We start from the raw sequence: 57671 nt of genomic DNA, 5'->3' as shown, positions 1-57671 counted from the left end.
CGAGCACGTCGTCGTCGACGTCCGGTCCCGGCCGGCACGGCCGGAGACGGTACCGCTCGGCGCACGACCGGACACGTGGTGACCGAGCACCGGCCACAGGAGGAAGGAAGCAGCATGACGGACACGACCCGTGCCTCCAGGCAGGAACCGCAGACGGCGCGGCCGGTGACCCTGTTCACCGGCCAGTGGGCGGACCTGCCCTTCGAGGAGGTGGCGCGCCTCGCGGGCGAGTGGGGGTACGACGGGCTGGAGATCGCCTGCTGGGGCGACCACCTCGACGTCCGTCGTGCCGCGACCGACCCGTCGTACGTCGCCGACCGCCGGGCGATCCTGGAGCGGAACGGCCTGCAGGTCTGGACCATCGCGAACCACCTGACCGGGCAGGCCGTGTGCGACGACCCGATCGACCAGCGCCACGAGGACATCCTCGCGCCGCACGTGTGGGGCGACGGCGACCCCGAGGGCGTCCGGCAGCGTGCCGCCGAGGAACTGCAGTGGACCGCGCGTGCGGCCGCGGCGCTCGGCGTCGACACCGTCACCGGGTTCTCGGGCTCCTCGATCTGGAAGACCGTCGCCGGGTTCCCGCCCGTGCCCGCCTCGATGATCGACGCCGGGTACCAGGACTTCCACGACCGGTGGTCGCCGATCCTCGACGTGTTCGAGGAGGTCGGGGTCCGCTTCGCGCTCGAGGTGCACCCGTCCGAGATCGCCTACGACTACTGGACGGCTCAGCGCGCGTTCGAGGTGTTCGCGGACCGGCCGGCGTTCGGGTTCAACTTCGACCCGTCGCACTTCGTGTGGCAGGACCTCGACCCCGCCGCGTTCCTGCTCGACTTCGCCGACCGGGTCTACCACGTGCACTGCAAGGAGTCGGTCAAGCAGCTCGACGGTCGGAACGGACGGCTCTCCTCGCACCTGCCGTGGGGCGACCCCCGGCGCGGCTGGGACTTCGTCACCGCCGGGCACGGGGACGTGCCGTGGGAGCGGGTGTTCCGCGTGCTGAACCACATCGGGTACGCGGGTCCGACGAGCGTCGAGTGGGAGGACGCCGGGATGGACCGGCTCGTCGGCGGGCCGGAGGCGCTGGCGTTCGTGCGGCGGCTCGGGACGATCGCGCCGCCGGAGGCCTCCTTCGACGCGGCGTTCTCACGGTCGCGGTGAGCGGCGCGCAGGGCCCGAGACTCGGCCGCAGCGACAGTTCTCGCGCTCCAGGGCCCGAGAACGGTCGCGCAGGCCGAGTCTCGGTGCCCAAGCAAGCGTCGCCCGGCAACGCCGCGCGGGTCCTCCGCATCGTGCACGAGGACGGCCCGGTCACCCGCGCCGAACTGACGCGCCGCACCGGGCTCAACCGGTCCACGACCCTCGCACTCGTCGGGGAGCTCGTCGACCTCGGACTCGTGCACGAGGAGACCCCCGCGCCGGGCACCCCGGGAACCGGCGTCGGACGACCGAGCAGCGTCGTCCGAGCCTCGAGCGACGTGCTCGCCGCGGCGGTCACGGTCGAGATCGACGCGGTCGGCGTCGCACTCGTCGGCCTCGACGGCACCGTGCGCGACCGCGAGGTCGAATCCCAGCAGGACGTCCCCAGCGCAGCGCAGGCGATGGACGCCGTCGCCCGGGTCCTCGCGGTGCTGACGGCCCGGACCGACCCAGCAGCCCGGATCGTCGGGGTCGGCGTCGCCGTCCCGGGCATCGTCCGCGTCGAGGACGGCACCGTCCGGGACGCGCCGCACCTCGGGTGGCGCGACGAACCCTTCGCCGCGCCCCTCGCCGACCGGATCGGGCTTCCGGTGCGTGCGGCGAACGACGCCAACCTCGGCGCCTGGGCGGAGCGCCTGTACGGCAGCGCCCGCGGTGTCGACGACCTGGTGTACCTCAACGGCGGCGCGAGCGGCATCGGCGGCGGGATCGTCAGCGCCGGCCGACCCTTCAGCGGCGCGGACGGGTACGCGGGGGAGCTCGGTCACACCTTCGTCGCCGCGAACGGCATCCGCTGCCGTTGCGGTGCCGTCGGCTGCCTCGAGACCGAGGCCTCCCGATCAGCCCTCACGCTCGTCACCGGCACGCCACCGGACGACCTGGCGGCGCTCGCCGTCGCGCTCGCCGCCGGACGCCCGGAGGTCGAGCGGGTCGTCGACCGGCAGGTCACCGCGCTCGCGACGGGGCTCCGGAACGCGATCCACACGGTCGACCCGGAGGTCGTCGTGCTCGGCGGCTTCCTCGGGACCCTGCTCGGCCACGTCGGGGGCCGGATCGAAGCCGACGTCCGTGCCCAGTCCATGCCGGCCATGACCGAGCGGCTCCGGATCGTCCCGGCCGCCCTCGGCACCGACGTCCTGGTGCGCGGTGCCGCCGAGATCGGCTTCCGCGACCTCCTGCTCGACCCGTCATCACCCACCACCGAATCGAGAACCCCATGACCTCCGTCCAGCGTCAGCGCACGAGCGTCCTGCTCGGCACGCAGGAGCTCACCGTCGAGGACCGACCCGTCCCCACCGTCGACCCCGGCGACGTGCTCGTCCGGGTCGCCGCCGTGGGCGTGTGCGGCTCCGACGTCCACTACTACCGGCACGGCCGCATCGGGGACTTCGTCGTCGAGGAGCCGCTCGTCCTCGGCCACGAGCTGTCCGGCACGATCGCCGCCGTCGGCGAGGGCGTCGACCCGGCCCGCGTCGGGGAGCGCGTCGCGATCGAGCCGCAGCGGCCCTGCCACCGGTGTGCGCAGTGCCTCGCCGGGCGCTACAACCTCTGCCCGCACATGCGCTTCTACGCGACGCCGCCCGTCGACGGGGCCTTCGCCGAGTTCGTCACGATCGAGTCCGAGTTCGCACACACGCTGCCCGACTCGGTGTCCTTCGAGGCCGGCGCGCTGCTCGAACCCCTGTCCGTCGGCATCGCCGCCGTCCGCAAGGCCGGGATCGTCCCCGGTTCGAGCGTGCTCATCGCCGGTGCCGGTCCGATCGGGATCATCTGCGCGCAGGCCGCGAAGGCGTTCGGCGCCTCGCGGATCGTCATCAGCGACCTCGTCCCGGAGCGTCGCGAGCGTGCGCTGTCCTACGGTGCCACCGAGACCGTCGACCCGACCGTGGTGTCCGTCGCGTCCGACCTGCCGCCGTTCGACGCGTTCATCGACGCCAGCGGTGCCCCGCGCGCGGTCTCCGACGGCATCAAGGCAGTCGGACCAGCCGGCGCCGCGGTGCTCGTCGGGCTCGGCAACTCCGAGATGACGCTGCCGGTCGAGCACATCCAGAACCTCGAGGTCACGGTCACCGGGATCTTCCGGTACACCGGCACGTGGCCGGTCGCGATCGAGTTGGTCGCCTCCGGGCAGGTGGACCTCGACTCGCTCGTGACGGGGCGGTTCGGTCTCGACGAGGTCCGCGAGGCACTCGAGAGCGACACCGACCCCGAGTCACTCAAGTCGGTCGTCTACCCGGGTGGCGTCCCCGCCTGACGTCGCATCGTGCGAGGTGTCCCGCCGGACGGTGCGAGGTCCCGCCCAGGGTGGCACCCTCGGTGCCTCGCACGGTGGACGGAACCTCGCACCGACCGCGGCGGCGACGAACGTCGCCCTTGCGTGGCGACCAAGGCCGGACTGGAGGCGCGTGGCAGCGCCGCCACGCGCCTCCAGTCCGCCTGCTGGTGACCACCACTGCACGCGACCCGCGTCGGGACGCCCCGACTGGGGCCACCGGCGCGACACCCGGACGCGCTACGGTTCGCGCATGACGGCTTCCCCCGCGGCTGCAGTGCCGCAGCGCACCGACCGCCGCGCGCTCGTGTCCTGGGCCCTGTGGGACTGGGGGTCCGCGGCCTTCAACGCCGTCGTCACGACGTTCGTGTTCAGCACCTACCTGGCGAGCCGGGCGTTCGTCGACCCCGCGCTCGTCGCCGACACCTCGGCCGCAGGGAAGGCGATCGTCGAACGCGAGCTCGCCCACAACGCGGCCGTGGTCTCGACGGCCCTGACCATCGCGGGGATCGTCGTCGCCCTGGTCGCCCCGGCGATCGGCCGCCTCGCCGACTCGTCCGGGCACCGCCGGCGCTCGGTCCTCATCGCCACGATCGGCATCGTGCTGTCCATCGCGGGCATGGTCTTCGTCGCACCGAGTCAGCCGTACCTGCTGCTCGGCGCCGCCCTGCTCGGCATCGGGACGGTCGCGTACGAGATCGCGAGCGTCGGTTACAACGCCATGCTCGGCCAGGTCGCGTCGGGGGAGGAGACCGGTCGGGTCTCGGCGATCGGCTGGGCGGCCGGGTACTTCGGCGGCATCGTGCTGCTCGTCGTGTTGCTCGTCCTGTGCATCCAGGACTTCGGCGGCGGCGACGTCGCGGGGCTCCTGCAGCTGCCGGCGACCGTGGCGTCCGGGCAGTGGGACGTCCGCGTCGCGATCGGCATCGCCGCCGTCTGGCTCGCGGTCAGCTCGATCCCGCTGTTCGTCACCGTGCCCGAGGCCGCGCCGGACCCCTCGGTGCGCGGCGGCGGGGTGTTCGGCGCCTACCGGGACCTCGGGCGGGACATCGCCCGACTCTGGCGTGAGCGGCGGAACGTCCTGGCGTTCCTGCTCGCGAGCGCCGTGTTCCGGGACGGTGTCGGCGCGGTGTTCACCTTCGGCGGGATCGTCGCCGCGCAGGTCTTCGGCTTCAGCTCGTCGCAGGTCATCCTGTTCGCCATCGCCGCGAACGTCGTCGCCGGTCTCGCCACGTTCCTGTCCGGGCGGCTCGACGACCGCTTCGGCTCGCGCGCGATCATCACGGTGTCGCTCGTCGGGCTGGCGGTGTGCGGGATCGGCGTCTTCGCGGTGGGCACGGTGACGGCGGGCTTCTGGGTGCTCGGCCTGACGCTGGCGGTGTTCGTCGGGCCGGTGCAGGCGTCCTCGAGGGCGTACCTCGCCCGGCTGGCCACGCCCGGCCGCGAGGGGGAGCTCTTCGGCCTCTACGCCACCACCGGCCGCGCGGCGTCGTTCCTGGCACCGGCGCTGTTCGGGGTCGCGGTGACCGTCGGCGGGTCGACGCGGTACGGGATCCTCGGCGTCGTGGTGGTGCTCGTCGCCGGGCTGGTGCTGATGGCGCTGGTGCGGCGGGAGCCCCGGGCGTAGGGAGCGTGCGGACCCGGCCTGGAGGCGCGGCTCGGCACTCCTCCACAGGTGCGGTTCAGCGCACGGTTGCGCACAGAGCCGCGGCTCGGTCGGACTCCGCAGGTCGCGTGCGCCAGGATGGTGGCATGACCGACCAGCGGATCGCCGTCGTCGTCCTCGCCGCGGGGCAGGGCACGCGCATGAAGTCGTCCACCCCGAAGGTGCTGCACCGTCTCGCGGGCCTCCCGCTCATCGCACACGTGCTCCGGACGGCGTCGTCCCTCGAGCCCGAGCACGTCGCCGTCGTCGTGCGGCACGAGCGTGACCGGGTCGCGGCCGAGGTCGTCGAGCGCGCCCCGGACGCGATCGTCGTCGACCAGGACGACGTGCCCGGCACCGGGCGTGCGGTCGAGGTCGCCGTGCAGGCGCTGCCCGCGGACTTCGACGGCGCCGTCGTGGTGCTGTCGGGCGACGTGCCGCTGCTCGACGCGCCGTCCCTCCGGTCACTCGTGGACGCCCACGTCGACGGCCGCAACGGTGCGACGTTCGTCAGCGCCATCGCTCCGGACCCGACCGGGCTCGGCCGCATCGTCCGCGGCGCCGACGGGGCGTTCGTCGGGGTCGTCGAGCACAAGGACGCGTCAGCCGAGCAGCTGACCATCACCGAGGCGAACGCCGGCATCTACGCGTTCGACGTCACCCACCTCCGTGCGGTGCTGCCGTCGCTGACCACCGCGAACGCGCAGGGCGAGAAGTACATCACCGACGCACCGGCACTCATCGGCGAGCGGGGCGGCCGGATCGACGTCGTCACCCTCACCGACCCGTGGCTCGTCGCCGGCATCAACGACCGCGCGCAGTTGTCCGACGCCGCCCGGGTGCTCAACGAGCGCATCGTCCGCCGTCACCAGCTCGCCGGGGTCACCGTGCAGGACCCGGCGACCACGTGGATCGACCTCGACGTGTCGATCGAGCCCGACGCCGAGATCCTCCCGGGTACGCAGCTCGTGGGCGCGACCGCGATCGCCGCCGGGGCGGTCGTCGGCCCGGACACCACCCTCCGCGACACCGAGGTCGGTGCCGGTGCGGTCGTCAACCGCGTCGACGCGACCCTGGCGGTCATCGGCGACGGGGCCTCGGTGGGGCCGTTCGCGTACCTCCGCCCGGGCACGATCCTCGGCGACCAGGGCAAGATCGGGACGTTCGTCGAGACGAAGAACGCCATGATCGGCCGGGGCAGCAAGGTGCCGCACCTGTCGTATATCGGCGATGCCGAGGTGGGCGAGGACTCGAACATCGGCGCGAACACCATCACCGCGAACTACGACGGCGTGCACAAGCACCGGACCGAGGTCGGGTCGAACGTCCGTACAGGCTCGCACAACGTGTTCGTCGCCCCGGTTAGGATTGGCGACGGGGCGTACACCGGCGCGGGTACGACCGTCCGCAAGGACGTACCGGCCGGTTCGCTGGCCATCAGCTACGCCCCACAGCGCAACACCGACGGATGGGTCGAGGAACACCGACCCGGCACGCCGGCGGCCGAGGCGGCTCGGCGCGCGAACGGCGAACAGATCTGACGGCTCTCGGGCCGATCGACACGGCCCCGCGGGGTCAGGGAGTGAGCACCGCACTTGTCCGGAATCAAAACGACCGGCCAGAAACGACTCGTCCTCGTCTCAGGACGAGCACACCCGGCGCTCTCGGCCGAGATCGCCGAAGAACTCGGTGTCGAGCTCGTCCCGACCGATGCCCGGACCTTCGCGAACGGGGAGCTCTACGCCCGGTTCGACGAGTCGGTCCGCGGCTGCGACGCCTTCGTCATCCAGTCGCACACCGCGCCGATCAACGAGTGGCTCATGGAGCAGCTCATCATCGTCGACGCGCTGAAGCGCGCCTCGGCGAAGCGCATCACCGTGGTGGCGCCGTTCTACCCCTACGCCCGGCAGGACAAGAAGGGCCGCGGGCGTGAACCGATCTCGGCCCGGCTCGTCGCCGACCTGTTCAAGGCCGCGGGCGCCCACCGGATCATGAGCGTCGACCTGCACGCCGCGCAGATCCAGGGCTTCTTCGACGGCCCCGTCGACCACCTGTTCGCGATGCCCGTCCTGCTCCAGCGCTTCCAGGAGATCCTCGACCCGTCGACGCTCACCGTCGTCTCGCCGGACATGGGTCGCGTCCGGGTCGCCGACATCTGGTCCGAGAAGCTCGGCGCGCCGCTCGCGATCATCCACAAGCGCCGCGACCCGCTGGTCCCGAACCAGGTCTCCGTGCACGAGATCGTCGGTGACGTCTCCGGCCGCGTGTGCCTGCTCGTCGACGACCTCATCGACACCGGTCGCACGATCGCCAAGGCCGCCGAGGCGCTCAAGGCCGCCGGTGCCACCGGTGTCGTCGTCGCGGCGACCCACGCGGTGTTCTCGGACCCGGCGACGGAACTGCTGCAGAGCGAGTTCATCGACCGGGTGGTCGTCACGGACACACTGCCCCTGCCGGAGGAGAAGCGCTGGGACCGGCTCGAGGTCCTGCCGATCGCTCCGCTCATCGCGCGCGCCATCCACGAGGTCTTCGACGACGGGTCGGTCACCTCGATGTTCGACGGTGCTGCTTGACCGCACCCGCGCGTGACGCGCTCGCGGCCCGACTCCGGGCCGCGGGCAGCGTCTTCGCCGAGGACGAAGCCGACCTCCTGCTCGAGGCCGGCGACGGCGACCCTGTTCGCCTCCGTTCGGTGGTGCAGCGGCGGCTCGGTGGTGAGCCGCTCGAGTACGTCCTCGGTTGGGCCGCGTTCGACGGGCACCGCATCCGCGTGACACCGGGGGTGTTCGTTCCTCGTGCCCGCACGACCGTCGTGGTGGAGCACGCCGCGCGTCGTCTGCAGCGCTACGACCGGGTCGTCGACCTGTGTTGCGGTGCCGGGGCGATCTCGGTGGCGCTGCTCGGACGCGTCGGAGCGCTCGACCTCGTGGCGGCGGACATCGACCCCGATGCGGTGGACGTCGCCGCGGAGAACATCGGCGACCGGGGCATCGTCGTCGTGGGGGACCTCTTCGCGCCGTTGCCTGACCGGTTCCGCGGCGCCGTGGACGTCATCGCCGTGAACGCCCCGTACGTGCCCACCGGGTCGATCCCGATGATGCCGTCGGAGGCCCGCGAGCACGAGCACCGCGTCGCGCTCGACGGCGGTGCGGACGGGCTCGACCTGCACCGGCGGATCGCTGCGGGGGCAGGGGAGTGGCTCCGCCCGGGCGGATCGGTCGTCATCGAGGTGTCGGATGCACAGGCGGCGGTGTCCTGCGCCCTGTTCGCCGACGCCGGGTTCCGTGCGTCCGTCGAGTCCGACGACGCCGTCGACGGCACCTGCGTCGTGGCGGCCCGCCCCGGCTGAGGCAGAGCAGAACGCGCGAGGCGGGGCCCGGCACGCGAGACGCCACCCGCCGGACGCGACGCCGCCGGATCCGGCGGTGTGTCGCAGTGGACGCGCTGTCTCGAGGACGCGACGGGGTCGCCCGAGCCGAGCCGCGCCTCCAGGCCGTTGACCGTCGACCGTCAGGCCGCGCGCACCTCGACGCTGTGCCATCCCGAGGCGCCGTTCGGTGCCGGCGGCCGCTCGACGCTCGTCTGCACCTCGCCGTCCGCGCTCACGGCACGCACCTGGATGCGGTGCGACCCCTTCGTCGGCGTCCACCGGTACACCCACTGCCGCCACGTGTCGGCGGACACGGAGTCCGCGAGCGTGGCCTCCTGCCACGCGCCGTCGCCGACCCGGACCTGCACGGCCTTGACCCCGGTGTGCGGCTGCCAGGCGACGCCCGCGATGGCGACGGTCGACCCGGCGTCGACCATGGACCCGGAGCGGGGCGTGTCGATGCGCGATTCGAGCTTGACGGGGCCGCGCTCCGACCAGCCGCGGGGCGTCCAGTAGCCCTGCGCGTCGGCGAAGCGGGTGACCTCGAGTTCGGTGACCCACTTCGTGGCGGACACGTAGCCGAACAGCCCGGGGACGACCATCCGGACCGGGAAACCGTGCTCCGGCGGCAGCGGCTCACCGTTCATGCCGACCGCCAGCAGTGCCGCGGTCCCGTCGTCCTGCAGCACGTCGAGGGGTGTCCCGGCGGTGAAGCCGTCGACGCTGCGGGACAGCACCATGTCTGCTCCCGAGTGTGGCCCGGCGCGTTCGAGCAGGTGCCGGATCGGGTAGCCGAGCCACAGCGCGTTGCCGATGAGGTCCCCGCCGACCTCGTTGGAGACACAGCTCAGGGTGGCGAGGTGCTCCTCGAGCGGCAGGGCGAGGAGGTCGTCCCACCTGAGCTCGACCTCGTGGTCGACGGCGCCGTGGATCCGCAACCGCCAGTCCGCGGTGTCGACCGACGGCACGCGCAGCGCGGTGTCGATCCGGTAGAAGTCGGCGTTCGGGGTCACGTACGGGGTGATGCCGGCGACGTCGAGCGACGCCCCGGCGGGGACGGCAGGCGCCGTGGTCGCGGGCTCCGGCAGTCGGATGGCCCGACGGGCGGCCGCGGCTGCCTGCATGGCCGAGGTCCCCAGCCTGGAGGCGGTGCCCACCACGACCGCGAGGGTCGCCGCGGTGACGCCCCAGACCAGGAACGCGCGACGCTCGGTCGACGCCGGCCGCGGTGCGGCGGACGGCACGGCGGCCGCTGCCTCCCAGCGGCGGAGCCGGACCGCGAGGAGCCGCAGCACGATGATCGCCGCGGCCACGCCGAGCACCGACGGTGCGCCGTCCCACGTCCCGCTGCCGGAGCGGGTGCTGACGGCCACGAGTGACAGGACCCCGCCGACCGCGAACACGAGCGCTCCGAACGGCGGCCGCGCCCGCTCGAGGACGCCGGCGCAGGCGCTGATCACGGCGACGAGGACCGCCATCAGGACGAACAACGCCACCTTGTCGCCGGTCCCGAACAGGGCGACCATGAGGTCCTTCGCACCGCGAGGGGCGAGGTCGATGACGGCCGAGCCGACGGCCACGAGCGGACTGCCGGCGCCGCCCAGCACGAGCGCGCCGAGCTCGGCGGCGGCGAAGAACGCAGCGGCGGCGACGAGACCGGTGCCCGCCGCGAGCAACACCGGTCGACGGACGGTTCGGGGTGCGGTCTCGACTACGGTCTCGACGTCAGTGGTCACGGGCCGAGCGTAGGTCGCGGCTGCCGCGCGTGGGCTGACAGTTGCGCGTGTCCCCGCCCGTTCACGGGGCCGGGCGTGGTTCGGCGCTCGTTCACGCGGCCGGGCGTGGTTCGGCGCCCGTTCACCGGGCCGGGCCAGCCGGTACCGAGCGGGGCGTGCGAGGATCAGGGTGTGCTGAGGCGTCCCGACCGTGTCCCGCGGTTCGGTCGCGCCCGGCGACGGGAACGCCACCCGACGTCCGCCGCGCGACGCCTGATGGTCCTGCGCTGGGTGATCGTCGGCGTGTGGGCCGCGCTCCTCACCGCCCGGATCATCGTCGTGGCCACGACGCCGGACGCCGACCTGACGTACTTCGGGATCGCCGAGGTCGTCGCGATCACACTCGGCGTCGTGGTCATCGGCGTCGCGGTCGTCCGCGCACAGTCGATCCGACGCCGCCGCGAGGACGAGGCCCTCGCACTCGCCATCCGCCGCATCGACCCGACCGTGTGGCTCGTCCCCGCTGCGCCGACCCCGGAACTCCGTACCTCGATCGAGACGATCCGACCCGAGGTCTCGCTCGGCCACCGTGTGACGTGGGCGTTCGGGGCGACCGAGGCGTCGCTGTGGGAACTCGAGGATCGACGCGCGACCCGGCTGCTCGTGATCCGGTGGAGCCGCATGGTGCACGTCGGACTCGAGGACGTGCAGGGCGACGGCCGGTCCTGGGCGATCGCCATGCACTACGTCCGACCCGACGACACCACGGCGGTGGCGACGTTCTTCGTCCGGGCGGCGCCGGGTTCGCGGCGGATGCTCGGGCGCGGACCGCGGCTCGAACGGCTCGTCGCCGACCTGGCGCGGGAGCGCATCGTCGCCTAGCGACTTGCGGCGGGGCACGCGGCGTCCTGCGGTGCGGGGCGTCTTGCGGCGCGGCGCGCGGCGTCCTGCGGCGTGGACGGGAAGGCGGAAGGCCCCGCCGATCGGCGAGGCCTTCCCGTGGTGCGGTTGTCGCCGCGGTCTAGTGGGTGGACGGTTCCTGGTCGACCTCGCGGCGGTCGTCCTCGGACCACAGCGTGTGGAAGGTGCCGTCCTTGTCGATGCGCTGGTAGGTGTGCGCACCGAAGAAGTCGCGCTGCCCCTGGATGAGCGCGGCGGGCAGGCGGTCGGAGGCGAGCGAGTCGAAGTACGACAGCGCCGACGAGAAGCCCGGTGCGGGGATCCCCGACGCTGCGGCGATCCCGACGATGCGGCGCCAGGCGGCTTCGCCCTCCTGCACGGCGTTCGCGAAGTACGGGTCGACGAGCAGGGACTCGAGCGTCGGGTTCTTGTCGTACGCCTCGACGATGCGGTTGAGGAACTGCGCGCGGATGATGCATCCGCCGCGCCAGATCTTCGCGATGTTGCCGAGGTTGATGTCCCAGCCGTACTCCTTGGCCCCGGCGATGATCAGGTCGAAGCCCTGCGCGTACGCGACGACCTTCGAGGCGTACAGCGCCGCGCGGACGTCGTCGGCGAACCCGTCCGGGACCTCGGCGATGGCGGGGCGGTCCGGGAAGGCCTTCTGCACCGCGGACCGCTGGGTCGGCTTGGACGAAACGGCACGGGCGAACACCGCTTCGCCGATGCCGGAGACGGGGATGCCGAGACCGACCGCGTTCTGCACGGTCCAGACTCCGGTGCCCTTCGAGCCGGCCTCGTCACGGATGACGTCGACGAGGGGCTTGCCGGTGTCGGCGTCCTGCTGCTTGAGGACCTCGACGGTGATCTCGATCAGGTAGGACTCGAGGTCGCCGCCGTTCCACTCGTCGAACACCTTCACGAGGTCCTCGACACTGAGCCCACCGACGCGACGGAGCAGGTCGTAGGACTCGGCGATGAGCTGCATGTCGGCGTACTCGATGCCGTTGTGCACCATCTTCACGAAGTGGCCGGCGCCGTCGGTGCCGATGTGGGTGACGCAGGGCTCGCCCTCGGCGACCGCCGCGATCGACTTGAGGATCGGGCCGAGGGTCTCCCAGGCCTCCTTCGAGCCGCCGGGCATGATCGACGGGCCCTTCAGTGCGCCTTCTTCACCGCCCGAGATCCCGGTCCCGACGAAGTTGAGGCCCTTCTCGCGCAGGTCGTGCTCACGCCGGATGGTGTCGTGGAAGTTCGCGTTGCCGCCGTCGACGATGATGTCGCCTTCCTCGAACCGCTCGGCCAGCTGCTCGATGACGGCGTCAGTGCCCTTGCCGGCCTGCACCATGATGATGGCGGTGCGCGGCTTGGACAGGGAGGCGACGAAGTCGTCGATCGACTCGGACGCGATGAACCCGGCGTCGGCGTGCTCGTTCAGCAGCTCCTCGGTGCGGGCGTACGTGCGGTTGTAGACCGCGACCGTGTTGCCCTCACGCGACGCGAGGTTGCGCGCGAGGTTCGACCCCATCACCGCCAGACCGACCACGCCGATGTTCGCCTGTCCGTTGTTGTCTGCCACGAAGGTCTCCTTTGTCCTGACGTTCGCCACCAACCTACGGTCCGCGGCTCGGGATCGCATGGGTGTTACGGCAACTGGGGATGACTGTTCACCCCGACCAATACTGTGGAGGGATGACCGAGAGCGTTGTCCTCCCGCCCGTGCTCGTGATGGGGGTCTCCGGCTCCGGCAAGTCGACGATCGGTCAGGCCCTCGCCGATGCGCTCGCCGACCGTGGTGACCCGAGCGTGTTCGTCGACGCGGACGACCTGCACCCGGCCGCGAACAAGGAGAAGATGCGTCAGGGCATCCCGCTCACCGACGAGGACCGGTGGCCGTGGCTCGATGCCTGCGCCGCCCGGATCGCGTCCGTCGAGGCATCCGGAAGCCGGTGCGTGATGGCGAACTCGGCGCTCAAGCGCGTCTACCGCGACCGTCTCCGCGAATCGGCTCCGGGCCTCGTCATCGCGTACCTCGACGGCTCGCACGACCTCATCGCGGAGCGGCAGTCGCACCGGCACCACGAGTACATGCCGGCGTCGCTGCTCGACTCGCAGTTCGCCACGCTCGAACGGCCGGAGCCGGACGAGGCCGTCGTCGCCGTGCCGATCGACGGCTCGGTCGACGACACGGTGACGGCGATCCTCGCGGCGCTGTCGGTCACTTCCGGCTGAGCTCGGAGAGTCGCGAGCGGTACTCCTCGGCGTCGATGTCGCCGCGGGCGAAGCGGTCAGCGAGCACGGACCGGGCGTCCGACCGAGCACGCCAGCTGCCGCGTCGGAGGAGCCCGAACACCACGAACACGACGAGGAACGCGAAGAAGAAGAACGCCGGGAAGACGAAGAACGGGAACCCGCCGCCGTGCCAGTACGGGGCGGTGGCTGCGATGGTGTTGGTGAGCACGATGACCTCCTGAGGTCGGTTTCGGTGCCGCTGACGCGACCGTTCCAGGATCCGGTCTGGAGGCACGGCTCGCGTCCGCCACGGAGGCCCACTTCCGCCTGCTCCCGCGGTCGTAGGGCACGTCCTCCTCACCAGGCGCCTACTCCCGCGGGAGTAGTCCACAGGTCGTGCTCCCGTCCGATGCCGCGGCCGGGCACCGACCCTAGGCTCGAGCCATGGACCGCACCCCGACCGTCGCCGATGGCTCCCGCTGGGGCGGGCGTCGACGCTTCGCCCGCGTCGGGCGTGTGGTGCCCGTGGCGTTCCTGCAGATCGTCGGCACGCTCGTCGCGTCCCGCTTCGCGACCTCAGCCGGCGGCGACGGGTCGAACGGTGGTCCGCCGTGGGCGCGGCACGCCTTCGGCGGCGCGGTCGACCCGGTGGCCGTGGGGCCGCTCGCGATCGCCCTGCTCGTGGCCGGCGTCGTCGTGCTCCCGTGGCGGTGGCGGTGGCCGCGCGCCGTGCTCGTCGTCACACTCGCCACCACGATCGGGTACGCCCTGGTCGTCAGCCCGCGTGGTCCGTTCGTCGCAGCCCTCACGATGGCGATCGCGAACGCGTGGCTCCGAGGGCACCGGCGGTGGGTCGCCGGTGCGGCAGGACTGGCGATCGCCGTCCTCCCCACCGCCGACGTGCAACTCGGGCGGTCGGCGGTACTCGACCTCAGCGCAGTCCTGCTCTGCATCGCGTGGGTCACGGTGACGATCGCGGTGTCCGAGCTCGTCCGGGTCCGCCTCGAGCGCGTCGCTGAACGCCGTCGACAGCGTGTCGAGGCTGACCGTCGCCGCGCCACGGACGAACGGGTCCGGATCGCCCGGGAACTGCACGACTCGGTCGCCCACAGCATGTCGCTCATCAACCTCCAGGCGGGGGTCGCCCTCCACCTCGGGGCCGACCTGCCGGAACAGACCCGGGCCCCCCTCGCCAGCATCCGCGACTCGAGCCGCGATGCCCTCGTCGAGCTCCGGACGATCCTCGGCGTGCTCCGTTCCGTCGACGGGGCGAACGAGGGTGCGGCCGACGGAATGGGGTCCGAACGCGCGCCGACCGCGGGCCTCGATCGCGTCGCCGACCTGGTGGAGCGCGCGCGTGCCGCCGGGGTCGATGTCACGCTGACGCTCGAGGGGGACAGCGACGGCGTGCACGGCGTCACCGACCGGAACGCGTTCCGCATCGTGCAGGAGTCGGTGACCAACGTGATGAAGCACGCGCCGGGGCACCGGGCGGCGGTGACGATCTCGATCGGGCCGGACGTCGTCGACCTCCGCGTCGAGGACCACCCGGTGGAGCCGCAGTCGGTCGGCACCCCGTCGACCGAACCGCTCGCGTCGACCGGCAACGGGATCATCGGGATGCGCGAACGTGCGAACGCCGTCGACGGCACCCTGTCCGCCGGGCCGACGACCGACGGCGGCTGGCGGGTGGCAGCGCGCCTGCCGGTCGTCGGCACCGAACCGGAGGACACCCGATGACCAACGACCCCACCACTCCCGACACGATCCGCGTGCTCCTCGTCGACGACCAGGTGCTCGTCCGCGCCGGACTCCGAGCGCTCGTCGACGCCGAACGCGGGATGACCGTCGTCGGTGAGGCAGGCGACGGCGACGCCGCGGTGGACGTCGCCCGGCGGGAACACCCCGACGTCGTGCTGATGGACATCCGGATGCCGGGTACCGACGGTCTCTCGGCGACGCAGCGGATCTCGGCCGACCCGGAACTCGCCGGCGTGCACGTCGTCATCCTCACGACCTTCGAAGAGGACGACTACGTGTTCGAGGCGATCCGGGGTGGTGCCGCCGGGTTCCTCGTGAAGGACACCGAGCCGGCCGAACTCCTCCGGGCGATCCGGACCGTCGTCGCGGGGGAGTCCCTGCTCTCTCCTCGGGCGACCCGTTCCCTGGTCGAGGCGTACGCCACCCATGCCAAGCCGTCGTCCCTCGCACCGGAGCTCGGCGTCCTGACCGAACGTGAGCGCCAGGTCATGCAGCTCGTCGCGGTGGGGATGACGAACGCCGAGATCGCCGAGCAGCTGTTCGTGAGCCCGATGACGACGAAGACCCACGTGTCCCGGGCGATGATCAAGCTCGGCGCCCGCGACCGCGCCCAGCTCGTCGTCTTCGCCTACGAGACCGGCCTCGTGACCCCGGGGTGGCGCCCGTGATCCCGCGCTGCGCTGATCGGATCCGTGGCAACGAACGGCAACGACTGCCGGACCGCGGTACTCCGAGTTGCATGGATCCCATGTCGTTCACCGGATTCGGCGTCGTCGCCGGAGCAGCGCTGACCGAGGCCGTCCGTCGTGCGGGGGCCGACCACGTGGAACCGACGATCGCCGGCAACCTGGCGACCCGGCCGGGCGGTGACGGTGGCGGCTGGGCGCTCAACGACGTCTACGACGGCGAGCGCTTCGCGTCCTTCGCCATCCTCGTCCCCGGGGACCTCCCGCTCCTGACCGCGGAACCCACCGCCGTCCGGGGCTACTTCGACGCCGTCCTCCCGATCGTCCGTTCCGTCGCCCACCCCGGCGCGAAGATCGTGTTCGGGTCGGGGACCGCCCGGACGGCACCCGACGGCATGCCCGAGGCCGAGGCCCACCGCCGGTTCGCCGAGGTGCTCCGAACGGCCCGGGACACCGCGGCGGCGAGCGACCTGCGCATCGTGCTCGAACCGCTGAGCCGTTCGGAGACCAACGTCCTGAACTCGTTCGCCGAGGCCGTCGGGTTCCTGGACGACGCGGACATCGACGGGGTCGACGTCGTCGCCGACCTGTTCCACATCCGGAACGCGGGGGAGTCCCTCGACGTCGTCCGCGAGAACGGCGACCGCGTCGGCCACGTGCACGTCAGCGACCGCGACCGGCTCCCGCTCGGGGCCGAGGGTGGCGACGACGTGTGGCGCGACTTCCTCGCAGCGGTGCACGACGGCGGTTACCGCGGCTCGGTCTCGCTGGAGTGCAGCTGGTCCCGTGATGCCGTCGAAGCCGAGCAGGAGATCCGTCGCTCCCTCGACCTGCTCCGGCGAGCAGACTCCGCGCTGGCGTGACACCGAGCCGCACGGTGCGAGGTTCCGCGCACGGTGCGGCCACGATCGCCTCGCACACTGCACGGAACCTCGCACACTGCGTCACCGCCCCACGCGCTCAGAGCTTGAACGTCGCCTTCGGGATGTCCGACACGATGCGCCGCGCGGTGCGGACGGCGTCCTCCTCGGAGAGCTCGTGCGTCACGACGAGCGATGCCAGGTAGGCAGCGTCCGCTCGTCGGGCCATGTCGTGCCGCGCCGGGATCGAGCAGTACGCCCGGGTGTCGTCGATGAACCCCGAGGTCTTCGTGAACGACGCCGAGTCGGTGATGGCCGCCCGGTACCGTCCGATCGCCGCCGGGGTGTCGATGAACCACCAGGGAGCGCCGGCGTACACGGCGGGGTAGAAGCCCGCGAGCGGACCGATCTCGCGGGAGAACACGGTCTCGTCGACGGTGAAGAGCACGAGGTGGAAGCCGGGCGCGGTGCCGAAGGACTCCAGCAGGGGCCGGAGCGGTTCGGTGAAGGACCCGACGGCGGGCAGGTCGTGCCCGGTGTCCGGCCCGAAGCGCTCGAGCGTCGGCGCGTGGTGGTTCCGGTACACCCCGGGGTGGAGCTGCATGACGAGGCCGTCCTCGACGCTCATCTCGGCCCAGCGGTAGAGCATGTCGTGCCGGTACGCGACGGCCTCCGCGGCGGTCACGCCTTCCGGACCCGAGAGCGCGGCCTCGTGGATCCGCGAGCGCTCCGACGCCGACAGCGGTGCCGATCCGGCATCGAGGACCCCGGTGTCGGTGGCCGTCGCGCCGTGCTGGATGAAGTACTGGCGACGCGCGCGGAGAGCCGCCAGCAGCCCGTCGTGGGTTCCCGTGTCGATGCCGGCGGCTTCACCGATCGACGCGACCACGTGCCTCCAGTCCGATCCCGACGGGTCGAAGACGGCGTCCGCGCGGAACGTGGGGACCACCCGGCCGGTGAAGGTGGGGTCGGCGGCGAGCCGCGCGTGCGCGGCGAGGTCCGCGGTGGGGGCGTCGGTGGTCGCGAGGACCTCGATGCCGAAGGCGTCGAACAGGGCACGCGGACGGAACGCGGGCGACGCCAGCAGGTCGGCGATGTGGTCGTACTGGGCGTCCGCGTTCGCGGCCGACGGCTGCTCCGTCAGCCCGAAGACGTCGTGCAGCTCCGTCTCGAACCAGTAGCGGACGGGGGTCCCGAGGAAGTCGTCCCAGTGCTCGGCCAGCGTCCGCCAGACGGACCTGCCTGGCGGGGTCGGCTCAGCGGCATCGCGCCAGCGATGCGCCGACCCCGCCGGGCGAGCCTGCGAGCCCGGACGGGTTCCGGACAGGTCGACGCGACCCAGCGCCTCCAGTCCGACACCGTTCGCGTGCAGGAGCCGCAGGACGTAGTGGTCCGGCGTGATGAGCAGCGACGCGGGGTCCTCGAACGGCTGGTCGTCCGCGATCAGCGAGGCGTCGACGTGACCGTGGGGCGAGATGATCGGCGCGTCCTTGACGGCGTCGTAGACCGTGCGGGCGACTGCACGCGCTCCCGGGTCGGCGGCGAAGAGCCGGTCGGGGTGCGGGGCGAGCGGGGTGGCGGTGCTGAGCTGGGTCATCGTCGACTCCTTCAGGACGGGTGCGGGGCGGGCGCGGGGCCGGTGGACTCGCGGACGGTCAGGTGGGTGGGCAACGCGACGGCGCCGCTCATGTGCTCACCGGGCAGCTCCTCGGCGGGGATCGCGCCGAGTCGGCCCAGGAGCATGCGGATCGCGACCCGTCCGGCGCGCTCGATCGGCGACGTCATGGTGGTGAGCGGCGGGTTGCAGAAGTCGGCGCCGAAGATGTCGTCGCAGCCGACGATGCTCATGTCCTCGGGGACGCGGACGCCGCGCTCCCGGAGTCGGGCGAGCATGCCGATCGCGATGAGGTCGTTGAAGGCGATGCAGGCGGTCGCGCCGGCGTGCACGGCGGCGTCGGCGGCGGCAGCGCCGGAGTCGACGAACGGGGCGTGCGGACCGACGCGGGCGACCCGCACGCCGAGCCGCTTGGCGACGCGCACGAGTGCCTTCCACCGGCGTTCGTTCGACCACGAGCTGTCCGGGCCGGCGACGTAGAGGATGTCGCGGTGTCCGAGCGACACCAGGTGCTGCACGGCCTGCTCGACACCGCCGGGGGTGTCGATCAGGACGGACGGGACCCCGGCGGGCCGGCGGTTCACGACGACGAGCGGCGTGCGTTCGGCGAACCGGGCGATCTGCGCGTCGGAGAGTCGCGACGCGGTGAGCACGGCGCCGTCGGCCTTCCCGGCGATCGCGCTGAGGGCGGCCATCTCGGCGTCGGCGGACTCCTCGGTGTCGACGAGGAGCTGCGTCCACCCGGCACCGGCGAGCTGGTGCTGGGTGCCGCGGATGACGTCGAAGTAGAAGGGGTTCGTGATGTCGGAGACCAGGACGGCGACCGCTCGGGTCCGGCCGGACGTGAGCGCCCGCGCCTGCGAGTTCGGGACGTAGCCGAGCTCGCGGGCCGCCTGCTGGATGCGCTGCTGCGTGGTGTGGTTGACCCGGTCGGGGAGCGACAGCGCACGGGACACGGTCGACGGAGCCACACCGGTCGCGTCGGCGATGTCGCGGATGGTCACCCGCCGGGCGGTGTCGGTGTCTGCGCTGCTCACGCTGCCGAACGTAGGCCGGTCTGGCAACAAGTGGCAACCGGTTGCCGGATGTTGCCATGACGGGAACAGTGGTGTCACGCCGGGGGCACGACCACCCGGCACCCGGGACGCAGCGTCGCTCCCGGGTGGAGGTCTCGAGGAGGAAACCCCCGCATGAGCACAGGAAGACTCAGGACACGCACCCTGATCGGTGCCGTGGCCGTGGTCGCCCTCACCGCGCTGTCCCTGCAGGGGTGCGCCGTGGTGAACGGCAGCGGCGACGACCCGAACACCCTCCGCGTCATGATGGGCGCGGACACCACCTACCCCAAGGAACGCAAGCAGTGGCAGCAGGACGTCGCCGCCGAGTTCGAGCGCACCACCGGGGCGAAGGTCCAGTGGGAGACGTACTCCTCCGCGCAGGAGGAGTTGACGGCCATCCAGACGAGCGTCATCTCCGGGCAGGGCCCCGACGTGTACGCCATCGGCAGCACGTTCACCCCCACCGCGTACGCCACCGGCGCCTTCGTCGAGATGGACGCGAAGGACTGGAAGGCGGTCGGCGGCAAGGACCAGTTCGACCCTGCGTCCTTCGGCATCTCGGGTCCGAGCAGCTCGAAGCAGATCGGCATCCCGTTCGCCAGCCGTCCGTTCGTGATGGCCGTGAACAAGGACCTGCTCGCCGACGCTGGGATCGACTCGATGCCCACCACCTGGGACGAGCTCACCGCGGACGCGAAGGCCACCACCACGGGTGACCGGCACGGTATGGCGATCGCCTACGCGGACGGCTTCGACCCATGGAAGTTCGTCTGGGGCATGGCGCAGAACGCCGGCAACACGATCGTGTCGAAGGACGGCAAGGCCGAGATCGACACGAAGGCCGTCCAGAACGCCTACCGCACCTACTTCGACTGGGTCACCAAGGACGGCGTCGTCGACAAGGCCGCGATCGGGTGGAACAACGCCCAGGCCCTCGCGCAGTTCACCGAGGGGAAGGCCGCGTTCTTCCCGATGACGACGACCACCGCGATCAACTCGTTCAAGAACACCCCCGTGGACGGCAAGTACGAGTTCGCCCTGCTCCCGACGGTCCCACCGGGAGCCGACGAACGGCCGGCCGACGGCATCGAGGCCGCGAGCATCCTCTCCGGCGACAACTGGGTGGTGGCCGACTACGGGAAGAAGCAGGACCTGTCGTTCGACTTCATCAAGCAGCTCAGCACGCCGAAGGCCCAGCTCGAGTACTACAAGCTCTTCGGCAACCTGCCGACGAACACCGACGCCGCGGCCCAGCTCGCGGCGGCGAACCCGCAGCTCAAGCCGATCATCGACGCCGGGAAGCTCTCGAAGCCGACCGCCTTCACCGGTGCCTGGTCGGACATCCAGCTCTCGCTCGTGGACGTCGTCGTCCAGTCCATCCCGTCGCTGAAGAGCGGCGAGGTGACCGACGACCAGCTTCGGAAGCGTCTGCAGGACGCCCAGAAGGACGCCCAGTCCACGCTCGACCGGCAGAAGAACGGAGGCCTGTGATGACGCAGGTCCAGACCCCCGCACCGCGTGCGGGCGAGCAGCACGGCCGCGAGGTGCGGCCGCACGGCAAGACCCCGCTGTACAAGCGCGAACGTCCGCTCTGGATGCTCCTGCCCGGCGGCGTCCTCATGCTCGCCGTCATCGTCGTGCCGCTCCTGGTGGGCGTGTACATCGCGATGCTCGACCTCGACCAGTACACGCTGCGCCAGTGGTTCAGCGCCCCCTTCATCGGGTTCCAGAACTTCGCCGAGGCCTTCACCGACTCACCGCTCCTCCACTCGATCTGGATCTCGGTGTCGCTGTCGGTGCTCGTCACCGCGGTCACCGTGCCGATCGGGGTCGCCGCGGCGATCTCCACCCAGAACCGGTTCCCCGGCCGCGGACTCGTCCGGTCGATCTACCTCATCCCGTACGTGCTCCCGGCGTTCGTCGTCGGCACGTTCTTCCGGACCATGCTCCAGCCGCAGGGCGTCGTGAACTCGATCCTGCACACCGACGTGCTCTGGCTGAACGGCTCGGCGTCGTACTGGGCGCTCGCCGGCGTGATGATCTGGACGAGCTGGCCGTTCGTCTACCTGCTCTCCCTCGCCGGACTGCAGGCCGTCGACAACGAGGTGCACGAGGCCGCCGCCCTCGACGGGGTGACCTGGTGGGCGAAGCTGCGCTACATCATCTTCCCGTACCTGCGCGGACCGCTGTCGCTCGCGATCATCATCTCGATCCTGCACAACATCAACAACTTCACCCTGCCGTTCGTGCTCTTCGGCATCCCGTTGCCGTCGAGCGTCGAGGTGATGCCCGTCCTGACGTACATCGCGAGCTTCCAGTCGTTCCGCTTCGGCCTGTCCGCGGCGATGGCGATCTGCTCGCTCGTGATCGTCGCCATCCCGCTGTTCGTCTACCTCCGGGCCGTCAAGCTCGACACCGGTGACGACGCCGGCCCCAACCGGAAGCAGCGCCGTGCCGACCGGCGCACCCTCGCCGCAGCGACCCCGGCCGCTGCCGCCGACATCGACGGAGCCCGAGCATGAGCGCCTTCACCACCTCCACGCGGACCCGCCCCACGGCGACGCTGACCGAGAGCATCACCGCAGGCGACCGCGGCCGTCGGCACAAGCGCCCCTACGACACGGACGTCACCCGGCTCCTGCCGCGCTGGCTGCTCGTGACCGTGATCGCCGTCATCATCGCGTTCATCGCGGTCCCGGTGCTCTACATCCTGTTCGGCTCGGTGAACTCCGACGTCGCGGTCGCCCGCGGCGAGTACTTCCCGTCCGAGTTCACCCTGTCGAACTACGTCAACATCTGGTCGACGGTCGCGCTCGGATCCGGGCTGGTCAACAGCATCCTGACCGCCGGTGCCGTCGCCGTCGCGAGCGCCGCGCTCGCCGTGTCCACCGCCTACGTCCTCGTCCGCTTCCGGTTCCTCGGACGCCTGACGTTCCTGCGCGGACTGCTCGCACTGCAGTCCATCCCCGGCACCCTGCTGCTCCTGCCCGTGTTCGTGGTGTTCTCGAACATCGCGAGCGCGACCGGCGTGCAGATCATCGGGACGCGCTGGGGCCTGTTCGTCACGTACCTGACGTTCGCCCTGCCGTTCTCGACCTGGGTGATGGTCACGTACCTCCGTGGCCTGCCGAAGGAACTGGAGGAGGCCGCCCGCATCGACGGCGCCTCATCGACGAAGATCCTCACGAAGATCGTCCTGCCGCTGTCGTGGCCGGGCATCGTCGTGTCGGCGATCTTCGCGTTCCTGCTCGGCTGGAACGACGTCCTGTTCTCGACGATCATGACGACTCCGAACACGCGCACCGTGGCCGTGGTCCTGCAGGTGCTCGGCACCACCCAGGAGGGCGGGGCCGTCCCGATCTACGGCCAGATGATGGCCGCGTCCATCGTCTGCGCCGTGCCGGTCGTCGCCCTCTACCTGATCTTCCAGCGCTACCTGGTCGGCGGTCTCACCGCCGGTTCCGTCAAGTAGCGCTGTGGAGTCTGCCGAACTCTCCACAGACTGCCTGGAGGCGCGGTGCCAGCCCGCCCCGCGCCGCCAGGCTGGTCTTCCGGTCACCACGAAGGGAATGCAATGACCCAGCTCAGTTGGGAGCTCTCCGGTTTCGGCGACGAGATCGACGCCGATCCCGCGATCCAGGTCGCGGTCCTCCAGGCGCTGGGAGCCAGCGCCATCGAGGTCCGCAGCGCCTGGGGCGTGAACGTCGTCGATCTCGCCGAGGACCAGCGCGCCGGCCTGCACCGCCTGTTCCAGGAACGCGGGCAGACCGTCTCCGCGATCGCCTCACCGATCGGCAAGGTCGCCGTCGACGAGCCCGTCGAGCACGAGGTCGAGCGACTCGGCCGCGCGATCGCCGCCGCACACGCGCTCGGCACCACGAACATCCGGATCTTCTCGTTCTACTTCGAGGGCCGCGCGCCCGAGGCCGTCCGTGACGACGTGCTCGTGCGGATGCGCGCCCTGGCCGACCTCGCAGAGCGCGAAGGAGTCACGCTGCTGCACGAGAACGAGAAGGACATCTACGGCGACGTCCCGGAGCGCGTGCTCGACATCGTCGAGAGCGTCGGGTCCTCGGCGCTCCGCCTGGCGTGGGACAACGCGAACTACGTGCAGTGCGGTGTGAAGCCGTTCACCGACGGCTGGGCGCAGCTCGCTCCGTACGTCGACTACCTGCAGGTCAAGGACGCCCTCCGCGCCGACTCCTCCGTGGTGCCCGCGGGCGAGGGCGACGGCGAACTCCTCGAGACGCTCACCGCGCTCCGCGACGCCGGGTACTCCGGCTACGCGTCCCTCGAGCCGCACCTCAGCGACTTCACCAACCTCGGCGGGTTCTCCGGTCCCGCGGCCTTCGGTCGCGCCGGACGGGCCTTCCGGACCCTCACCGACCAGATCGGAGTCACCCTGCGATGACCGAAGCAACCCCCCTCAAGCTCGCCGTCGTCGGCGCGGGCGTCATCGGACGTCACCACGCCAAGGTCGCCGTCCACCACCCGGACCTGCAGGTCGTCGCCCTCGTCGACGCGATCCCCGCGGCCGCCACCAGCGCCGCCGACGAGATCGAGGCGATGGGTGTGCCGCGCCCGATCACCACCGAGACCATCGAGGAAGCGATCGCGCAGACCGACATCGACGTCGTCGCGATCTGCTCGCCGTCCGGCATGCACGTGCAGCTCGCCGAGGCCGCCCTGGCCGCGGGCAAGCACGTCGTCATCGAGAAGCCGCTCGACACCACCATGCCGCGCGCCCGGCAGATCGCGTCGCTGGCCGCTGCTGCCCGTGACCGCGGCCTGGTGACGAGCGTCATCAGCCAGCACCGCTTCGACCCGGCCTCGGCCGCCGTCGCCGCAGCCGCCCACGACGGCGGGTTCGGCACCGTGACCTCGGGCCTGGCGAGCGTCGCCTGGTACCGGTCGCAGGGCTACTACGACTCCGGCGACTGGCGCGGCACCTGGGCGCTCGACGGCGGCGGTGCGGTGATGAACCAGGGCGTGCACACCGTCGACCTGCTCGTCTGGGCACTCGGTCGACCGGTGGAGATCTCGGCGCAGACCGGGCTGCTCGCACACGACCGCATCGAGGTCGAGGACACCGCCGTCGCCACCGTCCGGTTCGCCGGCGGGGCGCTCGGGGTCATCCACTGCACGACCGCGGCGTACCCGGGCCTCTCCGCCCGCTACGCCGTGTACGGCACGCACGGGTCCGCGATCGTCGACGACGACCGGCTCGCCTACTTCCACATCGCACCCGACAGCGCGACGCTCGAGTCCGCCTCGACGACCTCGAACGCCTCTGCGGTCGAGGGAGCGGTCGACCAGAAGGACCAGGTCGTCCCGCCGGAGCACGTCGTCGGCGGCCCGGCCGAGCCCGACCACTTCGCCGCCGGACACGGACGGCAGTACACCGACATCGTCGCCGCGATCCGCGAGGGTCGTGACCCCGGCGTGACCGTCGACGCAGCCCTCGTGTCCCTCGCCACCGTCCGCGGCCTCTACGTCAGCGCGACGCTCGGCAAGCCCGTCCGGATCGAAGACGTGATCGAGGGCGCCTACGACGACGTCGTCCCCGTCGTCGGCGCACACGCAGCAGAAGGAGCCAACCGATGAAGTTCTCCGTGTTCACCGCGTCCACCCCCGACTGGACCCCGTCGCAGGCCGCCTCGACGCTGGCCGAGCAGGGCTGGGACGGCATCGAGTGGCGCATCGTCGACGACCGCCCGGCCGACGGCGCCGAGGTGCCGAGCGGCCGCTCGTTCTGGGCCGGCAACAACTCGACGTGGCAGTTCACCGGCATCGAGGACAACGTCGGTGAGATCGCCCGCATCACCGACGCCGCCGGGCTCGAGTACTCCGGCATCGGCGGGTACCAGCAGGCGTCGAACCGCGACGGCGTCGACACGATGCTGCGCGTGACGAGTGAGCTCGGTGCCCGCCAGGTCCGCGTCTCGATGCCGATGTACCGGCAGGAGAAGGAGCGGACGGGGGAGACCTACGCGCAGATCTTCGACCGCACCCGCGCCGACCTCGAGTGGGCGGTTTCCCGTGCGACGGAACTCGGGGTGAAGGCCCTCGTCGAGCTGCACCACATGACGATCACGCCCTCGGCGTCGGCGGCGCTCCGGCTCGTGGACGGCCTCGACCCGGCGCACGTCGGGGTCATCCACGACCTCGGGAACCTCGTGATCGAGGGGCAGGAGGACCACCTCGCCGCGTTCGAGCTCCTCGGCCCGTACCTCGCGCACGCCCACGTGAAGAACGCCCGCTGGGTCGACACCGGCGACACCCGGGCCGACGGCAGCACCGTCTGGCAGAACGAGTGGGCACCGCTCCGGACCGGTCAGGCGTCGGTGTCCGAGTACCTCGACGCCCTACGCCAGGTCGGCTACGACGGCTGGGTCACCATCGAGGACTTCTCCACCGACCTCCCGCTCGAGGCCCGGACCGCCGACAACCTCGCCTACCTCAAGTCCCTCGTCCCGGTGTCGGCATGACCGATCGCCGACCCGGCATCGTCCACCTCGGGGTGGGTGCGTTCGCGCGTGCCCACCTCGCCTGGTACACGCAGCACGCGGGGGAGTGGGGCATCACCGCCTTCACGGGTCGTTCGCCGGCCGTCGCCGACGCGCTCGTCGCCCAGGGCTGCCGGTACACGCTCGTCACGCGGGCCGCATCGGGTGACGACGCCGCCGTGGTCGACGCGATCGTGGCGGCGCACCCCGGCAGCGACGACACGGCCTGGAGGTACGCGGTCGCGTCCCCGGAGACGACCATCGTCACGCTGACGGTCACCGAGCAGGGCTATCGGGCCGGTTCCGACGTCCCGGCTCGCCTGGTCGCAGGGCTCGACGCGCGGCGTGCCGCCGGCTCCGGCCGGATCGCGCTGATCAGCCTCGACAACCTGACCCACAACGGCGGCGTCCTGCGCGACGCCGTCCTCGGAGCCACCACCGACGCCGGACTGCGCTCGTGGATCGAGACGAACGTCTCCTTCCCGTCGTCGATGGTGGACCGGATCACCCCCGCCACGACCGAGGCCGACGTCGCGGACCTCGCCGCGCTCCCGGGAGCGCTCGACGGCGACCGTGTGCCCGTGGTCACCGAGCCGTTCTCGGAGTGGGTGCTCGAGGACGCCTTCGACGGCATCGACCGGCCGTCGTGGGAGACAGCCGGCGTCCGCATCGTCGACGACGTCACCCCGTACGAGCAGCGGAAGCTCTGGCTCCTGAACGGTTCGCACTCCCTGCTCGCGTACCTCGGCCTGCAGCTCGGGCACGAGACCGTCGCGTCCGCGATGGGCGACCCGGTCTGCCGCGCGGCCGTCGAACAGCTCTGGGACGAAGCAGCGCTCGAACTCCCGCTGCCCTCGGCCGAGATCACCGCAGCTCGCGATGCCCTCGTCGACCGGTTCGCGAACCCCCGCATCCGGCACACCCTGCGGCAGATCGCGTCGGGAGGCTCCGAGAAGCTCCCCGTCCGGGTCGTCGACGTGCTCCGGCACCGGCTCGCCCGCGACCCGTCCGCCGGCATCGGTCCCGGAGCCGCGACCGCGATCGCCGCGTGGTGGCTGCACGTCACCGACCAACCCGAGTTCGTGAGCGACGCCGGAGCGCCCGGGGCAGACTCGGACCTGCACGACGTACTGCGCGTCATCGCCCCCGACCTCGACACCGAAGCGACCGTGACGGCGGTGACGGCCGCCGCCGACCGCATCCGTGCCAGCACCACCACCCGCACCGACGAAGGAGTCCCCGCATGACCGACACGACCACGAACCCCGCGGCCCCGGTGCCGGGTGCGGCGGACACGGGTGCCGCGAGCGACCCGACCGCCGGCCGCCCGGACACGTGGGCGTCCACGGACCGCGGCCAGCTCATCGAGCGCGCCGAGGTCATCGTGACCAGCCCGAACCGGAACTTCGTCACGCTGAAGATCACGACCGTCGACGGCGTCACGGGTCTCGGCGACGCGACGCTGAACGGGCGCGAGCTCGCCGCAGCCGCGTACCTGTCCGAACACGTCGTCCCGCTCCTCATCGGTCGTGACGCGAGCCGGATCGAGGACGCGTGGCAGTTCCTCTACCGCTCGTCGTACTGGCGCCGGGGTCCCGTCACGATGGCCGCGATCGCCGCCGTCGACATGGCGCTCTGGGACATCAAGGGCAAGGTCGCGGGGATGCCCGTGTACCAGCTGCTCGGCGGGGCCTCCCGCACCGGGCTGATGGCGTACGGGCACGCATCGGGCAAGGAACTGCCGGAGCTGTTCGACTCCATCCGGGAGCACCAGGCCGAGGGCTACCGGTCGATCCGCGTGCAGACGGGCGTGCCGGGCCTCGAGTCCATCTACGGCATCGCGTCGAACAAGACCACGGTCGGCAACGACGGCGTCCGGTACGACTTCGAGCCGGCGCAGCGTGGGGCGTTCCCGGCGATGGAGGACTGGGACACCCGGGCGTACCTGCGGCACGTGCCGACCGTGTTCGAGGCCGTCCGCAACGAGTTCGGCCCCGAGCTGCCGCTGCTGCACGACGGCCACCACCGGATGACCCCGCTGCAGGCCGCGAAGCTCGGCAAGTCGCTCGAGCCGTACGACCTGTTCTGGCTCGAGGACTGCACCCCCGCCGAGAACCAGGAAGCACTCAAGCTCGTCCGCCAGCACACCACCACGCCGCTCGCGATCGGCGAGGTCTTCAACACGATCTGGGACTTCAAGGACATCATCCGCGACCAGCTCATCGACTACGTCCGCGGCGCGGTCACGCACATGGGCGGCATCAGCCCGCTGAAGAAGACGATGGACTACGCGGCGATGTACCAGATCAAGTCCGGGTTCCACGGGCCGACCGACATCTCCCCGGTGGGCCTCGCGGCGCAGATGCACCTCGGGCTCGCGATCCACAACTTCGGCATCCAGGAGTACATGCAGCACGGGCCGAAGACGAACCAGGTGTTCCGGCAGACGTTCACGTTCACCGATGGGTACCTGCACCCCGGCGACGAGCCGGGCCTCGGGGTCTCGCTCGACGTCGACGAAGCGGGCAAGTACCCGTACGAGCAGGCCTACCTGCCCTTCAACCGGCTGGCCGACGGAACCGTCCACGACTGGTAGCGAGCAAGCTGGGCCGCATGGGGTTCGCGGACGTGGCGAGGGAACTGCTCCTCGTCGCGCCCGCGGACTTCGTGGCCGAGCGGACCGCACGGCAGCGCGCGGCCCGGAAGGACGACCGCGACCTCGCGACGGCGATCGGTGCGCTGCGGAAGCCGGCCCCGGCCGCGTGGGTGATCGACCTCCTGGCGGACGAAGGTGCACTCGACGACGCCGTCGACCTCGGACCCGCACTGCGGAAGGCCCAGGCGGACGCCGACCCGAAGGAGATCGCGACGCTCCGCCGGCAGCGGTCCGGTGTCGTCGGAGCACTCGCCCAGGCAGGCGCCGACCTCGCCGAGCAGGCCGGACACCCGGTGACGACGGCGGTGCTCGACCAGGTGCGGGCGACGATCGAGGCCGCGATGGCGGATCCGCACGCCGGAGCCGCCGTCCGGTCAGGGCTGCTCATCAGGCCGCTCGAGAGCGTGGGGTTCGACGAGGTCGACCTCGACGGCGCACTCGCGGATCCCGATGCGGTGCCGGATGCCTGGTCCGGCAGCGACGCACCACCGATCCCCATCGACCAGGCGCGCCGTTCCCGGAAGCCGAGCCGCGCCTCCAGGCCTGCTCCCGCACGGGAACCGAAGCCGGCGCCGCAACGCGAGCCGAAGACCGACCCGGCGGCGGAGCGTCGGGCTGCCCGCGAGGCCGAAGCCGAGGCCCGCACGGCGTCCCGCGAAGCCGATGCCGCGCTCAACCGTGCGGAGGGCGATCTCGAAGCCGCCGAGGACCGTCGTGCCGAGCTCGAACGCGCGCTCGCAGCGGCGACGGCCGAGGTCGAACGCCTCGAGCGCACCCGCGACGAGGCCGAAGCCGCGAGCGACCGCGCACGCGATGTCTTCACCGCAGCGAGGAAGGGACGCCGGGCCTAGAGCGAGATCTGCATCCCGTCCGACGTCCGGTGGGGGCCGAGCGTGCCCGTTCCTTCCCACAGCGGTCGAGGTAGCGAGCGGAATCGCGCGTACCGGGTCGAAAGGAACGGCTGAGTACGCCCGGAACGGCCAGGTACACGCGGAACGACCCAGCACGAGCGGAACGGCCAACCACGCGCGGAACGGCCTCATACGCGCGGAACGGCCCCGCCGCCCACATCGTTACGCAACAGTTGTCGTTCTTGACGACGGGCGTTGGAGCGGTCTAATCTCGGGCACCATGCCTCGGGCCGGCGATGGTCCGCCGGGGACCGGCGCTGCGCCACAGCACACGGACGCACTCGCCGCCCCGGGTTCAGGACCCACATCATCGCCGACGATCACCGCCCGCAGCCACTGCGCGGGCGGTGTCACCGGTGCGCGGCGCACCCCGGAGAATGCCGCGATGCGGGTCGAGCACTCCGGGGGCCCACCAGGAGAGACGACCGATGTCGGAACCCCGCACCAACCGAACCAGCACCTTGACCCCGCCGAACGGCGTCACCGCACCCGCGGCAGGGCCCGCCGCGCCGACACAGCGCACCCCGTTCCTCGCCCGCCTCGGCATCCCGCACCCACTGCGCTGGGGCTTCCTCGGCGTGCTGGTCTTCATGACGGGCGACGGCATCGAGTCGAACTTCATCTCGCCGCACATCGCCGGGGTCCTGGGCACAGGCGGGACCGACAGTGCCGCGATGATCATCGGCATCTACGGCGTGGCGGTCCTCGTCGCGTCGTACTTCGCCGGCGTCCTGTCGGAGCTCTGGGGTCCGCGCCGCGTCATGACCATCGGCGCCGTGCTCTGGGTCGTGTTCCAGGTCGCCTTCCTCGCGGCGCTGCCCACGGCGTCCGTCGGGCTCATCGCGCTGACGTACTTCCTCCGTGGCCTCGGCTTCCCGCTGTTCGCGTTCTCGTTCCTCTGCTGGATCAACCACACCGTCGCCCGCGAGCGGAACGCCACCGCCGTCGGCTGGTTCTACGTCGTGTTCACCGGCGGCCTGCCGACCCTCGGTTCGCTCATCGCCATCGGCACGATCCCCGCGTTCGGCGGCGGGTCGCTCGGTGAGACCTGGTCGATGGCGGCCTCGCTCGTGTTCGTCGTCGCCGGGTGGCTGATCGTCCGCTTCGGCGTGCACGAGTCCACCGGCCTCGGTCGGATCGCTCCGCGTGAGCACTCCGCGGCCCGGGTCATCGCGTCCGGCATCGAGGTCTGCATCCGTCGCCCCAAGGTCCTGCTCGCCGTGGTCATCCGGCTGGTCAACACGGCACCGGAGTTCGGCATGTTCGTGATCATGCCGGCGATCATCGGCACGGAACTCGGCTGGGGGCAGTCGAAGTGGCTGACCATGACCGTGATCGTCTACGCGGGCAACATCCTCTTCAACGCGTTCTTCGGCGCGCTCGGCGACCGCATCGGCTGGATCCGCACCGTGAAGTGGTTCGGCATCGCGGCCTCCGCGGTGGGGCTCCTCGCCTGGTGGTACGTCCCGCACCTCGTGCCCGCGGGCTCCGAGTGGGGCTTCTGGCTCGCGACGGCGGCCGGCACGGTGTTCGGCATCATGCTCGCCGGCTTCACCCCGATGGGTGCGATCGTCCCGGCCTTCGCGGGCGAGGAGCGTCGCGGCCCGGCGATGGCGATGTACGCCACCGCGGCCGGCGGCGCGACCTTCCTCGGCAACGCCGTCGTCAGCGCGATCCTGCCGTGGGGCGGCCCTGGTGGCGTCGTGTGGACCTTCGTCCTCCTGTACGTCCTCGCGTTCGTGGTCCTGTGCTTCCTGAAGGTGCCGGAGGGCGCGGAGGCCGCCGGCCACTAGGCGACCAACCACAGGCCTGGCGTGTCCCGCTCGGCGGCGACGCGAAGCGTCGCGCGGGACACGCCGACCGAGCCTGCGAGGGAGGACGGGGCGGCCCCGCCACGCGCCTCCAGGCCGACCTGTACCCACGTCCAGGGCGTGGGCCGACACGCCCGGACCGGTGCTGCTAGACTCGGTGACTGACTTCGGCGAGGGCCGCGCATGCGCGGCCGTGATCGACGCGGTGGGAGAGCCGGCCCAGTCCTGGGAGCGTTCCTCACGCGTGTACGCGTTCGAGTTGCAACACCACAGACCCCCACGATGCCGGCACCCCGGTGTCGCCCCCGAGACCAGGAGACATCATGGCCGACTACACCAAGCTCGCAGCGGAAGTCCGCACCAAGTTCGGCAAGGGCGCTGCTCGCAAGCTCCGTGCCGCCGACAAGATCCCCGCGGTCGTCTACGGCCACGGCACCGAGCCCAAGCACATCACCCTCCCGGGTCACGAGACCATGCTGCTCGTCCGTACCGCCAACGCGGTCGTCGACCTCGACATCGAGGGTGCGGCGCAGCTCGCCCTCGTCAAGGACGTCCAGCGTGACCCGGTGCGCCAGATCATCGAGCACATCGACCTCGTGGTCCTCCGCCGCGGCGAGAAGGTCACGGTCGACGTGCCCGTCGTGGTCGAGGGCGAGTCCTTCTCCGGCACCATCCACGTGCAGGACCTCAACACGGTCTCGCTGCTCGTGCTCGCGACCGACATCCCCGAGCACGTTGTGGTCGACGTCGAGGGCCTCGAGGACGGCACGCAGATCCACGCCTCGCAGCTCACCCTGCCCGAGGGCGCCGAGCTCGAGACCGACGCCGAGGCCCTCGTCGTCGCGATCGTGACCCCGCGTGGCACCGCTGACGACGACGCCGCCGACGAGGCAGCTGCCGAGGCCGGCGCCGAAGCCGGTGCCGAGGGCGGCTCCGCCCCGGTCGACGGCGAGTAACACCCCCTTCGCGGACATCTGGTCGACGCTGTGGCGGATCGCACCCTGATCGTGGTCGGGCTCGGGAACCCCGGGCCCGGCTACGCGGGGAACCGTCACAACGTCGGCCAGATGGTCCTCGACGAACTCGCTGCCCGGATGGGCGCGACGTTCAAGAAGCACAAGACCCCGAACCAGGTCGCCGAGGGGCGCCTGGTCCCCGGCGGCCCGAAGCTCGTGCTGGCCAAGCCGGGGTCGTTCATGAACACCTCCGGCGGTCCGGTGTCGAGCGTGCTCGGGTTCTACAGCGCCACCCCGGAGTCGCTCGTCGTCGTGCACGACGAGCTCGACCTGCCGTTCGACACCGTGCGGCTCAAGGGCAGCGGCGGTCACGGCGGGCACAACGGCCTGCGCGACATCATCAAGGCGACCGGGACGAACGAGTTCACCCGCGTGCGGATCGGCATCGGCCGACCCCCCGGGCGACAGGACCCCGCCGACTACGTGCTGCGTGACTTCTCGCCGACCGAGAAGAAGACGCTGCCGAACCTGCTGGCCGACGGCGCGGACGCTGTGGAGGCGATCGCGGACCTCGGGCTCCTCGCCGCACAGCAGCGGGTGCACGCCCCGTCCTGACCTGTCCCATCGGCGCACGGTCCCCGAACTGGGGGACCCCCGCGTCCCCCGGCCCCGGTAGCTTCACGCCGGGGGAAGCGCCCCCGTGACGACGACCGGGAGCACCGATGGGGAGCCGCGCGACCACGCCGCAGCGCAGGAGAGGGCCCGTCGTGCTGCCGTGGGCAGCGTCCGTCTGCGTCCTCGCGCTCGTGGCCCTCGGCCTCGCCGGCGCCCTCACCACCACCCGAGCGGCCGCGGCCGGCGTCCCGTGGCGCGTCGACGGCGTCCACACCGCGGCACCTCCGGTCGCATCGTCGTTCGTCGCGCCGAACGACGTCGCGTTCGACGACATCGGCAGGCTCGTCGTCGCGGACTTCGCAGCCAACGGCGTCCTCCGCCAGGGCACCGACGGCACGTGGGAGACCATCGCCGGCTTCGGGACCCACGCCGCAGCGATGTGGAACCCATCGGCGGTCGCCGCCCTGCCGGACGGTGGGTTCGTCGTGGCCGAGGCCGGCCGTCGCACGGTCACGGTGCTCGACGCGACGGGAGCCGTGGTGCGTCGGGTCCCCTCGCCGCCGACCCGCCGTGCCGTGTCCGAACTCGCGGTGGAGGGCTCGACGGTGTGGGCGGCCGCGCCGGGCAGTGGCGCGCTCTGGACGGCCGACCTCGGCGTCGGCGCGTGGACGGCGGTGGACGGGCCCTGGAGCGACCCGGCGGGTGTCGCGCTCACACCGGACCGGACGGCGTTGGTCGTGAGCGACGCCGTCACCGACGAGGTCTGGCGGCTCGCACGTGGTGAAGACGAGCCGTCGGCGGAGTCGCTCGGGTTCCCTACGGTCGACCGTGCGCGGTTGCTCGGTGTGGCGGTCGACCCGAGGGGCGCCGTGTACGTGGTCGACAACGGCGGCGGTCGTGTGTGGTCGCTCGGCGTCGACGGGTGGTCGGTCGTGCTCGACGCGGCACCGGACGGCAGCGTCCTCGTGAACCCCACCGCAGTGTCCGTCGGTGCGGGACGCCTGGCGGTCGCGGACTACAACCGGCAGCGGGTGGTGACGGCCGCTCGGGTGGACGAGGGCAGCGCGTCGGCGACGTCATCAGCGTCGCAGGCCGTCCCGTCGGCGTCGGAGACGGTCCCGTCGGCGTCGGAGGTCGCGTCGTCGCCGTCGGCGGCCGCCCCGTCGCCCGGTGGTACGTCCCCGACCAGCACCGTCCCGATCGGCGCTGGCCCGACGGGCGCGGTTCCGACCCGCGCGGACCCGACTGGTGTCGCGGAGGCAGGGCCGCACGGGTCCGGCGCTCCGGTGCTCGCGGTGACCGGGACTGCGCTCGTCGTCCCCGGGGCCGCACTCGCGGTGTCCGCCGTCGTCGCCGGTGTCGTCCTCGGAGCGGTCGGCCGTCGGCGTCGCCTCCGCTGACCGCCCCGTTCGCCAGCTGCGCACGCCCGGTCCGGTGTCGGACCTCCCCGGTACCATGTCCTGAGTGACGATCTCGGGCATCATCCCTGCGCTCTCGCGCGCCTCCGCGTTCGATCGCGTCCTCCGCACCGCGAACCGTGACGCCGACTTCTCGGTCGTCGACGGCCTGCGCGTGCCGCTGCTGGGCGCGCTCCTGGCCGAGCGGAACGGGCCGCAGTGCCTCTTCGTGGTCACGGCCACCGGGCGCGAGGCCGAAGCGGTCCGCGACGCCCTCGGCAGCTACCTGCCCGACGCCGAGGTCCTCGAGTTCCCGGCGTGGGAGACCCTGCCGCACGAACGGCTGAGCCCGAGCGCGCAGACCGTGGGCACGCGCATCGCGACGCTCCGGAAGCTCGCCGCGTGGCAGGACGCCGCAGCGGGGGAGCGCCGGACCACCGTCGTCGTGGCCAGCGTCCGCGCGGCGCTGCAGCCGATCGCGGGCAACCTGACCTCGCTCGCTCCGGTCGTGCTGCGGACGGACTCCCGGGGCAACGACCTCGGAACGATCGCCGGGCAGCTCGTCGACATGGCGTACGCGCGGGTCGACCTGGTCACCCGCCGCGGTGAGTTCGCCGTGCGCGGTGGCATCCTCGACGTCTTCCCGCCGACGGCGGACCACCCCGTGCGCGTCGACTTCTTCGGCGACGAGATCGAGGCGATCAAGGCCTTCTCCGTCGCCGACCAGCGCACCACGGACGACGAGCTCGGCACGGTCGAGCTCACGGCCTCGCGCGAACTCCTGCTGAGCGACGACGTCCGGCAGCGGGCGCGCGAGATGCTGCACGAGTTCCCGAACCTGTCCCAGATGCTCGCGAAGATCGCCGAGGGCATCCCGGTCGAGGGCATGGAGTCCCTCGCACCCGCCCTCGTGCAGGACCTCGTGCCCGTGACGCACTACCTGCCGACCGACGCCGTCATCACGGTGCTCGGGCCGGAGCGGGTGAGCGGGCGCGCGCACAGCCTCGCCGAGACGAACACCGAGTTCCTGCAGGCCGCCTGGAGTGCCGCGGTCGCCGGGGCCCAGGCGCCGATCGACCTCGATGCCGGCAACTTCCTGTCCGTGCAGCAGCTCAAGAACGGCCGCGGGCAGCGCACCTGGTGGACGGTGTCGCCGTTCGACTCCGGGCTGGACGAGGGCGACACCGAGCGCGTCCTCACCGACGCCGAGGCAGTGGCCGAGGCCGGGGACTACATCCGCGTCCGGGCCGAGGCCGTCCCGAGCTTCGCCGGCAGCGCCGACGGGGCGATCGCGCACGTCAAGCAGCTCACCGACGACGGATGGGCCGTCGTGGTGACCGCCCAGGGCCAGGGGCTCGTCGAGCGGGCGGTGCAGGTGCTCGCCGACGCCGGGGTCGCAGCCCGTGCCGAAGCCCTCACCGCGCCTCCCGAGCCCGGCGTGGCCATCGTCACGACCGCCACCGTCGAGCACGGCTTCGCCACCCCGGATCCGCGCATCGCGCTCCTCAGCGAGGCCGAGTTCTACGGTCGCAGCGTCCAGCAGGGTGCCCGCACGGTGAAGAAGCTCGCGAGCCGGCGGAAGAACGTCGTCGACCCGCTGCAGCTCAAGCCGGGCGACGTCGTCGTGCACGCCACGCACGGCATCGGCAAGTTCGTCGAGCTCGTCTCGCGCGAGGTGTCCAGCGGCGGCCGCAACGCCGTGAAGACGCAGCGCGAGTACCTCGTGCTCGAGTACGCGCCGTCGAAGCGCGGCTACCCGGGCGACAAGCTGTTCGTGCCCACCGACCAGCTCGACCAGCTCTCGCGCTACGTCGGTGGCGAGTCCCCGACCCTGTCGAAGATGGGCGGCAGCGACTGGTCCGCGGCGAAGAGCAAGGCGCGGAAGGCCGTCCGCGACATCGCCGTCGACCTCGTGAAGCTCTACTCGGCGCGCATGGCGTCGAAGGGGCACGCGTTCGGCCCGGACACCCCGTGGCAGCGCGAGCTGGAGGAGGCGTTCCCGTTCGCCGAGACCGCCGACCAGCTCACCACCATCGACGAGATCAAGCGCGACATGGAGCGGCCGATCCCGATGGACCGCCTGCTCTCCGGCGACGTCGGATACGGCAAGACCGAGGTCGCGATCCGGGCGGCGTTCAAGGCTGTGCAGGACGGCAAGCAGGTCGCCGTGCTCGTCCCCACGACGCTGCTCGTCCGCCAGCACATGGAGACCTTCCAGGAGCGCTTCGCGGGCTTCCCGGTGCACCTGCGGGCCCTGAGCCGCTTCCAGACCGAGAAGGAGTCGAAGGAGACGATCGCGGGCCTCGCCGACGGCACCGTCGACATCGTCATCGGCACCCACCGGATCCTGTCCCAGGGCATCCAGTTCAAGGACGTCGGCCTCGTCATCATCGACGAGGAACAGCGGTTCGGCGTCGAGCACAAGGACCAGCTCAAGAAGCTCAAGACGAACGTCGACGTCCTGGCGATGTCCGCGACCCCGATCCCGCGTTCGCTCGAGATGGCGGTGACCGGCATCCGCGAGATGTCCACGCTCGCCACCCCACCCGAGGACCGGCACCCGATCCTGACGTTCGTCGGACCCCAGTCCGACCTGCAGGTCGCCGCCGCGATCCGCCGCGAGCTCCTGCGCGAGGGCCAGGTGTTCTACGTGCACAACCGCGTCAAGGACATCCAGTCGGTCGCCGCGCACCTCGCCGAGATCGTGCCGGACGCCCGGATCGCCGTCGCCCACGGGCAGATGTCCGAGTCGACGCTCGAGCAGGTCATGGTCGACTTCTGGGAGCGTCGGTTCGACGTCCTCGTGTCCACCACGATCGTCGAGACCGGCCTCGACATCGCGAACGCCAACACGCTCATCATCGACAAGGCCGACAAGTACGGGCTGTCGCAGCTGCACCAGCTGCGCGGACGTGTCGGTCGCGGCCGCGAGCGCGGGTACGCGTACTTCCTCTACGACGCCGACAAGCCGCTGTCCGAGACCGCGCAGGACCGCCTCGAGACCATCGCCGCGAACAACGAGCTCGGCGCGGGCATGCAGGTCGCCATGAAGGACCTCGAGCTCCGCGGCGCGGGCAACCTGCTCGGTGGCGAGCAGTCCGGACACATCGCGGGCGTCGGGTTCGACCTCTACCTCCGCATGATCGGCGAGGCCGTCTCGCAGTTCCGCGGGGACGTCGCCGAGGGGCAGACCGAACTCCGTCTCGAGATCCCCGTCGACGCGCACATCCCCGAGGACTACGTCGAGTCCGAACGGCTCCGGCTCGAGGCGTACCAGAAGCTCTCCGCCGCCTCGGCCCCCGCGGCGCAGGCGGAGGGGATCGACATGGTCCTGGATGAGCTCACCGACCGCTACGGCCAGCCGCCGCAGCCGGTGCTCACCCTCGTCGAGGTCTCGCGGCTCCGGCGGATGGCGCAGCAGGTCGGCCTGTCCGACGTCGTCGTGATGGGGTCGAACCTGCGGGTCGCGGGGAAGGAGCTCCCGGACTCGGCGCAGGTGCGGCTCAAGCGGATGTTCCCGGGCGCCCGGTGGTTCCCGCAGCAGGACGCCGCGAGCATCCCGCTGCCGAAGCCGCACGGCGAGACCCTGCCGGACGACGCGCTGATCCAGTGGGTGGAGAGCATCCTGACCGCCGTCTACGGGGCGTCGAAGGCGCCCGCCGAGACGCCCGCGGCGTAGCGAGGGCGGCGCACGGAACGCGCCTGACGACGGACTGGAGGCGCGGTGCGGGCTGGCACCGCGCCTCCAGTCCGTCGGTGGTCCCGTCCACGGCGCGTGGTGCGCGGCAGCATGGACCCGGTACGACATCTCCGACGTCGTACGACATCGGAGATGTCGCAACCGCGCGTCCGCGACTGCCCGCGTCCGCAAGGAGCGACTTCGTCGCTGTCGTACGACAGCGACGAAGTCGTTCGGAGTCGATCGGTCAACGCGAGTCCCGGCACGCACGCACCCGCGCGCGGGCTGCTACTCGGTGGCCTCGGACTCGGAGAGCTCGCGTCGCGCCCGGTAGCGGCGCGCCCGCATGCTGACGACCACGGCCGAGGCGACGATCGCGATGCCCGAGCCGACCAGGACCGCGAGGACGCCCTCGTCGAGGATCTCCTCGTTGCGTGCGAACGCCAGCTCGTTCATGAGCAACGACACCGTGAAGCCGATGCCGCCGAGGACGCCGACCGTGACGATGGACCAGAAGGACAGCGTCGACCGACCGGGAGCTCGGAAGATCCGCGTCGCGACCGCCCCGAACAGCGTGATGCCGATCACCTTGCCGACCGGTAGCGCGAGCACGACGGCCCAGAACGTGGGGGAGAGCTCGCCGATGCCCACTGCCGGCACGACGACGGCAGCCGAGGCGAACGCGAACACCGGCAGGACGATCGCGTTGGACCACGGCTCGACGTTCCCGTGCAGGGTGTGGCCGGGGCGGCGCGGCAGCACGAGTCCGAGCGCGACGCCGGCGATCGTCGCGTGCACGCCCGAGTGGTAGACGAGCCACCACGTCAGGAGCCCGAGCACGACCATGCCCGCGATGACCCACGCCTGGCCGGGACGCCCGGGGCGGAGGGCCTTGCCGAGCAGCCAGAAGGCCGCGAGCACCACCACCGCGCCGGCGAGCGCGAGGAAGTCGGTGTCGTGGGCGAACACCACCGCGATGATGACGATCGCGATGAGGTCGTCGAGCACGGCGAGTGCGAGCAGGAAGACCCGGAGCGTCGAGGGCAGCCCGCGGCCGAACATCGCGAGGACACCGAGGGCGAAGGCGATGTCCGTCGCGGTCGGGATCGGCCAGCCGTGCCCGTACGGGGTGCCGGCCGTCACCGCGAGGTACACGCCGGCGGGGACGACGACACCGCCGACCGCGGCGATGGCGGGGATGACCGCCGTCTTCGGGTTGGACAGCTCCCCGACGACGAGCTCGTGCTTCAGTTCGATCGCGACCAGCAGGAAGAACACCGCGAGCAGGCCGTCGCTGATCCAGTGCGACACCGAGAGGTCGAGACCGACAGGACCCCACGGCGCGTGGACGTGCAGGACGTGCTCGAGGCCGGGGCCGAGCGGGGAGTTCGCCACGGCGAGACCGAGGAGGGCTGCAGCGAGGAGGGCGACGGCGCTGAACCGAGGGGAGCGGAAGAGTGCGGACATGGAGCTCCGTCGTTCGGGGTCGGGCGATGGTCCGTCGACCAGACTTCCCGACACGCCACGTCCAGCATACCGGCCACGTCCAGCCGCCGTCCAGGCATCCGGGCGTGACACGATGACGGCATGACCGCCGTCTCGGACCTCGTCGAAGTCGTCGACCGCCTGCTCGCCCCGTCCGGTGGATGCGTGTGGAACCGGGCGCAGACCCACGCCACGCTCGCGCGGTACGCCGTCGAGGAGTCGTACGAACTCGTGGACGCGATCGACGACGAGGACCCGCAGGAACTGCGTGAGGAACTCGGCGACGTGCTCTACCAGGTCGTGCTGCACGCGGGGCTCGCGGAGTCGTTCGACCTCGAGGACGTGGCCGCCGGTGCCCGCGACAAGATGGTCCGGCGCCACCCGCACGTGTTCGGCGACGAGCACGCCGACACCGTCGAGGAGGTCGTCCGGGTCTGGCGAGCGGCGAAGGCGGCGGAGAAGTCGTCGCGGCGGAGCCTGTTCGACGGGGTCCCGCGGGCGATGCCGCCCCTCGAGCGTGCGGTGAAACTGCTGGAACGCCTGGAGGAACGTGGGGACGCCGCCACGGTCGTCGCCACGGTCGTGACGGACGTCCAGGACGACGTGGTCGCGTCGGGCGGTCCGGTCACGCGTGACGCCGGTTCCGGGGCCGTCGACCGATCGTGGGGCGCGGCGCTGCTCGCGTCCGTCGCGGACGCGCGGGACGCCGGGATCGATCCGATCGCGAGCCTGCGTGCTGCGGTCACCGACCTGGAAGCGGCCGGGCGCGTGAGGGACTGAGCGGGGGAGGAGTGCCGCCCGCGCGCATCGCAGCGGCGCGACGATCGGGTCCGCGGACGGCGAGAGAGTGCGGGCGTCCTCCCAACCCGAAAAAAGGAGGACGCCCGCGAGCGGGCAGACGACACCACCAGGGATAGAGGTGTCGGCAGGGAAGCCCGCTCGAACCGCGGGGCACACTGCAGCACGTTGCCCACGCGATCGGTCCGACGGATGGATCAGGCATCCGTCGGACCGAGGTTCTGGATTCAGAATATCACCCTACCGGGAGGTGCACAACCCCGAGTTGCTCGTCTGCCAGAATTGCCGCATGGCTTCGACCGTGACGGCACCCCGTGGCATGCGTGACTTCCTCCCGGCGGACAAGGCCCGGCGCGAGCACGTGCTCGGAGTGATCCGCGGCGTGTACGCCCGGCACGGGTTCGACGAGATCGAGACCCCCGTCGTCGAGGACGCCGCGCGCCTGCACTCGGGCCTCGGGGGCGACAACGAGAAGCTCGCGTTCGCGGTGATGAAGCGCGGGCTCTCGACCGAGGACCTGCAGCGTGCCGAGGCTCCGCTCGACCTCGCCGACCTCGGACTCCGGTTCGACCTCACGGTGCCGCTGGCCCGGTTCTACGCTTCGCACCGCGCCGAGCTGCCGTCGGTGTTCCGGTCCGTGCAGATCGCGCCGGTCTGGCGTGCCGAGCGCCCGCAGAAGGGGCGCTACCGCCAGTTCGTGCAGTGCGACATCGACATCCTCGGCGAGCCCGGACAGCTCGCCGAGATCGAACTGATCCGCGCGACGACGGCGGCGCTCGACGCCCTGGGGATCGCCGGCACCACGATCCGGATCAACGACCGCCGCGTCCTGCTGGCGCTCCTCGCCTCGTGGGGCATCACCGATCCGGCCGCCGCGGACCGGGCGCTCATCACGATCGACAAGCTCGACAAGATCGGCCCGGACGGCGTCGCGGCGGAGCTCCGCGAGACCGTCGGCGCCGAGCTGCCGGGGCTCGAGGACACGATCCGCGCGCTCGAGTCCGCCGACTGGGACTCGGTGACCGGCGCCGAGTGGCTCGACGCCGACGCGTTCGACGACCTGCTGCGCCTCCGCTCGGCGCTGCCCGGGGTCGACCTGCGCTTCGACCCGACGCTGGTCCGGGGCATGGGGTACTACACCGGGACGATCTTCGAGGTGGCGCACCCGGACTTCGGCTACAGCCTCGGCGGCGGCGGTCGGTACGACGGCATGATCGGCCGGTTCCTCGGCCAGGACGTGCCCGCCGTCGGGTTCTCGCTCGGCTTCGAGCGCCTGGTGGACCTCGTCACGCTGCCCGAGTCCGCGGAGTCCGACGCCGTCGTGCTCGTGTACGACAAGGACGTCGACCCGGTCCGGCTCGCCGCGCTCAAGGCCGAGGCGCTCGAGTCACACCGTCGTGTTCGGCTCGAACGGCGGACCAAGAACACGAAGAACCTGCTCGCCGGGCTCGTCGAGCAGGGCTTCGACGCGTTCGCCTCCGTCCGTGCCGACACCGAGTCGCTCGAGGGTGTGGAGTTCCGCCCGCTGGCGTGAGTTGTGCACAGGGGGCGTCATGCGCGCCTCGTGTTCACCCGGCGTCGGTAGGATCGATCCCGCAATCACCACAACCGAACGTGTAGGGAGTACCCCGTGGCCGTGATCGATGCCGTAGGAGCACGCGAAGTCCTCGATTCCCGAGGCAACCCGACGGTCGAGGTCGAGGTCCTCCTCGACGACGGCGTCGTGTCCCGCGCGCTCGTCCCCTCCGGTGCCTCCACCGGTGCGTTCGAGGCGTACGAACTCCGTGACGGAGACAAGGCCCGCTACGGCGGCAAGGGCGTCCTGAAGGCCGTCGACGCCGTCCTCGACGAGATCGGCCCGGCGCTCGAGGGCTTCGACGCCACCGACCAGCGCCTCGTCGACGCCGCGCTCATCGAGCTCGACGGCACCGAGAACAAGTCCCGTCTCGGCGCGAACTCGATCCTCGGCGCCTCGCTCGCCGTGGCCCGTGCCGCCGCCGACTCGGCCGACCTGCCGCTGTTCCGCTACCTCGGTGGCCCGAACGCGCACACGCTGCCCGTGCCGCTGATGAACGTCGTCAACGGTGGTGCGCACGCCGACACCAACGTCGACATCCAGGAGTTCTTCCTGGTGCCCTACGGCGCCGAGTCCTTCTCCGAGGCACTCCGCTGGGGCGTCGAGACCTACCACGCCCTCAAGGGCGAGCTGAAGAAGCAGGGCCTGGCGACCGGCCTCGGCGACGAGGGCGGCTTCGCGCCGGAGCTCGCGTCGAACCGTGCCGCGCTCGACTTCCTCCTCGCCGCGATCGAGAAGGCCGGCTTCACCCCGGGCAAGGACATCGCCCTGGGCCTCGACGTCGCCTCGACCGAGTTCTTCAACGACGGCAAGTACTCGTTCGAGGGCAAGCAGCTCTCGAGCGAGGAGTTCACGGCGTACTTCGCCGAGCTCGTCCGCGACTACCCGCTCGCCACGATCGAGGACCCGCTGGCCGAGGACGACTGGGCCGGCTGGACCCACCTGACCGCCGAGCTCGGCGACAAGGTGCAGATCGTCGGCGACGACCTGTTCGTCACGAACCCGAAGCGTCTGCAGCGGGGCATCGACGAGAAGGCCGCGAACTCGATCCTCGTCAAGGTGAACCAGATCGGCACCCTGACCGAGACCCTCGACGCCGTGTCCCTGGCGCACCGCCACGGCCTCACGTCGATCCTGTCGCACCGCTCCGGCGAGACCGAGGACACCACCATCGCCGACATCGCGGTGGCGGTCGACGGCGGCCAGATCAAGACCGGCGCCCCGGCGCGCTCGGACCGCGTCGCGAAGTACAACCAGCTGCTCCGCATCGAGGAAGAGCTCGGCGACGCCGCGGTCTACGCGGGCCGCTCGGCCTTCCCGCGCTCGGCTTCCCTGTAACCAGCGCACCCCACGAGACGCCGTCCTCCTCCGGGAGGGCGGCGTCTCGTCGTGCACGCGGGGCTGCGCTCGAGGTCGCACGACAGGCCGCCCGCAGGACGTCGAGGTCGCACGACATGCCGCTCGCGCCGGGCGCAGGCGACAGATCGTGCGACCTCGGCGAAGCGCGCGCGGCGTGTGACGCGACCACGGGGCGGACGTGAGCGACGTGGCGGGGGCGAGCCGCGCCTCCAGGCCGCCTGAGAGGGCACCGAACGGCCGCGTGCCGACCGCCCGACGTACCGCAGTCGGGTTATCGTCGGACCGTGCCCAGCCAGAAGCCCCGCGTCCGCCGCGTCCCCGTGGCCATGCCGGAGGGCGGCACGCCCGACCAGCCGTGGTACCGCTCGATCCGGTTCTCCGGCTTCAGCCTGCTCATGCTCGTGATCATCGTGCTGTTCGTCGTGGTCCTCGCCCCGTCGCTCCGGACGCTCATCCAGCAGCAGGAGCAGATCGCCCAGCAGCAGCGCGAGGTCGCGAGCCAGAAGGCCGACGTCGCGCAGAAGAAGAAGGACGTCGCCCGCTGGGACGACCCGGCGTACATCGAGGCGCAGGCGCGCGACCGGCTGCTCTACGTGTACCCGGGCGAGGAGAGTTACCTCGTCATGGGTGCGGAGAACCCGAAGGCCGACGGGCAGCCGACCACAGACTCCGGGACACCCGTGAGCTCGACGGTGCAGACGCCGAAGGTCGACTGGGTGCAGGCGATGCTGTCGTCGGTGCTGACGTCGGGCCTCACGGACGAGACCACCCAGGACCTCGTCGCGCCGGACGTCTCCGGCACCGGTGACACCAAGTAGGACCTGACGCGCGACTCCGGTAGGCTCACGTTCCCGTGACGACCCCTCCCTTCGACCCGCCCTCCGACCGCGACGTCCAGGTCGTGTCGGCGCAGCTCGGCCGACCGGCGCGCGACGTCATCGGGATCGCGGCACGCTGCGTCTGTGGCAACCCCACGGTCGTCTCCACGAAGCCCCGTCTGTCGAACGGCACCCCGTTCCCGACGTTCTACTACCTGTGCCACCCCGCGGCCACCGCCGCGGTCAGCACCCTCGAGGCGAACCAGGTGATGCCGGAGCTGGCAGCACTGCTCGAGGACGACACCACCGCGGCTGCGTACCTCGCGGCCCACGAGTCCTACCTGGCCGATCGCGAGTCGATCGAGCACGTCGACGAGATCGACGGCATCAGCGCCGGTGGCATGCCCACCCGCGTGAAGTGCCTGCACGCCCTCGTCGGTCACGCCCTCGCCGCCGGACCCGGCGTCAACCCCATCGGCGACCTCGCGCTCGAGCGCGCGGACTGGTCGCCCTCCCGGTGTGAGTGCCGGGCGTATGATGGCGGTGCAGACGCTGGAGTCGGGGCGGGTGGCGGCGAAGTCTGACTCGACTCCGAAACCCCCATCCAAGGAGATCATCCCCCGTGCCCAAGATCCTCGTCGTCGGCGGCGGTTACGCCGGTTTCTACACCGCCTGGAAGCTCGAGAAGCACCTTCGCCAGGGCGAAGCCGAGGTCGTGATGGTGGACCCGCTGCCGTACATGACGTACCAGCCGTTCCTCCCCGAGGTCGCCGCCGGTTCCATCGAGCCGCGCCACGCGATCGTGTCGCACCGTCGCCACCTCAAGAAGACGCGCGTCGTCACCGCGAAGGTCACGAAGGTCGACCACGCCACCAAGACGGCGACCATCACCCCGGCCGAGGGCGAGGCGTGGGAGGAGTCCTACGACCAGATCGTCATGACCGCGGGTGCGGTCTCGCGCACCTTCCCGATCCCGGGCGTCGCGGACGAGGCCATCGGCCTCAAGACCATCGAAGAGGCCGCGGCGATCCGCGACAAGATCCTCACGAACTTCCACAAGGCCGCGAACCTGCCGGCCGGTCCCGAGCGCGACCGCCTGCTGACCGTCGTGGTCGTCGGCGGTGGCTTCGCCGGCATCGAGGTGTTCGCCGAGCTCCGCTCCTTCGTCACCGACCTGCTGAAGAGCTACCCGCAGCTGTCCTTCGACGACACGCACTTCCACCTCGTCGAGGCGATGGGCCGCATCATGCCCGAGGTCTCGCTCGAGACGTCGCACTGGGTGCTCAAGAACCTCGCGCAGCGCGGTGCCACGGTGCACCTCGAGACCCAGCTGGCCTCTGCGGTCGGTGGCGTCTGCGAGCTCAAGACCACCGACGGCGCGATCGAGAAGATCGAGTCCGACCTCATCATCTGGACCGCCGGCGTCATGGCGAACCCGATGGTCAAGGGCACCGACTTCCCGCTCGAGCAGCGTGGACGCATCCGCGTGCAGCCCGACCTCCGCGTCGTCGACGACAACGGCGTGATCGCCGATGCGTGGGCCTGCGGTGACGTCGCGGCAGTCCCGGACCTCACGGGTGGTGGCGTCGGCGGCTTCTGCGTGCCGAACGCCCAGCACGCGGTCCGTCAGGCGAAGCAGCTCGCGAAGAACCTCGTCGGCACCCTCCGCGGCGAGGCGACGAACGACTACAAGCACGAGAACCTCGGCGCCGTCGCGGGCCTCGGTCTCGGCATCGGCGTCTTCCAGTCGGGCAAGTTCGCCATGAAGGGCTTCCTCGCGTGGGGCGCCCACCGCGGCTACCACGGCATGGCGATGCCGTCGTGGGAGCGCAAGTGGCGCGTCATCGGCGACTGGGTCGGTGGCTTCTTCCTCGGCCGCGACATCGCGTCGCTCGACGACCGCGAGACCCCGCGCGCCGCGTTCGAGGCGTTCGCGTCCCGTCCGAAGCCCGCTGCCGAGGCGCCTGCCGCTCCGGCAGCCGCGCAGGCTCCCGCCGAGGGTCAGCCCGCCGGGACCGCTGGCCCGGCGTACGGCGAGCCCGCGAAGGACGTCTCCAACGACGCCGAGCCCGTGAAGGCCGAGGCCTCGGCCGACGCCAAGTAGCGACACGCTCCACACGAGGCGGTCACCCCCGACGGGGTGGCCGTCTCGCTGCGTCCCGGCTGTCGGTAGGCTGTTGCGGCGCGCCCCCGTGGCCCAATCGGTAGAGGCATGCGACTTAAAATCGCCGAGTTGTGGGTTCGAGTCCCACCGGGGGTACCGGGCGCGCAGGGTGCCGGGCGTGCGTGGGGCGCCGGGCGTGCCGAGACTCGGCCTGAGCGACGGTTCTCGCGCTCCGACGTGCGAGAACCGTCGCCTGGCGCGAGACTCGGCGTCGCGCCGCGCGCGCACTACGATCGACTCTCGTGGTCGGAATCGGAAGCGCAGTCGCGAACCTGCGGAACGCCATCTACCGACCCGAGGCGCACGTCGAGGTCGTCGACGGCGAGACGGTCCCGGTCGGGATGCTGCTCGGCACGCTCGGCGCCCTGCTCCTCGACGCCGGCAGCTCCGTCACCGACGTCCGATCGGCGCTCGAGAAGGCACGTGACGCCGCCGGCGTCGGACCGACGCTCGCGGTCGGGGTCCTGCCCGCCCTGGTGATGGTGAGCGAGGTCGCCACCGGCGCCGCCACGATCGTGAACGCCGAGGGCGTGGAACTGTCCTCGCGGCAGGCCGCCCGGGCGAACCGGCTCGTCCTCGGCCTCGAGAGCGGCTCCATCGCCCTCGCTGAGATCCCCGCACGCGTCCGGGCCATCCGCGCCGGCACCGTGCCGCCACCCGCGCTGCCGTGGATCCTCGGCAACGCCCTGACCTCCGCCGGCCTCGCGGTCGTGTTCCGCTGCCCGTGGTGGGCGATCCTCGTCGCCCTCGGTGTCGGTGCGCTCGTCGGGGTGATCGGTCTGGTCCTGCGGCGCTTCCGCGAGGCCGTCGCGATCATCCCCTTCCTCGCGGCGTTCGCGTCGACGACGATCGTCGGGCTCGTCGCTGCCGGCACCGGGTTCGACCACGTCCCGCTCTTCGCGGTGTGCGCCCCCGTCGCGGTGTTCGTGCCGGGGGCGCTCATCACCAACGCCCTGCTCGAACTCACCGCCGCGGACATCGTCACCGGGTCGTCGAGGCTCGTCCAGGGGCTCATCATGCTGGGCTTCATGGCGGCGGGGATCGCCGCTGGCAGCGCCCTGACCGGGCTGCACGTCGACCCGTCCTCGGCGGCGCTCGTCGGCGAGGTCGCCGGCGTCGGCACGGACCGCGGCGGGTGGGAGGCGGTGCCGTCCTACTGGGTGTCGTGGGTCGCCGTCGTCGGTCTCGCCGTCGGCCTCGGCCTGGTGTTCCGCTCGGGATGGCGCCTGACGCTCGTGTCCGTCGCGGTCATGGTCACCGCCTACGCGCTCGTGAGCGGGACCACTCCGCTGTGGGGGAGCGTCGTCGCGACCGGGGCGACCGCCGCACTCCTCTTCGTGGCGACGCGCCTGCTGGAACGGCTCGTGCCGGCGATCCCGGCGACGGTGTCGTTCTTCCCGGCGTTCCTGCTGCTCGTGCCCGGGACGGTGGGACTCGTCGCCGTCGCGACCTTCGACCCGGTGGCGTTGGCGACCCCGCTCGCCACGTTCGTCAGCCTGTGCATCGGCACGAAGATCGGCGGGCTGCTGCCCGGCCTGTTCGCGCGGAACGCGCCGCACCGCGGGGTGGACGCGACCGGGTGACGGACTGGAGGCACGGGGCGGCGCCGCCACGTGCCTCCAGTCCGCTACGGCTCGAGCAGCAGGCCCGCGGCCTGGTCGTCCGCGGCCGTCGCCTTGGCGACGTAGTGCACCTTCTTGCCCGTCGCGTTGTAGGGCAGCTCGGTGACGAACCGGTACCTGCGCGGCCGCTTGTAGCGGGCGAGCCCGGGGTGCGTGCCGGTCCACTCCTCGAGGGCGGCTGCAGCGGCCGCGTCGTCCTCGGGCAGCCGGCCGGGCGCGCGCACGACGTACGCGGTCACGACCTCGCCCCAGCGCTCGTCGGGGACACCGACCACGATCGAGTCCGCGACGCCCGGGTGCTCCTGCAGGGCGGCCTCGACCTGTACCGGGTGGACGTTCTCGCCGCCGGAGATGATCATGTCGTCCTTGCGGCCCACGATGGTGACGCGCTCGTGCTCGTCCCACGTCGCGAGGTCGCCCGGGTAGAACCAGCCGTTCGCGAACTTCTCGGCCTCGAGGCCCGGGTTCCGGTAGGAGTAACCCGACTTCACCGTGCGGACCGCGACCTCGCCGATCTCCGTGCCGTCCTTCGGCACCGTGTCGCTCGGATCGGCCAGACGGTCCTCGTACACGCGGACCACGGCGACGTCGTCGTCGGTGCTCGCCCGGCCCGTGGAGCCGGCACCGTCGGGGAAGTCCTCGGGGCGGAGGAACGTGTTCCAGAAGGTCTCCGTCGTGCCGTACCCGTTGAAGATCCTCGGCGACAGGAGCTCCTGGTACCGCAGAGCCGCAGCACGGTCGAGCGGGGCGCCCATCGTCACGATGCCGTGCAGGGACGACAGGTCGCGCGGCTTCGACTCCTGGGCGTTCGCGAGCTGCACGAGGTTCGGCGGGGCACCGATGAGGAAGGTGAGGCGCTCGGTCTCGACGAGGTCCAGCACCCGGTCGGCGTCGAAGTGCCGGAGCGTCGTGAGCTCCGCGCCCACGTAGAACACCGGGTTCGGGCCGCCGGAGTAGAGCCCGCCGCGGTGGAACAACGGGGACATGTTGAGGGTCTTGTCGAACGGGCTGAGCGGGAAGTGCATGATGACGTCGTGTGCGCTGAGCACCTCGACGAGGCTCGGGAGCGGCACCGGCTTCGGACGCCCGGTGGTGCCGCTCGTGTAGAGCCGGGTCGTCTCGTCGTAGGTGCTGCGCGGTTCGGTGGCGGCGAGCTCGTCGGCGGTGACGGGGTCGGCACCGAGGACCTCGGCGAAGGGGACGGCGCCGTCGTCCGTCGCGTCGCCGACCACGACCACGTGCTCGGGGGCGTGCGGGGCACTGGCGAGTGCGGCCCGGATGTCGTCCGCGCGGGCGGCGTCGTACACGAGGACGACGGGTGCGGAGTCCTCGATGATGAACCCGACCTCGTCCGGAGCCAGGCGGAAGTTGGTTGGGGAGAACACCGCGCCGATGCGGTGGCACGCCAGGTACAGGATCGCGAACTCGGGGGAGTTGAACAGCTCCGCCATGACGACGGAACCGCGGCCGACCCCGTGCCGGAGGAGCCAGCCGCCCACCCGGTCGACGTCCGCGCCGAGCTCGGCGTAGGTCCACGTCCGGCCGCTGTCCGGTTCCCGCAGTGCGGGACGGCCGGCGAAGCGGTGGGTGTTCCGGGCGAAGCCGTTCGCGTACGTGTAGCTGGTCTCGAAGACGTCGCGGAACCGCGTCGGGTCGTAGTCGGATCGGGTCTCGGTCATCGTCGCTCCCTGAAGCGGTCGTGCTGGTGCACCGCGCACCGTTCGTCAGCGTATCCGCCGGACCGGCTCGGGGAAGCGCCTCGCTCGGACGAGTCGTGCCGGCGTGTCAGGCACGGCTGTCCGCTCGTGCACCGCGCGTCCACAGGGTGCTCGCGACGGCCGCCGCGGTGCAGGAAGCGGCGATGACCGCGAGCGCGACGGGGGAGACGTGCGTACCGGCGGTCCCGGAGTAGACCGCCGCGGCCAGGGCGACGGCGACCGCGGCGATCGCGACGTAGCGACCACGGGACTGCGTGAGCAGCGCGTGGCCGGCCGATCCGGTCAGCGGCAGCAGCGTGGCCACCACCGCTCCGAGGCCGCCGACGCACAGGGTGATGGCGAACTCGGACACGAACGAGATCCAGAAGCCGGACCCCGGCGTCAACGAGTGCAGGACCCACCCAGCGGCCGCGACGACGAGCAGGGCGACCGACCGCCAGGTCGCGCTCCGAGCGCCCGCGACGATCGACGACCCGAGGCGGAGGGCCGCGGTGTCGAGGTCGGGTCGACCGACCGGGACCAGGACGACTCCGACGATCACCGCCGGCGACAGCTCGAACGACCGGGTCACGGCGCAGGCGACGAGTGCCGCGAGGACCAGCCACGGCGACACCCGGAAGCCGATCGTGCGGCGGTCCGAACCGGCCGCCCACCGCGCGGCGAGCACGACCGTGGTCGTGAGGACCGCGGCACCGAGCAGGACGGCGATCGCCAGGCGGACGTAGCGGGCTTCGAGGGAGACCCCCACGCCGAGGACGGTGCACAGCGCGACGACCACCACGGCGATGCTGATCGAGACCCACGTCGGCAGGACGTCGTCCCCGCGTCGCCGCTCGTCCCGGGAGCGGTTCCGTCCCAGCACACCGGCGAAGGGGTTGCGGACCCGACCCCGGACGGCGCCGGCGACGAGGGCGAGCGGGCCGGCGATGAGCACGAGGAACCCGGCCGCGACCGCGGTGGCCACGAGGACGGTCCGCCACGAGAACGCGGCCTGGATCGTCGGGACCGTGGTGTCGTACGCGGTGGACGCGGTCCAGTCGCCGGCCGGTCCGGACCAGTCGAGGCCGCCGTGCGCGGAACCCACACCGGTGCCGCCGACGCCGCCGGCGCCATCGGTGGGGCCGTTCGACGTGCCACCGGTGCCCGAGCCGGAGCCGCTGTCGCCGGAAGCGCCGGTCGAGGTCGGATCGCCGTCAGGCGAGCCCGGTCCGGTGCCGTTCCCGGACGCCGTGCCGGTGGCGCTCGTCGCCCCGGAGGCGCTCCCGGTCCCGGGTGCCCCCGGCGTACCGGGACCGCTCGACGAACCGGTCGGCTCGCCGGACGACTGGGAGACCCGCACCCGCACGGCAGCCGACGACGTCGAGAAGTTGCCGGCGGCGTCCTGCTGCGTCGCGGTGATGCTCCGCGTGCCGCCGAGCAGCGTCGACCCCGCGGTCGAGCAGGACCACCGGCCCGAGGCCGGGACGTCCGTCCGGCACACCGGCGCACGGTCGACGTACACGGTCAGGACCGCGCTCGGCTCGCCGGTGCCGGACACCCTGGTGGGCTGGGACCCGATCCGCTCCCCGGTCGCGGGAGCGGTGATGCGCGGGGCGGCCGGGGCGGTGCGGTCGAGCGTGATCGTCACGGGTGCGGAGGCCGCACTGCGCAGGTCGGACCGGTACCCGGCGGCGGTGCTCGCGGTCTGCGTCGCGGTGACGACGGGCCGGGCGTCCCCACCGGCGCCGGGCGTGGCGCCGCCGAGCGAGATCGTCCACCGACCGTCGCGGCCCACGGTCGCGGTGCGGTCGGTCGTCGAGCCGGACACCGAGAGGATCACCGTGGCGCCGGCGTACCCGGTGCCGGACACCGGTCCGTTGGTGGGGCGGGAGGTCGTGACGGCCGGCGGGACGATGACGTCCGACGCCGGGGCCGACGCGGATCCGACCTCGGCGGTCGTGCGGTCCTGGACGGTGAAGACCTGCTGCGGCCCGGACCGGACGGCCGCGACGCACGACCACGAGCCGTCGTCGCGCACGGTCGCCGGACACCCGGCGGAACCGGTCGCGACGGGCCCGGTGACCCGGAGGGCATGACCGGGCGTCCCGGTGCCGTGGAACCGGGCGGTGCTGCTCGTGATGTCACCCGGGTCCGCGATCGTCGGTCGGACGGGCCGTCCGGTCGGCGGCGAGGTGGGTGTACCCGGCGCGGGCGAGAGCTGGTTCTGCGGCACCGGGGTCGACGTCGGCGCGGTCGTCTCCGCGACCGCGACGGACGGCGCCGGGGCCGCGATCACGACCGCCGGGATCGCGATCGCCGCGAGCAGGCCGGCGACCAGGGCGGCCGCGGACATCGCGAGCACGGTGAACCGGGATCGCCGAACACGGCCGTCGCCCCCGACTGCCTGTCCGTCCACGTTCTCCCGCAGCGTGTTCATCCGCCTCCATCCCACGTGATCGAACGGCTGCGGTCAATACGCCGGACGGATGATGTCCGCCGACCGAGCGACACGCCGGTGAGCCCGAACGCCTGGTGTGTGCGACTCGGGAATCGGCCGTGAACCGACCTCCCGGGCGGGAGCAACCGTGCCCGCTCGGTACAATCGATCCCGGCCGTTCTGCGGTCCCCGAACCACCGCGGATCCCGACGCGCAAAGGAGTACGACCTCATGGACACCGGACTCATCACGACGCTGATCGTCGTCGGAGTGGTGGTGGTCCTCCTCGTGATCATCGGGATCTACCTCTGGGTCACGTACAACTCGCTCGTCACGCTGAAGGTGCGCGTCGACGAGGCGTGGAGCGACATCTCCGTCCAGCTGAAGCGTCGCGCGGACCTCATCCCGACCATCGTCGAGACGGTGAAGGGCTACGCCACGCACGAGAAGTCCGTCTTCGACGACGTCACGAAGGCACGCTCCGAGACGCTCAGCGCCGGCGACGCGTCCACGGCCTCCGCTGCCGAGGGGCACATGCAGAAGGCCCTGAAGAGCGTCTTCGCCGTGGCCGAGGGCTACCCGCAACTGCAGTCGAGCCAGAACTTCCTGCAGCTGCAGTCCGAGCTCGTCGACACCGAGGACAAGATCCAGTCGGCCCGGCGCTTCTACAACGGTGGCGTCCGCGAGCTCAACACGAAGATCCGGGTGTTCCCGAACTCCTCGTTCGCGAAGAGCCGTGGCTTCACCGAGGCATCGTTCTTCGAGACCGCCGAGCCCGCGGCCATCGCCGAACCGCCGCGCGTCCAGTTCTGATCCCTCCGGCGTCGTCCTGACGTGTACAGCGCCATCGCGCGGAACAAGCGCAACACCGTCCTGATCGTCCTCGTCTTCCTGCTCGTCATCGGGGCCCTCGGCTTCCTCGGCGGGTACCTCGCCGGCAACGTCTCCATCGGCGTGATCGTGCTCGTCGTCGCGCTCGGGTACGCGGTGCTGCAGTACTTCCTCGCCGGCAGGCAGGCCACGTCGATCGCGGGTGGCATCGAGATCGACCGGAACACCGAGCCGCGGCTCTGGCGGACGGTGGAGAACCTCGCGATCGCGACGGGCATGCCGATGCCGCGGGTCTTCGTCATCGAGGACCCGTCGCCGAACGCCTTCGCCACCGGCCGCGACCCGGACCACGCCATCGTCGCGGCCACCACCGGTCTGCTCGCGATCATGGACGACCAGGAGCTGCAGGGCGTCATGGCGCACGAGCTCGGGCACGTCCGGAACTACGACATCCGGGTCTCGACGATGGTGTTCGGGCTCGTCGTCGCGGTCGGTCTCATCGCCGACGTGCTCCTGCGCATCTCGATCTTCAGCGGCCTCGCCGGTGGGCGGAACCGCAACAACGACAACGGCGGCGGGAACAACCCGATCCTGCTCATCGCGGGCATCGTTGCCGTCATCGTCGCGCCGATCGCGGCCGCGGGCGTCCAGGCAGCGGTGTCGCGCCAGCGCGAGTACCTCGCCGACGCGACCGGCGCGATGACGACCCGGCACCCCGAAGGACTGGCCCGCGCGCTCGAGAAGCTCGGCGCGTACGGGCGACCGATGCAGACCCAGAACTCGTCGATGGCGCACCTCTGGATCGCGGACCCGATGCGTCCGGGCGTGATGGACCGCCTGTTCTCCACGCACCCGCCGCTGCAGGACCGCATCGCTCGGCTGCGCGGCAGCCTCGACCGCTTCTGAGCGGGGCGTCCCGTACGGGGCGCGCGGGGCGCGAGTGGGCGACGGCCTGGAGGCGCGGTGCGGGCCCGCCCCGCGCCTCCAGGATTCAGACGGCCGGTTCCAGGGCCGCGGTCGCCTCGGCGTCGTCCGCCGCGACGTGCGGGACGAGCGCGACGCCGAGCGCTCCCGCGACCGCTGCGGCGGCCGTGCCGCGGTCGGTGACCTCGACCCCGTCGAGCCCCTGCCACGCCGCGGTCCGACGCAGGGTGTCGGCCAGTCGGTCGGGATCGAGTCGTTCGCCCGGCTCCTGCCACGCCGTCCGGACGCGGAGCACCCCGCGCTGCCGATCGCTCTTCAGGTCGATGCGTCCGACCAGCCGGTCGTCCTGCAGCACCGGCAGCACGTAGTACCCGAACACCCGCTTCGGCGCGGGCGTGTAGATCTCGATCCGGTAGTGGAAGCCGTACATCCGCTCGGCCCGTCGCCGGAACCAGACGACGGGGTCGAACGGGCTGAGGACGGCGTCCGCGGTCAGGCGACGGGGGACCCGGGCGTCGGCGTGCATCCAGGCGCGCTCGCCCCATCCCTCGACGGTGACCGGGACGAGCTCCCCGGCGGCGACGAGTTCGGCGATCGCGGCAGCGGTGTCGTCGGAGCGCAGTCGGAAGTAGTCGGCGATGTCGGCGCGGGTGCCGATGCCGAGCGCACGGGCGGACCGGCGGACGAGCTCCCGGATCGCGACGGGCCGTGCGGGTGCCGTCTCGAGGGTCCCCGCGGGCAGGACCTGCTCGGGCAGCGCGTACACGCGTTCGAACCCGGACCGCCCGGCGCTCACGACGTCGCCCCAGCGGAACATCTGCTCGAGTCCGAGCTTGACGTCGCTCCAGCCCCACCACGGCCCGCGGCGGACGTTCGACTCGTGCTCGACCGCGCTCGCCGGCATCGGTCCCTCGGCCCGGAGCAACGCCTGGAGTTCGCGGCGGACGCCCTCGGTCCGGGTGACGCTCTCGACCCGGGTGGGCCAGGAGTCCCGGTCGCGCAGCGCGTCCATCCGCCACCGGAAGAGCGGGAGGTCGGCGCGGTCGACGAACGCTGCCTCGTGTGCCCAGTACTCGGCGTAGGGGCCGCGCTTCGCCATGGTCAGCCGGTCGAGCGTCGTCTTGTCGTACGCACCGAGCCGGGCGAAGAGCGGGAGGTAGTGGCTGCGCTCGAAAACGTTCACCGAGTCGATCTGGAGCAGGCCGAGCCGAGCGAAGCCGGCGTTCAGCGCCCGGGTCGAGACGGAGTCCGCCGGCGGCTGCCCGAACCCCTGGGCAGCAAGTGCGACACGGCGGGCCTCGGCAGCGGAGAGCGTGGTCCTGACCATGCGCACGACGCTACCGATCGCCGCCGACACCGCACGTACCCCGGCGTATGCCGCATCTGGTACCTGTCGGTCAGCACATCGATACACTCCAGGAATGGCATGGGGCAGAAAGCAGCAACCGACGCATCCCGACCCCGTGGTCGAGGACTCGGTCCCGATGGGCATGCGCATCGCGGGTGCCTGGTCGTGGCGGATCCTCGTGGTCATCGGCGTGATCGCGGTCTTCATCTGGCTGATGACGATCTTCAGTCAGATCCTCATCCCGTTCCTCGTCGGCATCGTCGTGTCCGCGCTGCTCGTGCCGATCTCGAACTGGATGCAGCGACACCACGTGCCGAAGTGGCTGGCGGTCGTGATCAGCCTGCTCGGCGGGCTGGCAGCGATCGGTGCGCTCGTGTGGCTCGTCGTCGACCAGATCATCGCGTCGTACCCGTCACTCCGTGACCGAACCGTCGACCAGTACGCGAACATCAAGGACCTCGTCCTGAACTCCGGCCTCGGCATCACGCAGAGCGACGTCAACGGTTGGCTGGACGACGGCACGAAGTGGCTGCAGGACAACTCGGCGTCGATCCTGTCCGGCGTCGCGAGCGCGGGTTCCGGCGCCACGCACGTGTTCGAGGCGCTCTTCATCATCCTGTTCACCACGATCTTCCTGCTCATCGACGGCAAGAACGTCTGGCGCTGGGCCGTCCGGCTCTTCCCGAAGAAGGCCCGTGCGACCGTCGACGGCGCCGGTGTCGCCGGGTGGATCACCCTGACGAGCTTCATCCGCGTGCAGATCTTCGTCGCGTTCGTCGACGCGGTCGGCATCGGCCTCGGTGCGTTCATCGTCGGACTGTTCTTCGGCGGGATGCCGCTCGTCATCCCGATCGCCGCGTTCGTCTTCCTCGGCGCGTTCATCCCCGTGGTCGGTGCGATCGTCACCGGCTTCCTCGCCGTCTTCGTCGCGTTGATCTTCAACGGGCCGGTCGCCGCGGTGCTCGTGCTCGCCGTCGTCCTGCTCGTGCAGCAGATCGAGGGGCACATCCTCCAGCCGCTCGTGATGGGGAACGCCGTCAAGGTGCACCCGCTCGCCGTCGTCCTCGGCGTCACGGCGGCGTCCGGGCTCGCGGGCATCGCCGGGGCGTTCTTCGCCGTCCCGCTGATCGCCACCGTGAACACCATGGTCATGACGATCGCGAGCGGTCGGTGGCGCGGACTCGACTCCGAGCACGTGCTCGAAGCGACCCCGAAGCGTGGCCAGCACGGGCAACTCCAGCTCCGCCGGGGCCGTCGCCACAAGGTCGGCGACCCGGTCCCCGCGCCGGGCAGCAAGCCGGAACCCACCGCGGCTGAGGGCACTGCCAGCACCAACTGACGTCACGGGTTCGTCACGAGCGTCCGGACCGAGGATGATGGGACGGTGACCGACACGACTACGCCGCTGATCCCCACGCTCGACGACATCGAGAAGGCGCGCGAGACGATCGCCGGGGTCGCACGGGTCACGCCGATGGAGACGTCGCAGTTCCTCGCGGAGCTGCTCGGATCACCGGTGCACCTCAAGTGCGAGAACCTGCAGCGGACCGGTGCGTACAAGGTCCGCGGGGCGTACAACCGCCTGTCGACCCTCACGCCGGAGCAGCGCGCCGCGGGCGTCGTCGCCGCGAGCGCGGGCAACCACGCGCAGGGCGTCGCCCTCGCCGCCCGTGAGCTCGGCATCCCCGCCACGATCTTCACCCCGGTCGGTGTCGCACTGCCGAAGCTGCAGGCCACACGGCACTACGGCGCCGAGGTCGTCCTCCGTGGCCACTCCGTCGAGGAAGCCCTGAGCGCCGCCAAGGACTTCGCGGCCCGGACCGGCGCGGTCTTCATCCCGCCGTTCGACCACCCCGCCGTGATCGCCGGCCAGGGCACCCTCGGCCTCGAGATCCTCGACCAGGTGCCCGACGCGGACACCGTCATCGTGCCGATCGGCGGCGGCGGGGTCATCGCAGGCATCGCCCTCGCCGTGAAGGGCGTCGCCGAGCGCCTCGGACGCCCGATCCGCGTGATCGGCGTCCAAGCCGAGAACGCCGCCGCCTACCCGAGCTCGCTCGAGGCGGGCGAGCCGGTCACGGTCACCACGAAGCCGACGATCGCGGACGGCATCGCCGTGGCGCGCCCCGGCGACCTGAACTTCCCGATCATCCGCGACCTCGTCGACGACATCGTCACGGTGTCCGACGACGACGTCGCCCGTGCGCTCCTGGTGCTCCTCGAGCGCGCCAAGCTCGTCGTCGAGCCGGCCGGTGCGGTGGGCGTCGCGGCGATCATGTCGGGTGCGGTGCGGGACACGGGCCGCACCGTCGTGCTGCTCAGCGGGGGCAACATCGACCCGCTCATGATGGAGCGTGTGATCACCCGCGGTCTCGTCGCGGCGTCGCGCTACATCGGCATCCGGATCATGCTGCCGGACCGCCCGGGGCAGCTCGCACGCGTCTCGCAGGTCATCTCCGACGCGGGCGCGAACGTCGTCGAGGTGCTGCACACCCGCCACGGCCAGGGCCTCGTGATCAACGAGGTCGCGCTCGACCTCTCGATCGAGGCGCGCGGCCCGGAGCACGCGCAGGAGGTCATCCACCGGCTGCGCGAGGTGGGCTTCCGTCCGGAGCTGCTGGAGCACTGAAACGAGACCCCAGAACGGACTGGAGGCGCGGGGGGGGGGGGGCCCCCCCCCCCCCCGCCGGGGGGGGGGGGCCCCCCGGCCCCCCCCCGACCGGGGGGGGCGCGCGGCCGTCGGGCCCCCGACCGCGCTCGCCGATGC

At 71.7% G+C, this 57671-nt stretch carries 47 protein-coding genes and 1 tRNA gene (1 of these 48 running past the window's edge); 39 read left to right on the top strand and 9 right to left on the bottom strand.

Translation table 11 applies throughout. The features are described from left to right. From ABIC61_RS08230 to ABIC61_RS08195, 8 genes are all read left to right on the top strand, one after another. On the top strand, nucleotides 1-82 hold the 3' portion of the coding sequence (locus tag ABIC61_RS08230; RefSeq protein ID WP_354029566.1) for a Gfo/Idh/MocA family protein. 1004 nt of this gene lie to the left of the window's left edge; only the last 82 of its 1086 coding nucleotides appear in the window; its start codon lies off the left edge, out of view; the stop codon is at nucleotides 80-82. Between the two features lie 32 nt (nucleotides 83-114). Next, nucleotides 115-1161, top strand: coding sequence for a sugar phosphate isomerase/epimerase family protein (locus tag ABIC61_RS08225; RefSeq protein WP_354029521.1), 1047 nt, complete (start codon nucleotides 115-117; stop codon nucleotides 1159-1161). Nucleotides 1162-1244: 83 nt separating this feature from the next. Continuing rightward, nucleotides 1245-2420 (top strand): ROK family transcriptional regulator, encoded by a 1176-nt coding sequence (locus ABIC61_RS08220; RefSeq protein ID WP_354029520.1) that lies wholly within the window; start codon nucleotides 1245-1247, stop codon nucleotides 2418-2420. After that, nucleotides 2417-3454, top strand: coding sequence for an NAD(P)-dependent alcohol dehydrogenase (locus tag ABIC61_RS08215; protein WP_354029519.1), 1038 nt, complete (start codon nucleotides 2417-2419; stop codon nucleotides 3452-3454). The genes ABIC61_RS08220 and ABIC61_RS08215 overlap by 4 nt, the downstream gene beginning before the upstream one ends. 271 nt (nucleotides 3455-3725) lie before the next feature. After that, nucleotides 3726-5099 (top strand): MFS transporter, encoded by a 1374-nt coding sequence (locus ABIC61_RS08210; RefSeq protein WP_354029518.1) that lies wholly within the window; start codon nucleotides 3726-3728, stop codon nucleotides 5097-5099. Nucleotides 5100-5224: 125 nt separating this feature from the next. After that, on the top strand, nucleotides 5225-6658 hold the full coding sequence (glmU, locus tag ABIC61_RS08205) for a bifunctional UDP-N-acetylglucosamine diphosphorylase/glucosamine-1-phosphate N-acetyltransferase GlmU (protein ID WP_354029517.1): 1434 nt from the start codon (nucleotides 5225-5227) through the stop codon (nucleotides 6656-6658). A gap of 54 nt (nucleotides 6659-6712) precedes the next feature. Next, on the top strand, nucleotides 6713-7690 hold the full coding sequence (locus ABIC61_RS08200) for a ribose-phosphate diphosphokinase (RefSeq protein WP_144755684.1): 978 nt from the start codon (nucleotides 6713-6715) through the stop codon (nucleotides 7688-7690). Further along, the gene (locus ABIC61_RS08195; protein ID WP_354029516.1) at nucleotides 7687-8466 is read left to right on the top strand and encodes a putative protein N(5)-glutamine methyltransferase; all 780 of its coding nucleotides are present in this window, start codon (nucleotides 7687-7689) and stop codon (nucleotides 8464-8466) included. The genes ABIC61_RS08200 and ABIC61_RS08195 overlap by 4 nt, the downstream gene beginning before the upstream one ends. 161 nt (nucleotides 8467-8627) lie before the next feature. Here ABIC61_RS08195 and ABIC61_RS08190 read toward each other — a convergent pair whose 3' ends face one another. Then, complete coding sequence (locus ABIC61_RS08190) at nucleotides 8628-10223, bottom strand: molybdopterin-dependent oxidoreductase (protein WP_354029515.1); 1596 nt, start codon at nucleotides 10221-10223, stop codon at nucleotides 8628-8630. A 171-nt stretch (nucleotides 10224-10394) separates the two neighbouring features. Between ABIC61_RS08190 and ABIC61_RS08185 the strand changes: the two genes are divergently transcribed. Continuing rightward, entirely contained in the window at nucleotides 10395-11084 is a 690-nt protein-coding gene (locus tag ABIC61_RS08185; protein WP_354029514.1) for a hypothetical protein, read from the top strand. A 139-nt stretch (nucleotides 11085-11223) separates the two neighbouring features. Here the strand turns inward: ABIC61_RS08185 and gnd are convergent, their stop codons facing one another. Further along, nucleotides 11224-12681 carry an NADP-dependent phosphogluconate dehydrogenase gene (gene gnd / locus ABIC61_RS08180; RefSeq protein WP_354029513.1) on the bottom strand — a complete coding sequence of 486 codons (1458 nt, stop codon included), beginning with the start codon at nucleotides 12679-12681 and terminating at the stop codon, nucleotides 11224-11226. A 113-nt stretch (nucleotides 12682-12794) separates the two neighbouring features. On the opposite strand from gnd, the gene ABIC61_RS08175 reads away from it, so the two are divergent. Further along, nucleotides 12795-13334: a gluconokinase gene (locus tag ABIC61_RS08175; protein WP_354029512.1), complete on the top strand. Its 540-nt coding sequence runs from the start codon at nucleotides 12795-12797 to the stop codon at nucleotides 13332-13334. On the opposite strand, the gene ABIC61_RS08170 is transcribed toward ABIC61_RS08175, so the two are convergent. Beyond that, on the bottom strand, nucleotides 13321-13563 hold the full coding sequence (locus ABIC61_RS08170; protein ID WP_354029511.1) for an SHOCT domain-containing protein: 243 nt from the start codon (nucleotides 13561-13563) through the stop codon (nucleotides 13321-13323). The two genes, ABIC61_RS08175 and ABIC61_RS08170, sit on opposite strands and share 14 nt — an antisense overlap. A 215-nt stretch (nucleotides 13564-13778) precedes the next feature. Here ABIC61_RS08170 and ABIC61_RS08165 point away from each other — a divergent pair, with 215 nt between their 5' ends. The 3 genes from ABIC61_RS08165 to ABIC61_RS08155 all read left to right on the top strand — a co-directional run bounded on the left by ABIC61_RS08165 (nucleotide 13779) and on the right by ABIC61_RS08155 (nucleotide 16644). Continuing rightward, entirely contained in the window at nucleotides 13779-15074 is a 1296-nt protein-coding gene (locus ABIC61_RS08165) for a sensor histidine kinase (protein WP_354029510.1), read from the top strand. Further along, nucleotides 15071-15763: a response regulator transcription factor gene (locus ABIC61_RS08160; protein ID WP_354029509.1), complete on the top strand. Its 693-nt coding sequence runs from the start codon at nucleotides 15071-15073 to the stop codon at nucleotides 15761-15763. Before ABIC61_RS08165 ends, ABIC61_RS08160 begins: the two co-directional genes overlap by 4 nt. 80 nt (nucleotides 15764-15843) lie before the next feature. Then, nucleotides 15844-16644, top strand: coding sequence for a sugar phosphate isomerase/epimerase family protein (locus ABIC61_RS08155; RefSeq protein ID WP_354029508.1), 801 nt, complete (start codon nucleotides 15844-15846; stop codon nucleotides 16642-16644). A gap of 97 nt (nucleotides 16645-16741) precedes the next feature. Here ABIC61_RS08155 and uxaC read toward each other — a convergent pair whose 3' ends face one another. Further along, on the bottom strand, nucleotides 16742-18238 hold the full coding sequence (uxaC, locus tag ABIC61_RS08150; protein WP_354029507.1) for a glucuronate isomerase: 1497 nt from the start codon (nucleotides 18236-18238) through the stop codon (nucleotides 16742-16744). Nucleotides 18239-18249: 11 nt separating this feature from the next. Then, nucleotides 18250-19293, bottom strand: coding sequence for a LacI family DNA-binding transcriptional regulator (locus ABIC61_RS08145; protein ID WP_354029506.1), 1044 nt, complete (start codon nucleotides 19291-19293; stop codon nucleotides 18250-18252). Between the two features lie 153 nt (nucleotides 19294-19446). Between ABIC61_RS08145 and ABIC61_RS08140 the strand changes: the two genes are divergently transcribed. The 14 genes from ABIC61_RS08140 to mfd all read left to right on the top strand — a co-directional run bounded on the left by ABIC61_RS08140 (nucleotide 19447) and on the right by mfd (nucleotide 37845). Continuing rightward, a complete protein-coding gene (locus ABIC61_RS08140; protein WP_354029505.1) occupies nucleotides 19447-20805 on the top strand; it encodes an ABC transporter substrate-binding protein in 1359 nt (452 codons plus the stop codon). Then, nucleotides 20805-21836 (top strand): carbohydrate ABC transporter permease, encoded by a 1032-nt coding sequence (locus ABIC61_RS08135; protein WP_144755639.1) that lies wholly within the window; start codon nucleotides 20805-20807, stop codon nucleotides 21834-21836. Before ABIC61_RS08140 ends, ABIC61_RS08135 begins: the two co-directional genes overlap by 1 nt. Next, nucleotides 21833-22786, top strand: a complete 954-nt coding sequence (locus tag ABIC61_RS08130; RefSeq protein WP_079238347.1) for a carbohydrate ABC transporter permease — start codon at nucleotides 21833-21835, stop codon at nucleotides 22784-22786. The genes ABIC61_RS08135 and ABIC61_RS08130 overlap by 4 nt, the downstream gene beginning before the upstream one ends. 102 nt (nucleotides 22787-22888) lie before the next feature. Further along, on the top strand, nucleotides 22889-23725 hold the full coding sequence (locus ABIC61_RS08125) for a sugar phosphate isomerase/epimerase family protein (protein ID WP_354029504.1): 837 nt from the start codon (nucleotides 22889-22891) through the stop codon (nucleotides 23723-23725). Beyond that, nucleotides 23722-24918 (top strand): Gfo/Idh/MocA family oxidoreductase, encoded by a 1197-nt coding sequence (locus ABIC61_RS08120; RefSeq protein ID WP_354029503.1) that lies wholly within the window; start codon nucleotides 23722-23724, stop codon nucleotides 24916-24918. Before ABIC61_RS08125 ends, ABIC61_RS08120 begins: the two co-directional genes overlap by 4 nt. After that, a complete protein-coding gene (locus tag ABIC61_RS08115) occupies nucleotides 24915-25802 on the top strand; it encodes a sugar phosphate isomerase/epimerase family protein (RefSeq protein ID WP_354029502.1) in 888 nt (295 codons plus the stop codon). The genes ABIC61_RS08120 and ABIC61_RS08115 overlap by 4 nt, the downstream gene beginning before the upstream one ends. Further along, on the top strand, nucleotides 25799-27067 hold the full coding sequence (locus ABIC61_RS08110) for a mannitol dehydrogenase family protein (protein ID WP_354029501.1): 1269 nt from the start codon (nucleotides 25799-25801) through the stop codon (nucleotides 27065-27067). The genes ABIC61_RS08115 and ABIC61_RS08110 overlap by 4 nt, the downstream gene beginning before the upstream one ends. After that, nucleotides 27064-28416 (top strand): D-mannonate dehydratase ManD, encoded by a 1353-nt coding sequence (gene manD, locus ABIC61_RS08105; RefSeq protein WP_260852746.1) that lies wholly within the window; start codon nucleotides 27064-27066, stop codon nucleotides 28414-28416. Before ABIC61_RS08110 ends, manD begins: the two co-directional genes overlap by 4 nt. A 17-nt stretch (nucleotides 28417-28433) precedes the next feature. Continuing rightward, entirely contained in the window at nucleotides 28434-29327 is an 894-nt protein-coding gene (locus tag ABIC61_RS08100) for a hypothetical protein (protein WP_354029500.1), read from the top strand. A 488-nt stretch (nucleotides 29328-29815) separates the two neighbouring features. Next, nucleotides 29816-31180 carry an RbtT/DalT/CsbX family MFS transporter gene (locus tag ABIC61_RS08095; RefSeq protein ID WP_354029499.1) on the top strand — a complete coding sequence of 455 codons (1365 nt, stop codon included), beginning with the start codon at nucleotides 29816-29818 and terminating at the stop codon, nucleotides 31178-31180. Between the two features lie 341 nt (nucleotides 31181-31521). Continuing rightward, entirely contained in the window at nucleotides 31522-32154 is a 633-nt protein-coding gene (locus tag ABIC61_RS08090) for a 50S ribosomal protein L25/general stress protein Ctc (protein ID WP_079238354.1), read from the top strand. Nucleotides 32155-32184: 30 nt separating this feature from the next. Continuing rightward, entirely contained in the window at nucleotides 32185-32769 is a 585-nt protein-coding gene (gene pth, locus ABIC61_RS08085) for an aminoacyl-tRNA hydrolase (protein ID WP_097180759.1), read from the top strand. Nucleotides 32770-32921: 152 nt separating this feature from the next. After that, nucleotides 32922-34169 carry an NHL repeat-containing protein gene (locus tag ABIC61_RS08080; RefSeq protein WP_354029498.1) on the top strand — a complete coding sequence of 416 codons (1248 nt, stop codon included), beginning with the start codon at nucleotides 32922-32924 and terminating at the stop codon, nucleotides 34167-34169. Nucleotides 34170-34233: 64 nt separating this feature from the next. Further along, nucleotides 34234-37845 (top strand): transcription-repair coupling factor, encoded by a 3612-nt coding sequence (mfd, locus tag ABIC61_RS08075; protein ID WP_144755613.1) that lies wholly within the window; start codon nucleotides 34234-34236, stop codon nucleotides 37843-37845. Nucleotides 37846-38133: 288 nt separating this feature from the next. Here the strand turns inward: mfd and nhaA are convergent, their stop codons facing one another. Then, nucleotides 38134-39312, bottom strand: coding sequence for a Na+/H+ antiporter NhaA (gene nhaA, locus ABIC61_RS08070; protein WP_354029497.1), 1179 nt, complete (start codon nucleotides 39310-39312; stop codon nucleotides 38134-38136). Nucleotides 39313-39432: 120 nt separating this feature from the next. Between nhaA and ABIC61_RS08065 the strand changes: the two genes are divergently transcribed. From ABIC61_RS08065 to ABIC61_RS08030, 8 genes are all read left to right on the top strand, one after another. Continuing rightward, nucleotides 39433-40110: a MazG family protein gene (locus tag ABIC61_RS08065; protein ID WP_354029496.1), complete on the top strand. Its 678-nt coding sequence runs from the start codon at nucleotides 39433-39435 to the stop codon at nucleotides 40108-40110. Nucleotides 40111-40417: 307 nt separating this feature from the next. Continuing rightward, a complete protein-coding gene (hisS, locus tag ABIC61_RS08060; protein WP_354029495.1) occupies nucleotides 40418-41662 on the top strand; it encodes a histidine--tRNA ligase in 1245 nt (414 codons plus the stop codon). Between the two features lie 96 nt (nucleotides 41663-41758). Beyond that, nucleotides 41759-43042, top strand: a complete 1284-nt coding sequence (gene eno, locus ABIC61_RS08055) for a phosphopyruvate hydratase (protein WP_144755600.1) — start codon at nucleotides 41759-41761, stop codon at nucleotides 43040-43042. A 305-nt stretch (nucleotides 43043-43347) separates the two neighbouring features. Continuing rightward, entirely contained in the window at nucleotides 43348-43881 is a 534-nt protein-coding gene (locus ABIC61_RS08050) for an FtsB family cell division protein (RefSeq protein WP_354029494.1), read from the top strand. A 35-nt stretch (nucleotides 43882-43916) separates the two neighbouring features. Further along, on the top strand, nucleotides 43917-44465 hold the full coding sequence (locus tag ABIC61_RS08045) for a DUF501 domain-containing protein (RefSeq protein ID WP_022906197.1): 549 nt from the start codon (nucleotides 43917-43919) through the stop codon (nucleotides 44463-44465). 38 nt (nucleotides 44466-44503) lie between these two features. Next, entirely contained in the window at nucleotides 44504-45985 is a 1482-nt protein-coding gene (locus ABIC61_RS08040) for an NAD(P)/FAD-dependent oxidoreductase (protein ID WP_079238362.1), read from the top strand. Between the two features lie 82 nt (nucleotides 45986-46067). Beyond that, nucleotides 46068-46141: transfer RNA gene (locus tag ABIC61_RS08035), tRNA-Leu, on the top strand. A 146-nt stretch (nucleotides 46142-46287) separates the two neighbouring features. Beyond that, on the top strand, nucleotides 46288-47628 hold the full coding sequence (locus ABIC61_RS08030; protein WP_354029493.1) for a threonine/serine exporter family protein: 1341 nt from the start codon (nucleotides 46288-46290) through the stop codon (nucleotides 47626-47628). Nucleotides 47629-47672: 44 nt separating this feature from the next. Here ABIC61_RS08030 and ABIC61_RS08025 read toward each other — a convergent pair whose 3' ends face one another. Together ABIC61_RS08025 and ABIC61_RS08020 are read right to left on the bottom strand one after the other, a co-directional pair. Beyond that, on the bottom strand, nucleotides 47673-49346 hold the full coding sequence (locus ABIC61_RS08025) for a class I adenylate-forming enzyme family protein (protein WP_354029492.1): 1674 nt from the start codon (nucleotides 49344-49346) through the stop codon (nucleotides 47673-47675). 106 nt (nucleotides 49347-49452) lie between these two features. Beyond that, on the bottom strand, nucleotides 49453-51801 hold the full coding sequence (locus ABIC61_RS08020; protein WP_354029491.1) for an Ig-like domain-containing protein: 2349 nt from the start codon (nucleotides 51799-51801) through the stop codon (nucleotides 49453-49455). A gap of 231 nt (nucleotides 51802-52032) precedes the next feature. Between ABIC61_RS08020 and ABIC61_RS08015 the strand changes: the two genes are divergently transcribed. Together ABIC61_RS08015 and ABIC61_RS08010 are read left to right on the top strand one after the other, a co-directional pair. After that, a complete protein-coding gene (locus ABIC61_RS08015; RefSeq protein WP_079238366.1) occupies nucleotides 52033-52614 on the top strand; it encodes a LemA family protein in 582 nt (193 codons plus the stop codon). A gap of 21 nt (nucleotides 52615-52635) precedes the next feature. Then, on the top strand, nucleotides 52636-53538 hold the full coding sequence (locus ABIC61_RS08010; RefSeq protein ID WP_354029490.1) for a M48 family metallopeptidase: 903 nt from the start codon (nucleotides 52636-52638) through the stop codon (nucleotides 53536-53538). Between the two features lie 85 nt (nucleotides 53539-53623). Here the strand turns inward: ABIC61_RS08010 and ABIC61_RS08005 are convergent, their stop codons facing one another. Beyond that, entirely contained in the window at nucleotides 53624-54883 is a 1260-nt protein-coding gene (locus ABIC61_RS08005) for a winged helix-turn-helix domain-containing protein (protein ID WP_354029489.1), read from the bottom strand. A 94-nt stretch (nucleotides 54884-54977) separates the two neighbouring features. On the opposite strand from ABIC61_RS08005, the gene ABIC61_RS08000 reads away from it, so the two are divergent. Further along, the gene (locus ABIC61_RS08000; protein ID WP_354029488.1) at nucleotides 54978-56243 is read left to right on the top strand and encodes an AI-2E family transporter; all 1266 of its coding nucleotides are present in this window, start codon (nucleotides 54978-54980) and stop codon (nucleotides 56241-56243) included. A gap of 45 nt (nucleotides 56244-56288) precedes the next feature. Further along, nucleotides 56289-57533, top strand: a complete 1245-nt coding sequence (gene ilvA, locus ABIC61_RS07995) for a threonine ammonia-lyase (RefSeq protein WP_144755580.1) — start codon at nucleotides 56289-56291, stop codon at nucleotides 57531-57533. Nucleotides 57534-57671 lie beyond the last annotated feature (138 nt).

The sequence above is a fragment of the Curtobacterium sp. 1544 genome, assembly GCF_040544915.1.
In the GTDB taxonomy this organism is placed as follows: domain Bacteria; phylum Actinomycetota; class Actinomycetes; order Actinomycetales; family Microbacteriaceae; genus Curtobacterium; species Curtobacterium pusillum_C.
This window is presented reverse-complemented; position numbering and strand designations above follow the sequence as displayed.

Excerpts from the sequence above, each read along its gene's own strand:
- ABIC61_RS08015 (WP_079238366.1), top strand. The coding sequence starts at position 52,033 with ATGGACACCGGACTCATCACGACGCTGATCGTCGTCGGAGTGGTGGTG.
- ABIC61_RS08095 (WP_354029499.1), top strand. The coding sequence starts at position 29,816 with ATGTCGGAACCCCGCACCAACCGAACCAGCACCTTGACCCCGCCGAAC.
- ABIC61_RS08090 (WP_079238354.1), top strand. The coding sequence starts at position 31,522 with ATGGCCGACTACACCAAGCTCGCAGCGGAAGTCCGCACCAAGTTCGGC.
- ABIC61_RS08125 (WP_354029504.1), top strand. The coding sequence starts at position 22,889 with ATGACCCAGCTCAGTTGGGAGCTCTCCGGTTTCGGCGACGAGATCGAC.
- ABIC61_RS08020 (WP_354029491.1), bottom strand. The coding sequence starts at position 51,801 with ATGAACACGCTGCGGGAGAACGTGGACGGACAGGCAGTCGGGGGCGAC.
- ABIC61_RS08000 (WP_354029488.1), top strand. The coding sequence starts at position 54,978 with ATGGCATGGGGCAGAAAGCAGCAACCGACGCATCCCGACCCCGTGGTC.
- ABIC61_RS08120 (WP_354029503.1), top strand. The coding sequence starts at position 23,722 with ATGACCGAAGCAACCCCCCTCAAGCTCGCCGTCGTCGGCGCGGGCGTC.
- ABIC61_RS08155 (WP_354029508.1), top strand. The coding sequence starts at position 15,844 with ATGTCGTTCACCGGATTCGGCGTCGTCGCCGGAGCAGCGCTGACCGAG.
- ABIC61_RS08160 (WP_354029509.1), top strand. The coding sequence starts at position 15,071 with ATGACCAACGACCCCACCACTCCCGACACGATCCGCGTGCTCCTCGTC.
- uxaC (WP_354029507.1), bottom strand. The coding sequence starts at position 18,238 with ATGACCCAGCTCAGCACCGCCACCCCGCTCGCCCCGCACCCCGACCGG.
- hisS (WP_354029495.1), top strand. The coding sequence starts at position 40,418 with ATGGCTTCGACCGTGACGGCACCCCGTGGCATGCGTGACTTCCTCCCG.
- ABIC61_RS08175 (WP_354029512.1), top strand. The coding sequence starts at position 12,795 with ATGACCGAGAGCGTTGTCCTCCCGCCCGTGCTCGTGATGGGGGTCTCC.
- ABIC61_RS08065 (WP_354029496.1), top strand. The coding sequence starts at position 39,433 with ATGACCGCCGTCTCGGACCTCGTCGAAGTCGTCGACCGCCTGCTCGCC.
- glmU (WP_354029517.1), top strand. The coding sequence starts at position 5,225 with ATGACCGACCAGCGGATCGCCGTCGTCGTCCTCGCCGCGGGGCAGGGC.
- manD (WP_260852746.1), top strand. The coding sequence starts at position 27,064 with ATGACCGACACGACCACGAACCCCGCGGCCCCGGTGCCGGGTGCGGCG.
- ABIC61_RS08140 (WP_354029505.1), top strand. The coding sequence starts at position 19,447 with ATGAGCACAGGAAGACTCAGGACACGCACCCTGATCGGTGCCGTGGCC.
- nhaA (WP_354029497.1), bottom strand. The coding sequence starts at position 39,312 with ATGTCCGCACTCTTCCGCTCCCCTCGGTTCAGCGCCGTCGCCCTCCTC.
- ABIC61_RS08165 (WP_354029510.1), top strand. The coding sequence starts at position 13,779 with ATGGACCGCACCCCGACCGTCGCCGATGGCTCCCGCTGGGGCGGGCGT.
- ABIC61_RS08110 (WP_354029501.1), top strand. The coding sequence starts at position 25,799 with ATGACCGATCGCCGACCCGGCATCGTCCACCTCGGGGTGGGTGCGTTC.
- ABIC61_RS08005 (WP_354029489.1), bottom strand. The coding sequence starts at position 54,883 with ATGGTCAGGACCACGCTCTCCGCTGCCGAGGCCCGCCGTGTCGCACTT.
- ABIC61_RS08225 (WP_354029521.1), top strand. The coding sequence starts at position 115 with ATGACGGACACGACCCGTGCCTCCAGGCAGGAACCGCAGACGGCGCGG.
- ABIC61_RS08130 (WP_079238347.1), top strand. The coding sequence starts at position 21,833 with ATGAGCGCCTTCACCACCTCCACGCGGACCCGCCCCACGGCGACGCTG.
- ABIC61_RS08135 (WP_144755639.1), top strand. The coding sequence starts at position 20,805 with ATGACGCAGGTCCAGACCCCCGCACCGCGTGCGGGCGAGCAGCACGGC.
- ABIC61_RS08025 (WP_354029492.1), bottom strand. The coding sequence starts at position 49,346 with ATGACCGAGACCCGATCCGACTACGACCCGACGCGGTTCCGCGACGTC.
- ABIC61_RS08210 (WP_354029518.1), top strand. The coding sequence starts at position 3,726 with ATGACGGCTTCCCCCGCGGCTGCAGTGCCGCAGCGCACCGACCGCCGC.
- ABIC61_RS08100 (WP_354029500.1), top strand. The coding sequence starts at position 28,434 with ATGGGGTTCGCGGACGTGGCGAGGGAACTGCTCCTCGTCGCGCCCGCG.
- ABIC61_RS08115 (WP_354029502.1), top strand. The coding sequence starts at position 24,915 with ATGAAGTTCTCCGTGTTCACCGCGTCCACCCCCGACTGGACCCCGTCG.
- ABIC61_RS08215 (WP_354029519.1), top strand. The coding sequence starts at position 2,417 with ATGACCTCCGTCCAGCGTCAGCGCACGAGCGTCCTGCTCGGCACGCAG.